Annotated in this window: 52 protein-coding genes, 2 tRNA genes and 1 pseudogene (2 of these 55 cut by a window edge); 19 read left to right on the forward strand and 36 right to left on the reverse strand. The window is 61.0% G+C overall.

What is annotated here, in order from left to right; genetic code table 11:
* The 3 genes from hslO to ACMCNM_RS01545 form a co-directional block, all read left to right on the forward strand.
* Positions 1-134, forward strand: partial view of an Hsp33 family molecular chaperone HslO gene (gene hslO, locus ACMCNM_RS01535; protein ID WP_027595192.1) — the end only. Its footprint begins 766 nt before the window's first position; the window shows 134 of its 900 coding nt (coding positions 767-900); the start codon falls outside the window, past its left edge; it ends in the stop codon at positions 132-134.
* A 179-nt stretch (positions 135-313) separates the two neighbouring features.
* Positions 314-1,855 carry a phosphoenolpyruvate carboxykinase gene (locus ACMCNM_RS01540; protein WP_085273865.1) on the forward strand — a complete coding sequence of 514 codons (1,542 nt, stop codon included), beginning with the start codon at positions 314-316 and terminating at the stop codon, positions 1,853-1,855.
* Between the two features lie 462 nt (positions 1,856-2,317).
* Positions 2,318-2,758 (forward strand): acyl-CoA thioesterase, encoded by a 441-nt coding sequence (locus ACMCNM_RS01545; protein ID WP_412763831.1) that lies wholly within the window; start codon positions 2,318-2,320, stop codon positions 2,756-2,758.
* 55 nt (positions 2,759-2,813) lie between these two features.
* Here the strand turns inward: ACMCNM_RS01545 and ACMCNM_RS01550 are convergent, their stop codons facing one another.
* From ACMCNM_RS01550 to fdhD, 3 genes are all read right to left on the reverse strand, one after another.
* A complete protein-coding gene (locus ACMCNM_RS01550; RefSeq protein WP_099428074.1) occupies positions 2,814-3,293 on the reverse strand; it encodes a glycine zipper domain-containing protein in 480 nt (159 codons plus the stop codon).
* A 366-nt stretch (positions 3,294-3,659) separates the two neighbouring features.
* The gene (locus tag ACMCNM_RS01555; protein ID WP_412763832.1) at positions 3,660-6,005 is read right to left on the reverse strand and encodes an FdhF/YdeP family oxidoreductase; all 2,346 of its coding nucleotides are present in this window, start codon (positions 6,003-6,005) and stop codon (positions 3,660-3,662) included.
* A 5-nt stretch (positions 6,006-6,010) separates the two neighbouring features.
* On the reverse strand, positions 6,011-6,841 hold the full coding sequence (gene fdhD, locus ACMCNM_RS01560; RefSeq protein WP_099452628.1) for a formate dehydrogenase accessory sulfurtransferase FdhD: 831 nt from the start codon (positions 6,839-6,841) through the stop codon (positions 6,011-6,013).
* Positions 6,842-7,015: 174 nt separating this feature from the next.
* Here fdhD and lysM point away from each other — a divergent pair, with 174 nt between their 5' ends.
* Complete coding sequence (gene lysM, locus ACMCNM_RS01565) at positions 7,016-7,456, forward strand: peptidoglycan-binding protein LysM (RefSeq protein WP_186681870.1); 441 nt, start codon at positions 7,016-7,018, stop codon at positions 7,454-7,456.
* Positions 7,457-7,568: 112 nt separating this feature from the next.
* On the opposite strand, the gene yrfG is transcribed toward lysM, so the two are convergent.
* Entirely contained in the window at positions 7,569-8,231 is a 663-nt protein-coding gene (gene yrfG / locus ACMCNM_RS01570; RefSeq protein WP_027595199.1) for a GMP/IMP nucleotidase, read from the reverse strand.
* A 64-nt stretch (positions 8,232-8,295) separates the two neighbouring features.
* Here yrfG and nudE point away from each other — a divergent pair, with 64 nt between their 5' ends.
* Together nudE and cysQ are read left to right on the forward strand one after the other, a co-directional pair.
* Positions 8,296-8,862, forward strand: coding sequence for an ADP compounds hydrolase NudE (gene nudE, locus ACMCNM_RS01575; protein ID WP_186681872.1), 567 nt, complete (start codon positions 8,296-8,298; stop codon positions 8,860-8,862).
* Positions 8,859-9,695 (forward strand): 3'(2'),5'-bisphosphate nucleotidase CysQ, encoded by an 837-nt coding sequence (gene cysQ / locus ACMCNM_RS01580; protein ID WP_412763833.1) that lies wholly within the window; start codon positions 8,859-8,861, stop codon positions 9,693-9,695. Before nudE ends, cysQ begins: the two co-directional genes overlap by 4 nt.
* Before the next feature lie 150 nt (positions 9,696-9,845).
* On the opposite strand, the gene ACMCNM_RS01585 is transcribed toward cysQ, so the two are convergent.
* Genes ACMCNM_RS01585 through rfbB form a run of 7 tightly spaced genes read right to left on the reverse strand, consistent with a single transcriptional unit; the run spans position 9,846 to position 16,910 of the window.
* The gene (locus ACMCNM_RS01585) at positions 9,846-10,301 is read right to left on the reverse strand and encodes a YiiD C-terminal domain-containing protein (protein ID WP_027595202.1); all 456 of its coding nucleotides are present in this window, start codon (positions 10,299-10,301) and stop codon (positions 9,846-9,848) included.
* Entirely contained in the window at positions 10,298-11,707 is a 1,410-nt protein-coding gene (locus ACMCNM_RS01590; RefSeq protein ID WP_027595203.1) for a sigma-54-dependent transcriptional regulator, read from the reverse strand. Before ACMCNM_RS01590 ends, ACMCNM_RS01585 begins: the two co-directional genes overlap by 4 nt.
* Positions 11,704-13,518, reverse strand: coding sequence for a sensor histidine kinase (locus tag ACMCNM_RS01595; protein WP_027595204.1), 1,815 nt, complete (start codon positions 13,516-13,518; stop codon positions 11,704-11,706). The genes ACMCNM_RS01590 and ACMCNM_RS01595 overlap by 4 nt, the downstream gene beginning before the upstream one ends.
* A 38-nt stretch (positions 13,519-13,556) precedes the next feature.
* Positions 13,557-14,495 (reverse strand): dTDP-4-dehydrorhamnose reductase, encoded by a 939-nt coding sequence (gene rfbD / locus ACMCNM_RS01600; RefSeq protein WP_412765897.1) that lies wholly within the window; start codon positions 14,493-14,495, stop codon positions 13,557-13,559.
* Positions 14,414-14,959 (reverse strand): dTDP-4-dehydrorhamnose 3,5-epimerase, encoded by a 546-nt coding sequence (gene rfbC / locus ACMCNM_RS01605; RefSeq protein WP_412763834.1) that lies wholly within the window; start codon positions 14,957-14,959, stop codon positions 14,414-14,416. Before rfbC ends, rfbD begins: the two co-directional genes overlap by 82 nt.
* Entirely contained in the window at positions 14,956-15,831 is an 876-nt protein-coding gene (gene rfbA, locus ACMCNM_RS01610; RefSeq protein WP_186681880.1) for a glucose-1-phosphate thymidylyltransferase RfbA, read from the reverse strand. The genes rfbC and rfbA overlap by 4 nt, the downstream gene beginning before the upstream one ends.
* Entirely contained in the window at positions 15,828-16,910 is a 1,083-nt protein-coding gene (gene rfbB / locus ACMCNM_RS01615; protein WP_412763835.1) for a dTDP-glucose 4,6-dehydratase, read from the reverse strand. Before rfbB ends, rfbA begins: the two co-directional genes overlap by 4 nt.
* A 266-nt stretch (positions 16,911-17,176) precedes the next feature.
* On the opposite strand from rfbB, the gene aguA reads away from it, so the two are divergent.
* On the forward strand, positions 17,177-18,283 hold the full coding sequence (gene aguA / locus ACMCNM_RS01620) for an agmatine deiminase (protein WP_027595209.1): 1,107 nt from the start codon (positions 17,177-17,179) through the stop codon (positions 18,281-18,283).
* A gap of 195 nt (positions 18,284-18,478) precedes the next feature.
* Positions 18,479-18,676: a hypothetical protein gene (locus ACMCNM_RS01625; RefSeq protein ID WP_027595210.1), complete on the forward strand. Its 198-nt coding sequence runs from the start codon at positions 18,479-18,481 to the stop codon at positions 18,674-18,676.
* Between the two features lie 117 nt (positions 18,677-18,793).
* Here the strand turns inward: ACMCNM_RS01625 and ACMCNM_RS01630 are convergent, their stop codons facing one another.
* On the reverse strand, positions 18,794-20,878 hold the full coding sequence (locus ACMCNM_RS01630; RefSeq protein ID WP_186703132.1) for a TonB-dependent receptor: 2,085 nt from the start codon (positions 20,876-20,878) through the stop codon (positions 18,794-18,796).
* A gap of 469 nt (positions 20,879-21,347) precedes the next feature.
* Between ACMCNM_RS01630 and ACMCNM_RS01635 the strand changes: the two genes are divergently transcribed.
* Positions 21,348-22,667: an OprD family porin gene (locus tag ACMCNM_RS01635; RefSeq protein WP_027595212.1), complete on the forward strand. Its 1,320-nt coding sequence runs from the start codon at positions 21,348-21,350 to the stop codon at positions 22,665-22,667.
* A gap of 119 nt (positions 22,668-22,786) precedes the next feature.
* On the opposite strand, the gene ACMCNM_RS01640 is transcribed toward ACMCNM_RS01635, so the two are convergent.
* From ACMCNM_RS01640 to ACMCNM_RS01650, 3 genes are all read right to left on the reverse strand, one after another.
* A complete protein-coding gene (locus ACMCNM_RS01640) occupies positions 22,787-24,448 on the reverse strand; it encodes an FMN-binding glutamate synthase family protein (RefSeq protein ID WP_186681886.1) in 1,662 nt (553 codons plus the stop codon).
* A 238-nt stretch (positions 24,449-24,686) separates the two neighbouring features.
* Positions 24,687-26,054 carry an ATP-binding protein gene (locus tag ACMCNM_RS01645; protein WP_412763836.1) on the reverse strand — a complete coding sequence of 456 codons (1,368 nt, stop codon included), beginning with the start codon at positions 26,052-26,054 and terminating at the stop codon, positions 24,687-24,689.
* 1 nt (position 26,055) lies between these two features.
* Complete coding sequence (locus ACMCNM_RS01650) at positions 26,056-26,775, reverse strand: response regulator (protein ID WP_027595215.1); 720 nt, start codon at positions 26,773-26,775, stop codon at positions 26,056-26,058.
* Between the two features lie 140 nt (positions 26,776-26,915).
* On the opposite strand from ACMCNM_RS01650, the gene ACMCNM_RS01655 reads away from it, so the two are divergent.
* The gene (locus ACMCNM_RS01655; RefSeq protein ID WP_412763837.1) at positions 26,916-29,213 is read left to right on the forward strand and encodes a TonB-dependent siderophore receptor; all 2,298 of its coding nucleotides are present in this window, start codon (positions 26,916-26,918) and stop codon (positions 29,211-29,213) included.
* Between the two features lie 66 nt (positions 29,214-29,279).
* On the opposite strand, the gene ACMCNM_RS01660 is transcribed toward ACMCNM_RS01655, so the two are convergent.
* From ACMCNM_RS01660 to ACMCNM_RS01695, 8 genes and pseudogenes are all read right to left on the reverse strand, one after another.
* Positions 29,280-29,486, reverse strand: a complete 207-nt coding sequence (locus ACMCNM_RS01660) for a DUF3079 domain-containing protein (RefSeq protein ID WP_412763838.1) — start codon at positions 29,484-29,486, stop codon at positions 29,280-29,282.
* A 321-nt stretch (positions 29,487-29,807) separates the two neighbouring features.
* Positions 29,808-31,724 carry a hypothetical protein gene (locus ACMCNM_RS01665; RefSeq protein WP_412763839.1) on the reverse strand — a complete coding sequence of 639 codons (1,917 nt, stop codon included), beginning with the start codon at positions 31,722-31,724 and terminating at the stop codon, positions 29,808-29,810.
* Complete coding sequence (locus ACMCNM_RS01670) at positions 31,717-32,208, reverse strand: ABC-three component system middle component 5 (RefSeq protein WP_318011749.1); 492 nt, start codon at positions 32,206-32,208, stop codon at positions 31,717-31,719. The genes ACMCNM_RS01665 and ACMCNM_RS01670 overlap by 8 nt, the downstream gene beginning before the upstream one ends.
* Entirely contained in the window at positions 32,208-32,804 is a 597-nt protein-coding gene (locus ACMCNM_RS01675) for an ABC-three component system protein (RefSeq protein ID WP_412763840.1), read from the reverse strand. Before ACMCNM_RS01675 ends, ACMCNM_RS01670 begins: the two co-directional genes overlap by 1 nt.
* Before the next feature lie 7 nt (positions 32,805-32,811).
* Positions 32,812-33,159, reverse strand: a complete 348-nt coding sequence (locus tag ACMCNM_RS01680) for a hypothetical protein (RefSeq protein WP_412763841.1) — start codon at positions 33,157-33,159, stop codon at positions 32,812-32,814.
* 829 nt (positions 33,160-33,988) lie between these two features.
* Positions 33,989-34,408, reverse strand: a pseudogene (locus ACMCNM_RS01685) (tyrosine-type recombinase/integrase); the annotation flags it as partial.
* An 845-nt stretch (positions 34,409-35,253) separates the two neighbouring features.
* Positions 35,254-35,329, reverse strand: a tRNA-Thr gene (locus tag ACMCNM_RS01690).
* Positions 35,330-35,427: 98 nt separating this feature from the next.
* Positions 35,428-35,676 (reverse strand): hypothetical protein, encoded by a 249-nt coding sequence (locus tag ACMCNM_RS01695; protein ID WP_238212836.1) that lies wholly within the window; start codon positions 35,674-35,676, stop codon positions 35,428-35,430.
* A 449-nt stretch (positions 35,677-36,125) separates the two neighbouring features.
* On the opposite strand from ACMCNM_RS01695, the gene ACMCNM_RS01700 reads away from it, so the two are divergent.
* On the forward strand, positions 36,126-36,419 hold the full coding sequence (locus ACMCNM_RS01700) for a DUF3077 domain-containing protein (RefSeq protein WP_412763842.1): 294 nt from the start codon (positions 36,126-36,128) through the stop codon (positions 36,417-36,419).
* 236 nt (positions 36,420-36,655) lie between these two features.
* Here the strand turns inward: ACMCNM_RS01700 and ACMCNM_RS01705 are convergent, their stop codons facing one another.
* The 5 genes from ACMCNM_RS01705 to ACMCNM_RS01725 all read right to left on the reverse strand — a co-directional run bounded on the left by ACMCNM_RS01705 (position 36,656) and on the right by ACMCNM_RS01725 (position 40,983).
* A complete protein-coding gene (locus tag ACMCNM_RS01705) occupies positions 36,656-37,867 on the reverse strand; it encodes a methyltransferase (protein ID WP_412763843.1) in 1,212 nt (403 codons plus the stop codon).
* Positions 37,868-37,998: 131 nt separating this feature from the next.
* The gene (locus tag ACMCNM_RS01710; protein ID WP_186682939.1) at positions 37,999-38,688 is read right to left on the reverse strand and encodes an ABC transporter permease; all 690 of its coding nucleotides are present in this window, start codon (positions 38,686-38,688) and stop codon (positions 37,999-38,001) included.
* Entirely contained in the window at positions 38,685-39,380 is a 696-nt protein-coding gene (locus ACMCNM_RS01715) for an ABC transporter permease (protein ID WP_027594258.1), read from the reverse strand. Before ACMCNM_RS01715 ends, ACMCNM_RS01710 begins: the two co-directional genes overlap by 4 nt.
* Before the next feature lie 54 nt (positions 39,381-39,434).
* A complete protein-coding gene (locus ACMCNM_RS01720; RefSeq protein WP_099428098.1) occupies positions 39,435-40,196 on the reverse strand; it encodes an ABC transporter substrate-binding protein in 762 nt (253 codons plus the stop codon).
* Positions 40,197-40,209: 13 nt separating this feature from the next.
* Complete coding sequence (locus tag ACMCNM_RS01725; RefSeq protein WP_027594260.1) at positions 40,210-40,983, reverse strand: ABC transporter ATP-binding protein; 774 nt, start codon at positions 40,981-40,983, stop codon at positions 40,210-40,212.
* A gap of 617 nt (positions 40,984-41,600) precedes the next feature.
* Between ACMCNM_RS01725 and gabP the strand changes: the two genes are divergently transcribed.
* The gene (gene gabP / locus ACMCNM_RS01730; RefSeq protein ID WP_027594261.1) at positions 41,601-42,986 is read left to right on the forward strand and encodes a GABA permease; all 1,386 of its coding nucleotides are present in this window, start codon (positions 41,601-41,603) and stop codon (positions 42,984-42,986) included.
* Positions 42,987-43,192: 206 nt separating this feature from the next.
* Here gabP and ACMCNM_RS01735 read toward each other — a convergent pair whose 3' ends face one another.
* Both ACMCNM_RS01735 and ppk2 read right to left on the reverse strand, forming a co-directional pair.
* Positions 43,193-43,636: a hypothetical protein gene (locus tag ACMCNM_RS01735; protein ID WP_027594262.1), complete on the reverse strand. Its 444-nt coding sequence runs from the start codon at positions 43,634-43,636 to the stop codon at positions 43,193-43,195.
* Positions 43,637-43,753: 117 nt separating this feature from the next.
* The gene (gene ppk2 / locus ACMCNM_RS01740) at positions 43,754-44,605 is read right to left on the reverse strand and encodes a polyphosphate kinase 2 (protein WP_339549367.1); all 852 of its coding nucleotides are present in this window, start codon (positions 44,603-44,605) and stop codon (positions 43,754-43,756) included.
* A 351-nt stretch (positions 44,606-44,956) separates the two neighbouring features.
* Between ppk2 and ACMCNM_RS01745 the strand changes: the two genes are divergently transcribed.
* On the forward strand, positions 44,957-45,163 hold the full coding sequence (locus ACMCNM_RS01745) for a hypothetical protein (RefSeq protein ID WP_085273848.1): 207 nt from the start codon (positions 44,957-44,959) through the stop codon (positions 45,161-45,163).
* 162 nt (positions 45,164-45,325) lie between these two features.
* Here ACMCNM_RS01745 and ACMCNM_RS01750 read toward each other — a convergent pair.
* From ACMCNM_RS01750 to ACMCNM_RS01765, 4 genes are all read right to left on the reverse strand, one after another.
* A tRNA-Phe gene (locus ACMCNM_RS01750) sits at positions 45,326-45,401 on the reverse strand.
* Positions 45,402-45,491: 90 nt separating this feature from the next.
* The gene (locus ACMCNM_RS01755; RefSeq protein ID WP_027594266.1) at positions 45,492-45,764 is read right to left on the reverse strand and encodes an oxidative damage protection protein; all 273 of its coding nucleotides are present in this window, start codon (positions 45,762-45,764) and stop codon (positions 45,492-45,494) included.
* Positions 45,761-46,828: an A/G-specific adenine glycosylase gene (gene mutY, locus ACMCNM_RS01760; protein WP_027594267.1), complete on the reverse strand. Its 1,068-nt coding sequence runs from the start codon at positions 46,826-46,828 to the stop codon at positions 45,761-45,763. Before mutY ends, ACMCNM_RS01755 begins: the two co-directional genes overlap by 4 nt.
* Positions 46,825-49,074: an AsmA family protein gene (locus tag ACMCNM_RS01765; RefSeq protein WP_412763844.1), complete on the reverse strand. Its 2,250-nt coding sequence runs from the start codon at positions 49,072-49,074 to the stop codon at positions 46,825-46,827. The genes mutY and ACMCNM_RS01765 overlap by 4 nt, the downstream gene beginning before the upstream one ends.
* Before the next feature lie 407 nt (positions 49,075-49,481).
* Between ACMCNM_RS01765 and ACMCNM_RS01770 the strand changes: the two genes are divergently transcribed.
* From ACMCNM_RS01770 to hisF, 6 genes are all read left to right on the forward strand, one after another.
* The gene (locus ACMCNM_RS01770; RefSeq protein ID WP_027594269.1) at positions 49,482-51,143 is read left to right on the forward strand and encodes an OFA family MFS transporter; all 1,662 of its coding nucleotides are present in this window, start codon (positions 49,482-49,484) and stop codon (positions 51,141-51,143) included.
* Positions 51,144-51,384: 241 nt separating this feature from the next.
* Positions 51,385-51,978: an imidazoleglycerol-phosphate dehydratase HisB gene (gene hisB, locus ACMCNM_RS01775; RefSeq protein ID WP_027594270.1), complete on the forward strand. Its 594-nt coding sequence runs from the start codon at positions 51,385-51,387 to the stop codon at positions 51,976-51,978.
* The gene (gene hisH / locus ACMCNM_RS01780) at positions 51,979-52,617 is read left to right on the forward strand and encodes an imidazole glycerol phosphate synthase subunit HisH (protein ID WP_027594271.1); all 639 of its coding nucleotides are present in this window, start codon (positions 51,979-51,981) and stop codon (positions 52,615-52,617) included.
* Positions 52,618-52,878, forward strand: coding sequence for a DUF2164 domain-containing protein (locus ACMCNM_RS01785; protein WP_027594272.1), 261 nt, complete (start codon positions 52,618-52,620; stop codon positions 52,876-52,878).
* A 27-nt stretch (positions 52,879-52,905) separates the two neighbouring features.
* Positions 52,906-53,643 (forward strand): 1-(5-phosphoribosyl)-5-[(5-phosphoribosylamino)methylideneamino]imidazole-4-carboxamide isomerase, encoded by a 738-nt coding sequence (gene hisA, locus ACMCNM_RS01790; RefSeq protein WP_027594273.1) that lies wholly within the window; start codon positions 52,906-52,908, stop codon positions 53,641-53,643.
* A 10-nt stretch (positions 53,644-53,653) separates the two neighbouring features.
* On the forward strand, positions 53,654-54,424 hold the full coding sequence (hisF, locus tag ACMCNM_RS01795; protein WP_027594274.1) for an imidazole glycerol phosphate synthase subunit HisF: 771 nt from the start codon (positions 53,654-53,656) through the stop codon (positions 54,422-54,424).
* Positions 54,425-54,544: 120 nt separating this feature from the next.
* On the opposite strand, the gene choV is transcribed toward hisF, so the two are convergent.
* Together choV and choW are read right to left on the reverse strand one after the other, a co-directional pair.
* Positions 54,545-55,723: a choline ABC transporter ATP-binding protein gene (choV, locus tag ACMCNM_RS01800; RefSeq protein ID WP_027594275.1), complete on the reverse strand. Its 1,179-nt coding sequence runs from the start codon at positions 55,721-55,723 to the stop codon at positions 54,545-54,547.
* Positions 55,720-56,145, reverse strand: the 3' portion of a protein-coding gene (choW, locus tag ACMCNM_RS01805; RefSeq protein ID WP_172960399.1) for a choline ABC transporter permease subunit. Its footprint extends 423 nt past the window's final position; the window shows 426 of its 849 coding nt (coding positions 424-849); the start codon falls outside the window, past its right edge; the stop codon is at positions 55,720-55,722. The genes choV and choW overlap by 4 nt, the downstream gene beginning before the upstream one ends.

Genomic DNA, 56,145 nt, shown 5'->3' on the forward strand with positions numbered 1-56,145 from the left:
TGGTCGAGGAGTGTGGTGGCAAGGTGGAGATCGATTGCCAGTTCTGCAACGAGCGCTATTTCTTCGATGCAAGCGATGTGGCGCAACTGTTTGCGGGTGGCGGCACGGACACGGCCTCAGAAACTCGCCACTGAAACGATTAACTGCAGGGAAATCTCCTGTCTAATTGCGCAAAAGCGCGGTTACGACAGGAGGGGCCTACTTTTTTTGGGCTTTTCTGGCATAATCCGGCCACTTTTTTCGCTGTAGTAGTTTTTTACAGACAACTACAAAACGTTTGGAGCACTCGGCCTCGGGCCGGATGGGGTATCTCATGACGCAAGCCAACAACACCGTGTACACCGACCTGAGCGTCGATGAGCTGGTAAAAGAAGCGCTGCAACGCGGTGAAGGCGTACTAGCCGATACCGGCGCACTGGTCGTTGAGACTGGGCACCGTACTGGCCGTTCGCCGGCTGACCGTTTCATCGTCGAAGAACCTTCCACCCAGGATGCCATTTCCTGGGGCCCGATCAACCGCAAGTTCCCGGCCGACAAGTTCGATGCCCTGTGGGACCGCGTCGAGGCGTTCAACAACGCCCAGGATCACTTCGTTTCCTACGTTCACGTAGGCGCCGCTGCCGAGCACTACCTGCCGGTGAAGATGACCACCCAGACTGCCTGGCAGAACCTGTTCGGCCGTTGCCTGTTCATCAACCCTGAACAGTACAACCCGGCTGGCCGTGACCAGTGGCAAGTGCTCAACGTTGCCAACTTCGTGTGCGAGCCTGAGCGTGACGGCACCAACTCCGACGGCTGCGTCATCATCAACTTCGCCGCGAAGAAGGTGCTGATCGCTGGCATGCGTTACGCCGGTGAAATGAAGAAAGCCATGTTCTCGGTGCAGAACTTCCTGCTGCCGGCCGCTGACGTGCTGCCAATGCACTGCGCTGCCAACATCGGCGAAGAAGGCGATGTGACCCTGTTCTTCGGCCTCTCCGGCACCGGCAAGACCACCCTGTCGGCCGACGAAAGCCGTTACCTGATCGGTGACGACGAGCACGGTTGGGGCGAAGGCGTTGTCTTCAACATGGAAGGCGGCTGCTACGCCAAGTGCATCGACCTGTCCGAGAAGAACGAGCCGGTCATCTGGAAAGCCATCAAGCATGGCGCAGTGCTGGAAAACGTCGTACTCGACGCCAACAAGCACGCCGACTACACCGATGTCAGCCTGACCCAGAACAGCCGTGCGGCCTACCCGCTGGAGCACGTTGCCAAGCGTTCCGAAGCGAACCTGGGTGGCGAGCCTAACGCGGTCATCTTCCTGACCTGCGACCTGACTGGTGTTCTGCCTCCGGTTTCGATCCTGAACAACGAACAGGCTGCTTACCACTTCCTGTCCGGTTACACCGCGCTGGTCGGTTCCACCGAAATGGGTTCGGGCGGCGGCATCAAGTCGACCTTCTCCACCTGCTTCGGCGCGCCGTTCTTCCCGCGCCCGGCTGGCGAGTACGCTGAGCTGCTGATCAAGCGCATCAACGGCTTCAACTCCAAGGTCTACCTGGTCAACACCGGCTGGACCGGCGGTGGCTACGGCGTTGGCAAGCGTTTCAGCATTCCGACCACCCGTGCTGTGATCGCTGCGATCCAGAGCGGTGCACTGGTAGGCGCCGAAACCGAGCACTTGGACATCATCAACCTGGACGTGCCAAAGGCCGTTCCGGGCGTCGACACCGAGCTGCTCAACCCGCGCACCAACTGGGCTGACAAAGCCGCTTACGACGAAGCGGCCAAAGGCCTGGCCAAGCTGTTCATCGAAAACTTCAAGAAATTCGAAGTTTCCGACGCGATCAAGGCTGCTGGTCCACAGCTGTAAGCTGTCGCCAGTTGCAACGAGGAAGCCGCCCTTAGGGGCGGTTTTTTTTTGAGTTTGTTTTGATCATGCGTCTTGGCTCGGAGGTGCTCGCCACAGCATATTCAGCGCCCGTGAGATCGAGCGCCGCCCGCGCGGCGCTTCGCAGCACAAGGCTGCTCCTACATCTGTTTCGGGCCAGTAACGCCTGTACCAACGCGCGCGACCGCCTTGTTTGTTCCTCACGATATCGAGGTGGACGCCAAAAGGGCCGCGCGCCTCTGCCTCAGGATGCATTGGCCCGAAACAAATGAGCAGCCTTGTGCTGCGAAGCGCCACGCGGGCGGCGCTCAATTTGCGCACCACCTCAGAACCCAAGGCAAGCACCTGGCAGCCTTCACCCCATCTCTCGGCCAGCAAATGCACATCACGTCCATAATTTCTGTTTCACTGATAGCATTCATTGCGACCTCGCGAGACAGACAAATGACTGAAGCCCCACAGCGCAGCGCATTCACCCACTTCCACCCCATCCTCACCCGCCCGCAAGACAACGATCACAACGGCCATATCGCCGGTGCCACCGTGCATGGCTTCTTCGAAACCGCCATCCAGGCGTTTCTGGTGGAGCAGGCCGAATTCGACCTGCGCGAAGGTGCGCTGGCGGCGTTCGTGGTCAGTTCGGCGGCAGACTTCTTCGCCCTGCCGGGCTTTCCGGATGTGCTTGAGGTGGGGCTGGGCGTGACGCGCCTGGCTGGCAGTACCGTGGAGTACCGGTTGGCCCTGTATCGCCCGGGTGAAGAAGACGCCTGTGCGGCGGGGACGGTGGTGCAGGTGTTCATCGAGCGGGCAAGCGGCCGGCCTGTGCCGTTGCCAGAGGCGCTGCAGGCAGTGCTCGTTGGCCTTCAGCTCGGGCAACAGGCATAAAAAAGCCCCGCCGGTGCGGGCGGGGCTTTTGTTGCCAGGGCTGGGCCCTCAGGCATTAGTCGCGCCAGTGGCGCTTGTGCTTGCGGTGGCCGTAATGGTGGCCACGGTCGTAGTGACGGCGGTCGTCATAGCTGCGACGGTAGCGACGATCGTCATGGCGCTCGTCGTCGTCGGCCTTGTTACCCATGTAGTTACCCAGCGCGCCACCGGCACCACCGCCGGCTGCTGCACCAATGTAGCTACCGGTGGTGCCGCCCACGGAGCGACCGACCACGTTACCGCCTGCAGCGCCCAGTGCGCCACCGATGGCGGCTTCGCCACGCTGACGTTTGTCGGCACCCAGTGCGCCGCCGGCGGCGCCGCCCAGGCCGGCACCAATCGCGCCGCCTGTGCTACCACCGATGGAGTTGCCCACGACGGAGCCGAGTACCCCACCCAATGCGCCGCCAATGCCGGCCTCGGTATTGCCACCGGCCATGGCAACGCCGCTGAGCAAGCTGAAAGACAACAACAGAATCGAGGAGTACTTCTTCATCAAGAGAGCCTCATAAGGATGACGAGGCGAATTTGAGGCTCTGGAGGGCGGCTTGCAATTGAAATCCGACGAGTAGCACGAGTTGTACACAATTCTCTAAGTTACTGTATTTGCTGTGAAACTTTATCGTTTTTTGGCTGTCAGAGGTATTTATGACAAAGCCCTGAACCGTTGCGGAACAGGGCTTTTTTCGTTTTTGCCGGTTACGTTCCGCGCAGTCATACACTGGCTTTGTAGGAGCGGCCTTGCGTCGCGAAAGGGCCGCAAAGCGGCCCCAGCAATATTTGCGGCGACGCCGAAATTGGGGGCTGCTGCGCAGCCCTTTCGCGACGCAAGGCCGCTCCTACAAAGATTGTGCAGCGAATGTCAGATAATCCGATTGTTATCCCGCGCCCGCTCCAGCTTGATGGCAATGAACTTCGACGTCGGCGTATGGCTGCCATCGCCAATGCTCTCAAGCGGCACCAGCGGGTTCACTTCGGGATAGTAAGCCGCCGCTTGCCCCGCCGGGATATCGAAGGCCAGCAATGTGAAACCGTGCACTCGGCGCACATGCTCATCCCCCCACAACGAAACAATGTCGACCTTCTGCCCCGGCTGGAACCCCAGGCGGACGATGTCGGCCTCGTTGGCGAACAGCACTTCACGCTGGCCACGCACGCCGCGGTAGCGGTCATCCAGGCCATAGATGGTGGTGTTGTACTGATCGTGCGAGCGCATCGACTGCATGATCAGGTCGGGCAACTGGCCGCTGGCCCGCACCCTTTCATCAAGCAAGGTATCCGGCAACAGGTTGGCCTTGAAGTTGGCGCGGCCGGTAGCGGTCTTCCATTCGCGGCTGGCGGCGCTGTTGCCCAAGTAAAAGCCACCCGGTTCACGCAGGCGTTCGTTGAAGCCGCTGAAGCCGGGGATGGTGTCGCCGATCAGGTCGCGGATGCGGTCGTAATCGGCCACCAGCCAGTGCCAATCCACCGGCTGCTTGCCCAGGGTGGCGGCGGCGATACCGGCAACCACCGCAGGCTCCGAGCGCATCTGCGTCGACAGCGGTTTCAACTGGCCGTTGGAGGCGTGGACCATGCTGAACGAGTCTTCCACAGTCACCGCTTGTGGGCCATCGGCCTGCAGGTCGATGTCGGTACGGCCCAGGCACGGCAGGATCAGCGCCTGCTTGCCGTGGACCAGGTGGCTGCGGTTGAGTTTGGTGCTGATGTGCACGGTCAGTTCGCAGTTGCGCAGCGCCTGCGCGGTGCGCTCGGTGTCTGGCGTGGCTTGGGCAAAGTTGCCGCCCAGCCCGATGAACACCTTGGCGCGGCCGTCGAGCATGGCGTGGATGGCTTCGACGGTGTTGTGGCCGTTGTGCCGCGGCACGGGGAAGTTGAAGCGCTTTTCGATGGCGTCGAGCAAGGCCACCGGCGGCCGCTCGTTGATGCCCATGGTGCGGTCGCCCTGGACGTTGCTGTGGCCACGCACCGGGCACAGGCCGGCGCCTGGCGCACCGATGTTGCCGCGCAGCATCTGCAGGTTGACGATTTCCTGGATGGTCGGCACCGAATGGCGGTGCTGGGTGATGCCCATCGCCCAGCACATGATCACCCGCTTGCCACGGCAGTACATGCGCGCGGCCAGCTCGATGTCGGCCAGGGTCAGGCCGGATTGCGCCTGAATGTGTTCCCACGAAGTGGCGTCGACCACGGCCAGGTAGTCATCGACGCCGTGGCCATGCTCGGCAATGAAGGCTTGGTCGAAGACCGCAGGCTCGCCCTTGGCCTGGGCTTCACGTTCCCACTGCAGGACGAACTTGGCCATGCCACGCAGCAGCGCCATGTCGCCCCCCAGGGCCGGGCGGAAGAACGCGGTGTTGGTCGGCCGGTCACTGTTGGTCAACATCTCCAGCGGGTTCTGCGGGTGCTGGAAGCGCTCCAGGCCGCGCTCTTTCAGCGGGTTGACGCACACCACTTGGGCACCGCGTTTAACCGCATCGCGCAGCGGGTCGAGCATGCGTGGGTGGTTGGTGCCCGGGTTCTGGCCCCAGACGAAGATCGCATCGGCATGCTCGAAATCGTCGTAGGTGACCGTGCCCTTGCCGACGCCGACGCTCTGCCCCAGGGCCACGCCGCTGGCTTCGTGGCACATGTTCGAGCAATCCGGGAAGTTGTTGGTGCCGTAGGCGCGCACGAACAATTGGTAGAGGTACGCGGCTTCGTTGCTGGCACGGCCCGAGGTGTAGAACTCGGCCTGGTCAGGGGTTGCCAGGTTGTTCAGTTCGCGGGCGATCAGGGCGAAGGCCGCCTCCCAGCTGATGGGCTGGTAATGGTCGCGTTGAGCGTCGTAGACCATTGGTTCGGTCAGGCGGCCCTGGTACTCCAGCCAGTAATCGCTTTGCTCGCGCAGCGCGCTGACGCTGTAGCGGGCGAAGAAGGCGGCATCGACGCGGCGCTTGGTGGCTTCCCAGTTGACTGCCTTGGCGCCGTTCTCGCAGAACTTGACCATGCCGCTTTCCGGCGAATCGCCCCAGGCGCAGCCAGGGCAGTCAAAGCCGCCATTCTGGTTGGTCTTGAGCAGGGCTCGAATGTTCTTCAGCGCATTGTCGCTGCCGACCCAGGCCTTGGCCACGCTGCGCAACGCCCCCCAGCCGCCGGCGGGGCCGTGGTAGGGCTTGTAGCGAGGGAAGGAGGCTGGGGCGTTGTCCGGGAGGTGCTGGTACGAGGTCACGGCTGTTACGACTCCGCCGCTGGGCTGTAGACCCGCGGTGCGCTGTGCTTGGGCAAGTGGATGAGGTTGAGGTTGTGCTTGCGTGCCCATTGCAGGGCAAGGCCGGTGGGCGCCGACAGGCTGACCAGGGTCTGGATGCCGGCACGCAGGACCTTCTGGATCAGCTCCAGGCTGCAGCGGCTGGTGACGATGGCCAGGCCGCCTTCACTGTCGATGCCTTGGCGCAGCAGGGCGCCGATCAGTTTGTCGAGGGCGTTGTGCCGGCCAATGTCCTCGCGGCCGAGCAACAGCTCGCCGTTACGGTCCATGAACAGTGCCGCATGCACCGCGCCGCAATGCTGGCCTAGCGGCTGGAAGGCGTCGATGCGCTGGCGCAGGCCAGCCAGCCAGTGCGCGGGCGGCAGTGGCGCGCCGGGCAGTTCGGCAAGCTCTGGCAGTGCCTGCTCCAGGGCTTCGACCCCACACAGGCCGCAGCCGCTGGTGCCGGCCAGTTGGCGGCGCTGGTTTTTCAGGTTCCAGAAGGCGCGGCTGGAGATTTCCAGGTCGGCGTACATCGCCGAACCGCTGCCAGAAAGCTTGAGGTCATAGATTTCCTGGGTGCCTTCGACAATCCCGCTGCCGACGCTGAAACCGACTGCAAAGTCTTCCAGGTCGGTCGGGCTCACCAGCATCACGGCTTGATTGAGGCCGTTGAAGGCGATGGCCAGGGCCACTTCTTCGGCCAATGGCGTGCTGGCGCGCTCGGCGTCGCTGAGCTGGACGTATTCGTAGGTGTTGCTGGCGGCGGGCAAGGCCAAAGGCGATGAGGCCGCGCAGACCGGAGGTTTGCTGTTCATCGGGGCTGACTACCGGCGGCTTTTTGATAGCACAAGCCTAGGCCTGTGGGCCGGTCACGTCTAATCGCTAGGGTCTATGCCGTGATAGACCGCGTCGATTGGTCGCAGTGGGGCAGGCCGAGCAATCCTGGCCTAGACTCCTGGCTCCGAGGTTTTATCAACAAGGAGAACGCAATGAGCCTGTTCAGTTTTGTGAAGGAAGCCGGCGAGAAGTTGATCGACCTGCTGACTCCCGGCAATGCCAATGCCGAGGAGCAGCTCAAGGAGCATGTGCAAAAGGTTGGCCTGGGTAATCCGAACATCACCGCCACTGTAGAAGGCGACAAGATCATCCTCAAGGGTGAGGTGGCCAGCCAGGAGGAGAAGGAGAAGATCATTCTGGCGGCGGGCAACATCAGTGGTGTGGCCAGCGTTGACGATCAGATCAAGGTAACAGGGCCAGTCGTTCAGGCTGCGCGGTTCGTTACCGTTAAAAAGGGTGACACCCTTTCAGCCATTGCCCTAGTCGTGTATGGCAATGGCAACCAGTACAACAAGATCTTCGAGGCGAACAAGCCGATGCTCACGCACCCGGACAAGATCTACCCGGGGCAGGTGTTGCGTATTCCGGACTGATAGATCTCTGTAGGCTGTGCCGGCCCTTTCGCGGGGCAAGCCCGCTCCCACAGGTATCCCGCAACACTGCAGTTTTGCGGGATACCTGTGGGCTTGCCCCGCGAAAGGGCCCTCACAGGCCTGCCAGCAAATCCCGGTAATCCTCGACCGCTGCAAACTCCTGGGTGTCGCGAGGTGCCGCCTGGCTATCGGGCTGGCGCACTGCCAGCAAATGCCCCACGCCAAACCGCTGGGCACTGCGCAAAATCGCCAGGGTGTCATCGATGAACAGGCTGCGCGCAGGCTCAAAGCCGATATCCGCCTGCAAGGCATCCCAAAACTGTGGGCTCTCTTTCGGGTAGCCATAATCATGCGAACTGATCAGCCGCTCGAAATACGGCGCCAGTTCCACCCGCTCCAGCTTCAGTGACAGCGAGTCACGGTGGGCATTGGTGATCATCACCACGCGTTTGCCTGCCTGACGGATGGCGGCCAGGAAGGTGTCGGCGTCGGGGCGCAGGGCGATCAGGTCGGCGATCTCGCGTTTCAGTTCGCGGATCGGCAGCTTCAGTTCACGGCTCCAGAAGTCCAGGCAATACCAGTTGAGCGTGCCAGCATTGCGCTCGAACAAAGGCTGCAGCTCCATTTCCGCCATGGCTCGGCTCACGCCATGCAGCTCGGCATAGCGCTGGGGCAGGTGCTCCAGCCAGAAGCGGTTGTCGTAGTGCAGGTCGAGCAGCGTGCCGTCCATGTCCAGCAGGACAGTATCGATGGCAGACCAGGGAAGAACAGGCATGGGAAACTCTCGTTCAGTCGGCTAGCCACGGTATAGTAACCCGTTCACGCCAAGGAGCTGCCCCATGCGCCAGAAACCCACCGTCCTTAACCGCGAAATCGTCGCCAGCAGCCGCCTGTTCCGCGTCGAGGCCGTGCAATTGCGCTTCAGTAACGGTGCCGAGCGCACGTATGAACGCTTGGTCGGCCGGGGCAATGGTTACGGGGCGGTGATGATCGTGGCCATGCTCGATGCCGAGCATGCCGTGCTGGTCGAGGAGTACTGCGGCGGCACGGACGAATACGAGCTGTCGCTGCCCAAGGGCTTGATCGAGCCAGGCGAAGACGTGCTGGCAGCGGCGGACCGCGAACTCAAGGAAGAAGCCGGCTTTGGTGCGCGGCAGCTGGAACACCTAACCGAGTTGTCGCTGTCGCCGGGCTACATGAGCCAGAAGATTCAGGTGGTGCTGGCCACCGACCTGTATGAAGAACGCCTTGAGGGCGACGAACCAGAGCCCATGGGCGTCGACAAGGTCAACCTGCGCGAGCTGTCGGCGCTGGCCATGCACCCGCAATTTACCGAGGGCCGTGCCTTGGCGGCGCTGTACCTGGCGCGCGATCTGCTGATGCAGCGGGGGCTGCTGGAGCTATGAACGACCTGCAACTGATGCACGAAGTGGTCAAGCTGGCCCATCTGGCGGGCGAGGCGATTCTGCCGTTCTGGCGGGCCGACGTGGCGGTGACCAACAAGGCTGATGATTCCCCGGTGACCGCCGCCGACCTGGCCGCCCACCGCATCATCGCTGATGGCCTGCTGGCGCTGGCGCCACAGATCCCGGTGCTGTCCGAGGAGGACTGCAACATTTCGCTGGTCGAGCGCCAGGGCTGGAGCCGCTGGTGGCTGGTCGACCCGCTGGACGGCACCAAGGAATTCATTGCGGGCAGTGAAGAGTTCACGGTCAACATCGCCCTGATCGAAAACGGCGTGGTGGTGTTTGGCGTGGTCTCGATGCCGACCAACGGGCGCTGCTACTTGGGTGGGCGCCAGTTGGGTGCGTGGCGTGCCGAGGCGGGGGAAGCTGCCCAGCCAATCCAGGTGCGTAACGCACCGCCTGCCGAAGGCCGTTTCACGGTGGTGGCCAGCCGTCGCCATTCCAGCCCCGAGCAAGAGGCGCTGTTGGCAGGGTTAGGGGCGGCGCTGGGTGAGCTGGACCTGGCCAATATCGGCAGCTCGCTGAAGTTCTGCCTGCTGGCCGAAGGCAGCGCCGATTGCTACCCGCGCCTGGCGCCGACGTCGCAGTGGGATACCGCCGCTGCACAGGGCGTATTGGAGGGGGCCGGTGGCGAGGTGATTGGGCTGGATGGCCAGCCGTTCACCTACCCGGCGCGTGAATCCCTGCTCAATCCATTCTTCCTGGCCTTGCCCCGCACAGCCGCCTGGCGCCAAGCCTTGATCGATCTGGCGTGTAAAGAACAAAACGCTTAACCCCGCGCCTCATGATCCTGTGGGAGCGGGTTTACCCGCGAAGAAGCCAAACCGGTTTCTGGCACCGGCTTCGCCGGTGTTCGCGGGTAAACCCGCTCCCACAGAGCCCCTGCTAGGTCAGCAGGCGTTGTTTCGGTCCATGCGTGTGCGTCAGCGGTGCAGCACGTACTGGCCGCTGAATTTCACGGCAGGCTCGTCACTGCCGGCATTGCTGACGGTGGTTTCCAGCGTCAAACGCGCCCGGCCGCGGCGCTGGTACATCGCCACGAAGCGTTCCCAAGCCTTCTCGTCCGGCGCCGCACAACGGGCCACCGCCGCGCCGGTGACCGGCAGCGGATAGCTGATCTGCCCTTCCTGAATGACGATATGCCCGTCATCAATGCCCAGCTCGCGCAAGCGCAGGTGCAGCCACCCCCAACCCACCAGCACCGCGGCGCAGTACAGGCTGCCGCCGAACATGGTGCTCTTGTGGTTGACGTTGGCTGCCAGCGGCAGTTGCAGGCGCAGGGTGTGCTGTTGCCAATCGATGACCTCCAGGCCCATTTCGCGGGTCAGAGGGATGTCGCTGTGCAGTACGGATTGCAGGTACTGGCTGTCGCTGCTCATGGACGGTTGTCCTCCTGGTCGTCGTGCCCGCCACTGCCACCGTCAAAATTGAGGCTGTGTTTGCGTAATTTGTCATGCAGGGTCTTGCGGGGGATGCCCAGCGCTTCGGCCAGGCTGCGCATCGAGCTGTGCGGCTGGGCAAGCTCGGCGGCGATCAGCGAGCGCTCGAACTGTTCGACCTGTTCGCTGAGGTTGCCGGTCAATACCGCCGCCGTGGGCGTTGCCGCAGCGGGCGCCTGGCCGTCGAGGGCAAGCTCCAGGCCAAGGGCGAAGCGCTCGGCGACGTTCTGTAGCTCACGCACGTTGCCCGGCCAGTCGTGGCGCAGCAATAAGGCGCGCTGGGCCGGCTGCAGGGTGTGCGGCGGCAAGCCGTGGCGCTGGCTGGCGGCGTCGGCAAAGTGCTGGAACAACACCAAAATGTCATCGCCGCGCTCGCGCAGCGGGGGGATGCGCAGCGGCGCCACGTTCAGGCGGTAATACAGGTCGGCCCGGAAGCGCCCTTGGTCAGCGGACTGACGCAGGTCTTCCTTGGTGGCGGCGATGATGCGGATATCCAACGGGATCAACTGGTTGCCGCCCAGGCGTTCGACCACCCGCTCCTGCAGCATGCGCAGCAGCTTCACCTGAACATCCAGGCTCATGCTCTCGATTTCATCGAGGAACAGCGTGCCGCCATTGGCGAATTCGAACTTGCCGATACGCCGCTTCTGCGCGCCGGTGAAGGCGCCGGGTTCGTGGCCAAACAGCTCGCTCTCGACCACCGATTCGGCCAATGCCCCGGCGTTGATGGCCACGAAGGGCCCGTCGCGGCGGCTAGAAAGGTCGTGCAGGGCGCGGGCCACCACCTCTTTGCCGGCGCCAGTCTCACCCAGAATCAGCACATCGGCACGGGTGCCGGCCAAAGCGCCGATCTGCTCACGCAGGCGTAGCATCGTCGGCGACTGGCCCACCAGGCGGGTGGCCAGTTGCTGGCGGTCGCTCAAGGCCAGGCGCAGGCTGCGGTTGTCCAGCACCAGGCGGCGCAGGGCCAGGGCGCGGCGCACGCTGTCGAGCAGGGCGTCGCTGGCGAACGGCTTTTCGAGGAAGTCATAGGCGCCGGCACGCATGGCCTGTACCGCCAGCGGCACATCGCCGTGGCCGGTAATCAGCAGCACGGGCAGTTCGCTGTCGCGGCCGTGCAGTTGCTCCAGCAGTTGCAGGCCATCGATGCCCGGCATGCGGATGTCGCTGACCACCACACCGGGCCAGTCGGCTTCGATGCGCTCGGCCAGGCCTTGGGCATCGGCCAGCGCCACCACCTTGAGCCCGGCAAGGTCCAGGGTCTGGCTCAGGGCTTGGCGCAGGTGCGGGTCGTCGTCGACCAGAATGACCTGGGCTTGGCTGTCGATCAGTGTCTCGGGGCTCATGCCGAGGGGTCCTCCGAATTGGGCAGGGTAGCGCCGGGTGCCGCCACGCGCAGTTGCAGGGTAAGCAGGGCACCGCCTTCTGGGTGGTTGGCCAGCAGCAGTTCGCCGCCCAGGGCGCGCATCAGGCTTTCGCAGATGGCCAGCCCCAGGCCAAGGCCCTGGGTGCGGGTCTTGGTGGTGAAGAACGGCTCTTTGGCATGCTCCAGTGCCTGGCGGCTGAAGCCCGGGCCGTTGTCGCGGATGTACAGGTAGACGTAGCCATCGCGCTGTTCGGCACTCAGCCAGAGGCGGCGCGGGTTGGCCTTTTCGGTCAGGGCATCGAGGGCGTTGGCCAGCAGGTTGCCCAGCACTTGGCGCAGGCGGGTTTCGCCGGCTTGCACCCACAACGTGGCCTCTGGCAGGTCGCGGATCAGCTCGACGGCCATCGCCCGGCGGCGCTTGGCCAGCAGCGCCAGGGCGTCGTCCAGTGCCGGCTGCAGGGCCACGCTTTCCGGGGCGTGGCGGTCGCGGCGGGCGAAGGCGCGCAGGTGGGCGATGATCGAGGCCATGCGCCCGGTCAGCTCACCGATCAGCTTGAGGTTGCCGCGGGCGTCTTCGGTGCGCTGGTGGTCGAGCAGGATCTCGGCATTTTCGGCGTAGCTGCGGATGGCCGCCAGCGGCTGGTTGAGCTCGTGGCTGATGCTCGCCGACATGGTGCCCAGCACCGACAGCTTGCCGGCCTGGACCAATTCGTCCTGGGCCCGCACGGCCTCCTGCTGGGCGTTTTCACGTTCGAGCACGGCGCTCTTGAGGCGGGTGTTGAGGCCTTCAAGGTCGGCGGTACGTTCGGCGACGCGCTTTTCCAGCTCTTGACGGCCACGGGCCTCGAAGTCGATGCGGTCGATGTAATGCCGGCGCCGCTGCATCACCAGGCCGGCCAGCAGCACCAGCACCAGCAACGTGCCGGCGCCGATGGCCATCACCGTCTGCACCGAGCGGTCGACCAGGATGCGCGGGGCGAGGATGCTGACCTGCCAGCCGGTTTCCTTGATGTCGCGGGTCTGGGTGATCCACGCGTCCTGGTTCAGCACCAAGGGTTGCGGGGCCTGGGTCGGGTACGGCTGGATGGCGATGATCGCCTGGCGCTCGGCCTCGGTCAGCGCGCGGGTGGCGCGGAAACGCCAGTCCGGCCGAGAGGTGAGGATGACCACGCCGTTATGGTCGGTCAGCAACAGTTGCTCGGGGGTACGGCCCCAGAGGGTTTCGGTGTGGTCGAGGTCGACCTTGACCACTAGCACGCCCACGATCCGCTCGCGGTCGCGCACGGCGGCGGCGAAGAAGTAGCCACGCTTGGCCGAGGTGGTGCCCTGGCCAAAGAAGCGCCCCAGGTGGCCGGCCATGGCTTCGTTGAAGTAGGGGCGGAAGGCGAAGTTGCGACCGACGAAACTGTCGTGCTTGTCCCAATTGGAGGCGGCCAGGGTATTGCCGCTGACGTCCATCAGGTACATGACCTCGGCACCGGTCTGCTGGACGATGTCCTTGAGCAGGCGGTTGGCGTTGGTCACCGCTTCCAGGCGGAACGGGTCGGCCAGCACGCCGCGCAGCGCCGGTAGGTCGCCGAGGATTTGCGGCAGGGTTTCGTAGCGGTGCAGGGTGCCCAGCAGGTTGGCGACGTACAGGTCGAGGGTCTGGCGATTCTGCGAGGCCAGCTCTTCCTGGTAATAGCGCTCGGCCAGATGATGCAGCGGCCACAGCAGTGGGATCAGGCACACGGCCAGCAGGGCCAGGCTGCGCCAGCGGGGACGGCGTGGGGGCGTGGGTTTCGCGATCATCAGGTCAATGCGCCAGAAAAGTCTGACGCAATTATGCGCTACTTGAGGCAGTCGATCAGCGCCTGCTGCCAGTGCGGCAGGCTGATGTGCCATTGCTGGGCCAAGCGTGAGCAGTCCAAGCGTGAATTGAGTGGCCTGCGGGCGGGTGTGGGGTATTCGCTGGACGGGATCGGCTGCAGTTCGGCACAGGGTAACCCTTGCGCCCGCAACTGCTCGGCGATCGCCTGGGCGAAACCGAACCACGAGGTCTCACCTTGCGCAGTGAGGTGGTAGGTGCCCCAGTCGCCAGCCTGCCCAGCGTGCCAGCGCTCGATCAGCGTGCGGGTGCTGGCGGCAAGGGTAACGGCAGATGTCGGCGCGCCAATCTGGTCGTTTACCACGCGCAGTTGGGGTTTTTCCTGCAGCAGGCGCTGCATTGTCAGCAGGAAGTTGCGCCCATACAACGAATAGACCCAGCTGGTGCGCAGGATCAGGTGCTGGCCGGCCACCGCAGTAATCGCCTGCTCGCCGGCCAGTTTGCTGTGGCCATAAACCCCCAGGGGGTTGGGCGTGTCTTGTTCGGTATAGGGCGTGGCCTTGCTGCCGTCGAAGACGTAGTCGGTGGAGTAGTGGATGAGCGGCGCACCCAGCTGTGCTGCTTCTTCGGCGAGCACGCGGGGGCCATGGGCATTGATTGCAAAGGCCAGCTCGGGCTCTTGTTCGGCCTGGTCCACCGCCGTGTAGGCAGCAGCGTTTATGATCAGGTCGGGGGCGAGCCGGCGCAGCGGCTCGCGCAGGGCCTCGGGCTGTGCAAGGTCGAGGTGCTCGCGGCCAAGCACGTGTAGCTCGCCAAGCCCGGCCAACTGCGCCTGCAGCGCTTGGGCAACCTGGCCATTACGGCCGCAGACGACGATTTTCATGGCAGCAGTTGCGCCTCGCTCAGCGGTACGCCGACCTTGTCTTTGTCCGACAGCACCGGCGGCCCCGCGAGTTGCCAGTCGATGGCCAGCTCAGTGTCGTCCCAGCGGATGCAACGGTCTGCGCCAGGGTTGTAGTAGTCCGTGGTCTTGTAGAGAAATTCGGCCGATTCGCTGACCACCGAGAAGCCGTGGGCGAACCCCGGTGGAATCCACAATTGCCGATGATTATCGGCCGACAGGTGCACCGCGACCCATTTGCCGAACGTGGGCGAGCTCTTGCGCACGTCCACGGCAATGTCGCGTATCTCGCCCTGTACCACCCGCACCAGTTTGCCCTGGGTGTTTTCCACCTGATAGTGCAGGCCGCGCAACACGCCTTTGACGGAGCGCGAGTGGTTGTCCTGGACAAAGCTCACGGTGACGCCGGTGTGCTTCGCGAATTCGCGGGCATTGAAGGCTTCGAAGAAGAAGCCACGGCTGTCACCGTATACCGTTGGCTCGATGATCAGTACGTCAGGGATCTCGGTGGGGATGATGTTCATGCAGACTCGTTTGCCAGTTTGCCCAGGTACTGACCGTAACCGGTCTTCTTGAGTTTTTCAGCCTTTGCCAGCAGCTGGTCACGGGTGATCCAGCCCTTGTTGAAGGCGATTTCTTCCAGGCAGGCCACTTTCAGCCCCTGGCGGTTCTCGATGGTTTGCACATATTGCGAGGCATCCAGCAGGCTCTCGTGGGTGCCGGTGTCGAGCCAGGCGAAGCCACGGCCAAAGCGCTCCACGCGCAAGTCGCCGCGCTTGAGGTAGGCATTGGTGACATCGGTGATCTCAAGCTCGCCGCGCTCCGAGGGGCGAATGCCTTTGGCGATTTCGACCACGTCGTTGTCGTAGAAGTACAGGCCCGTCACGGCATAGCTGGACTTGGGCTTGAGTGGCTTCTCTTCGATGGACAGCGCGTTGCCCTGCTCGTCGAACTCGACCACACCGAAGCGCTCCGGGTCCTTGACCCAATAGCCGAACACGGTGGCGCCGCTGGGGTGGCTGACCGCGCGCTGCAACTGTTCGGTGAAGCTCTGGCCATGGAAGATGTTGTCACCGAGGATGAGGCAGACCGAGTCGTCACCGATAAACTCCTCACCGATCAGGAATGCCTGGGCCAGGCCGTCGGGTGATGGCTGCTCGGCATAGCTGATGCGAATGCCGAACTGGCTGCCATCGCCGAACAGCTGGCGATACTGAGGCAGGTCCTGGGGCGTGGAGATCAGCAGGATGTCGCGGATATCGGCGAGCATCAGCACCGAGATCGGGTAGTAGATCATCGGCTTGTCATAAATCGGCAGCAGTTGCTTGGATACCCCGAGGGTGATGGGGTGCAGGCGGGTGCCGGATCCTCCGGCCAGGACGATGCCCTTGGTCATGCAATGAGCTCCTTGATGTCGGTATTGCCCAGGCGTTCCCCCTGGTAGCTGCCATCCTGGACATGGCGGCACCACTGCAGGTTATCCAGGTACCACTGCACGGTCTTGCGCAGCCCGGTGGCGAAGGTTTCCTGCGGTACCCAGCCCAGCTCCCGTTCGATCTTGCTGGCATCGATGGCATAGCGCAGGTCATGGCCGGGGCGGTCCTGAACGTAGGTGATCAGGTCTGCATAACGGGCCACGCCTTCAGGGTGCTGTGGCGCCAGCTCGTCGAGCAGGGCACAGATGGCGTGGACCACGTCGAGGTTCTTCTGCTCGTTGTGGCCGCCGATATTGTACGTTTCGCCGACCTCGCCGCGGCTCACCACCTCGAGCAACGCCCGGGCGTGGTCTTCGACGAACAGCCAGTCGCGAACCTGCTGGCCATTGCCGTACACCGGCAGTGGCTTGCCGGCCAGGGCATTGAGGATCATCAGCGGGATCAGCTTTTCAGGGAAATGGTACGGGCCGTAGTTGTTCGAGCAGTTGGTGATCAGTACCGGCAGGCCATACGTGCGGTGCCAGGCGCGTACCAGGTGGTCCGAGGCGGCCTTGCTCGCCGAATAGGGGGAGCTGGGCGCATACGGCGTGGTCTCGTGGAACAGGTCGTTGGCGCCATGCAGGTCGCCATACACTTCGTCGGTGGAGATATGGTGAAAGCGGAACGCACGGCGCTGCTCGGCAGGCAGGCGGCTCCACCAGGCACGGGTAGCTTCGAGCAGGGCATAGGTGCCGACGATATTGGTCTGGATGAACGCCGCCGGGCCGTCGATCGAACGGTCCACATGGGACTCGGCAGCCAGGTGCATGATTGCGTCGGGCTGGAAGCGCTCGAGTACGGCACTGACTGTCGCCGCATCAGCGATATCGGCCTGGACGAATTCGTAACGGGTATTGTTGGCGATGCTTTGCAGCGACTCGAGGTTGCCGGCGTAGGTCAGCTTGTCGAGGTTCAGCACTTCGTGTTCGGTGTTGTCGATCAGGTGACGGACCAGCGCCGAGCCAATGAAGCCGGCGCCGCCTGTGACGAGTATGCGCATCTCAAGTCGCCTCTGGTAAACCAAGTTCTATGGCATGCAGCCTAGCTGGTCGGCTAGGGTGGTGGCAGACAAATATCATGGCTTTGAGCGTGATTATGATGGATATGCCGATTGATATCGATCTAATAAGGGGTAAGGCTTTGCAGATCGGCTATTTTTGCTTTTAAAGCCGATATATATCGGTTATAAATTTGCCATCGCTGCTCCTACCCCCATCGACCAACGCCCCAGCGCACATCGGCTCAGGGCCTACGCAGAGGTTAACCATGAAAACCCTCAATTCTACCCCCCGTGCCGACGGCTTCCACATGCCCGCTGAATGGGCGCCGCAGACCCAGGTCTGGATGGTCTGGCCGGAGCGTTCGGACAACTGGCGCCTGGGTGGCAAACCGGCACAGGCCGCTCATGTGACATTGGCCAAGGCGATCGCCCGCTTCGAGCCAGTGACCGTGGGTGTTTCTGCTGGCCAGTACGAAAACGCACGCCGTCAGCTCGACCTGCCGAACATCCGCGTCGTGGAAATCAGCAATGACGACGCCTGGGTGCGCGACACCGGCCCGACCTTCGTCATCAACGACCAAGGCGAAGTGCGCGGCGTGGACTGGGGCTTCAATGCCTGGGGCGGCTTCGATGGCGGGCTCTACGCACCCTGGAACCGTGATGAGGAACTGGCCGCCAAGGTCTTGGAAATGGAGCGCTGCCAGCGCTACCAAACCGAGGGCTTCGTGCTGGAGGGTGGCTCGATCCACGTGGACGGCGAGGGCACGGTGATCACCACCGAAGAATGCCTGCTCAACCGTAACCGCAACCCGCACCTGGGCCGTGAGGAAATCGAAGCGGTCCTGCGTGAGCAGTTGGCCGTCGATACCGTGGTCTGGCTGCCGGACGGCCTGTACAACGACGAGACCGACGGCCACGTCGACAACTTCTGCTGTTACGTGCGCCCGGGCGAAGTGTTACTGGCTTGGACCGATGATTCCAACGACCCCAACTACGCCCGCTGCCACGCGGCAATGGACGTGTTGAAGAACACCCGCGACGCCAAAGGCCGTGAGTTCGTGGTGCACAAGATGCCGATCCCGGGCCCGCTGTACGCCACGGCTGAAGAGTGTGCTGGCGTCGACCAAGTGGCCGGTAGCCAGGAGCGCGACCCGTCGGTGCGCCTGGCCGGCTCGTATGTGAACTTCCTGATCGTCAATGGCGGCATCATCGCGCCGAGCTTCGATGACCCTGCCGATGCCCAGGCCAGAGCCATCCTGGCCGAGCTCTTCCCGGATCATGAAGTGGTCATGATCCCAGGCCGTGAATTGTTGTTGGGGGGCGGCAATATCCACTGCCTGACCCAGCAGCAGCCGGCGCCAGTCAAGCGCTGAGACCACCCTGAATAAAAAGGCCCGTCATACGACGGGCCTTTTTTTCGGGTGACCTTTCCAAGCGACGTCCGGCCGCCTGAGTGGCATACGTTTTGTATTGTTTTTCAATTAGATAGCTCGAATGGGTCGGGCTCTCTGATCTGTAACAATGCCTACGTAAATTAGCCGCTCACGGGCAAAGGAGTACGTGTGGAAATGAACGCAGCAAGTGAGTCGGCTTTGTGCCCATCGGCAGTTAACCACCCATCGCTCAAGCTGTTGGCGCAGTGGTTGAAGCACCATGGAAACATCCAGGTCAGGACGACCGACCCACGACGTTTGCTTGCCGGGCGATACCCGCAAGGGCTGATCAGTGAAGCAGAGATGCAGGCGCTGATGGCGGTGTGGCACTGATCTCATCGGTTTTACCGGTGCTGGCCCCTTCGCAGCACAAGGCTGCTCCTACAGGTGGCGCGCGATCCCTGTAGGCGCAGCCTTGTGCTGCGAAGAGGCCGGTACAGGCAACAAAGATCAGAAGCGGTAAGTGCTCGTCACCACAAGGCTCCGCGGGTCGCCCACCTGGATCTGCGCCGCACTGGTCGCCGAGCTGTAGTAGGTCTTGTCGGCAATGTTGTTCAACGCCGCCCGCACATCCCAGTCGTGGGTGCGGTAGCCAGCCAGCGCATCCCAGCGGCCGTAGCCTGGCAACACCGTGGTGTTCTGGTTATCGGCATAACGCTCACCCACCAACGTCAAGCCGGTCTCGGCGTACCAGCCCAATTCCGGTTTCCAGGTCACGAACAGGCTGGCATTACGCTTGGCCACGTCGTTGATGCGGTTGCCTTCCTGGTTATTGTTGTCTTTGACGATGGTCGCATCCTGCAGGCCGATGCCCCCGCGCACGTACCAGTTGCCGACGATATTGCCGGTGGCGGTCAGCTCGATGCCTCGGGAACGTTGCAAGCCGCTGAGCAGGGTGATTTCCGGGTTTTCCGGGTCACGCGTGCGGCGGTTGTACAGCTCCAGTTCATACACGGCGAGGGTGGTGGTGAGGCGCTGGTCGAACCAGTCGCTCTTGACCCCGATCTCCTTCTGGCGGGTCAGCTCTGGCCCGGTGTCGTTGGTGTTGCCCGGCGCGCCGGGGGTGATGCCGATCAGGCCACCGCCCACTGGCGAGAAGGTCTTGCTCCACGATGCATAGAAGGAGTGGTCTCGCCACGGCGTGTAGACCACACCCAGGCGCGGGCTGGTGGTGTTGCTGTCCTGCGGCTCGGTCAGGCCATCCTTGTTGGTGGTCTCTACCTCGAACTGGTCGAAACGCACGCCGGCGAGCACCTGCCATTGATCGTTCAGGCGGACCTGGTCTTGCAGGTAGAGGCCACGGCTTTGGACCACGGTGTGGTTGTCGCTCGACAGCAACATTGGGCCCGTGTGCTGCCGGCTGCGGTCGGGGTTGCCAACGTCCAGGCTGGGCACACTATTAGGCGCAGCGGTGTACAGGGTCGGGTCACGCCGTTGGCTGCCGAACTCCAAGCCCACCAACAGCTTGTGCTCCAGCCCCACGGTAGTGAAGTCGCCCTCGGCTTCGAGGTTGTTGAACAGGTTGCGGGTGTTCAGGTCCTGTTGCCAGCGCTGGCGGGTGACAGTGTTGGTGCTGGCGTTGTAGCCCGTCGCATAGGTGTTGTCGAACTCGCTGTCGAGCTTGAACAGGCCGAGGGTGTGGCGCAGTTGCCAGGTTTCGTTCAGCTGGTAGTTGAGCCGCGAGCGCAGCGACTGGGCGCGGTCATCGATGTAGTCGCGCTGGGTATCGCTGTAGGTGGTGCTGCGGCTGACGTCGGCGGGGCGGCCATTGACCCCGGGGATACCGCGGTCTGGTGTGCGGTTGTAGCGGCTGTATTCGTACTGCACCAGCCAGTTCAGGTCGGGCGAGAGCTGCCAGCTCATCGACGGGGCGAACAGCTGGCGGCTGCCATCGATGCCGTCGCGGAAGCTGTTGTTGTCCTGGTTGCCCAGGTTCAGGCGCAGGCTGATGGTATCGCTGGGGTCGGCGCTGAGGTCGGCGTACAGGCTGCGCAAATCTTCGCTGCCGCCTTGCGCCTCGATGCTCGAACGGCGGCCGTGCTCCGGCGCCTTGCTGACGCGGTTGACGATGCCACCCTGGCTGCCGCGGCCATACAACACCGCAGCGGGCCCTTTGAGCACCTCGACCCGCTCGATGTTGTTGAGGTCGCGGATGTACTGGCTGTCGTCGCGAATGCCGTCCAGGTAGAAGTCGTTGCTGGCCTCGAAGCCGCGGATGCGCACGCTGTCGAAGCGCGTGTCGGCGCCGCTGCTGACGTTGGGGATGCCCTCAAGTGCCTTGCCCAGGGTGTTGTTGCCGTAGTCCAGCACGTTGGCGGTCTTGACCGTGTCGATGGCCTGGGGCACGTAGCGCACGGGGGTCGAGGTGCGCGTCGCGGTACTGACTTCCTTGACCCGCGGGTTGTCCTCCTCGCGCTCGCCTTCGGCAGTCACTGACATTTCCGGCAGGGTGGTGGTGGCGGCGGTGGCAAGGCTGGCGCTGAACAGCAGCGACAGGCCAAGCGTCAGCGGAGAGAGGCGGCAGGGTACAAGCATGGAGGCATCCGGACCGTGGCAGGTGAGAAAGGGTGCGAATGGTAATGCTTGCTATTTACTGTTGCTTGGGTATTTGTAAAGGGTTGTCTTTACATATGTATCACTTTGTAACTGCCGCTGTTGTATGCTCCGCGCCCATGAAAGCTGCCGGGTTGGTCAAAGCGACATTTCTGACAGAAGAAAAAATGCCCTCTGATAGGGCCAACAGGCATGGAAATGCACCAGCGGCCTGGGGAATTTTGGTTATATCAACCTGCATTTCACGATTTTTTGACATTTGTAATCGCACACCGCTAGGATTCGGCCAACGCCTGCTGGCCATGACATGGCCATGCTGCTGTAAAAGGCCACCGTGCGATTGCCGGCAAGCCTTTCAGTCTGGATCCGCATAGCGTCGAACCTACGAAGGGGCGTTGGTTCCTGGCGTCATATTGCGAAGCGTTTTTGATTAAGAAATAAGGAAAACAACATGTTGAAAACCAGGATCAGCCTGGTCGCACTGGCAATGATCGCCGCGACCCAGGCCCAGGCCAATGAGCAGGCCGACAGCAAGGGCTTCATCGAAGACAGCCACGCCAACGTTCTGCTGCGCAACGCCTACATCAACCGTGACAAGAAGCACGGTACCGATGACCAGATCGAATGGGGCCAAGGCGTCATCGCCAACTTCTCCTCCGGTTTCACCCAGGGCACCGTCGGTGTCGGCGTCGACGCATTCGGCCTGTACGCCTTGCGTCTGGACGGCGGCAAAGGCCACAACGGTGGCGGCGGCGTCGACTTCTTCAAACCGCACGACACCAAGAACGCCGACGGCAACGCCAGCTCGCCACATAACCTGGCCCGTGGCGGCGCAGCCGTGAAATTCCGCATCTCCAACACCGTGCTCAAGTACGGTGACCAGATGCCAGCACTGCCTGTGCTGCAGTACGACGATGCACGTCTGCTGCCAGAAAGCTTCACCGGTACCCTGATCACTTCCAAAGAAATCCAGGGCCTGGAACTGAACGCCGGCCGCTTCACCCAAGAAGCGCGCAAAAGTGCCGAGCGTCGTGACGGTGGTGGCCTGAAGTCGATCAACGTCTTCGGTGGTAGCTACAAGTTCACCGACAACTTCACCGCTTCGCTGTACACCGCAGACAACGAAGACGTGATGCAGAAGCACTACCTGGGCATGAACTATGTCTTCCCGATCGCCAGCGACCAGTCCCTGACCCTGGACTTCAACGGCTACAAGTCGGACATCAACAACAAGTTCGTCAAAGCGGCCGAGCTCAATGGTGACTCCAACACCATCTGGAGCCTGGCGGCGACCTACGCCTACGGTGCGCACTCGTTCACCATCGCTCACCAGCGCAGCACTGGCAGCACCGGTTACAACTACGGCTTCTACCAGAACGCCGGTGGCGTGGGTGACGGTGGTTCGACCATCTACCTGGCCAACTCGTACTGGTCTGACTTCAACGCCGAAGACGAGCGCTCCTGGCAGCTGGGCTACGGCCTGGACTTCGGCGCCTACGGCGTACCGGGCCTGACCTACAAGCTGGCCTACGTAGTGGGTGACAACATCAACACCCGCAACGTCGCCAACCCGCAAGGTTTCGGTGAAGGTAAAGAGCGCGAAATCTTCAACCAGATCCGTTACGTGGTTCAAGACGGCCCGGCCAAAGACCTGTCGGTCAAGCTGCGCAGCTCGTTCGTACGCACCAACAATGCCGTACAGCAGAACGGCTACAACGACGACGGTAACGAAGTCCGCGTATTCGTCGAGTACCCGATCAGCATCTTCTGATCGCATGGCCTCGGGGCTGCTTTGCAGCCCATCGCGGGCAAGCCCGCTCCTACAGAGATTTGCGTTGTACGTGTGGGAGCGGCCTTGCGCCGCGAAAGGGGTGCGAAGCACCCCAGCTTTCAGGCCGGCTCGGCCTGTCTGTGGCGCACTACTTCTTTTTCTACAACCTCCCCTGTCTCCGGCGCAAAACTGTCGCTGCGAGCCATCCGCCACATCCGCGCATAAAACTCGCTTTCAATCGAGCCACTGAGCAATTCGCCAGGCTTGAGGAACGTATGCAGGTCTGAAAACAAGCCAATCTCGCTGGCGCTGACACGCCGTGCCAAATGTTTGGGCTTGAGCTCCGACGGGTGCTCCAGGCCCGCCGCCGCAAGCATCTCAGCCAATGTATGCAGGGTATTGCGGTGGAAGCTCGCCACCCGCTGAGCCTTGTCCGGCACCACCAACGCACGCTGGCGGAGCGGGTCCTGGGTGGCGACCCCGGTCGGGCATTTGTTGGTGTGGCAGCTCTGCGACTGAATGCAGCCAATGGCGAACATGAAGCCGCGCGCCGAATTCACCCAGTCGGCACCAATGGCTAGCACACTGGCGATGTCGAAGGCGCTGACGATCTTGCCCGCCGCGCCAATGCGGATGCTCGAGCGCAAATTCAGGCCGACCAAGGTGTTGTGCACGAACATCAAGCCTTCGCGCATGGGCACGCCCATGTTGTCACTGAACTCGCGTGGCGCCGCACCGGTGCCGCCTTCCTTGCCGTCGACGACGATAAAGTCGGGGGTGATTCCCGTCGCCAGCATGGCTTTGGCAATGCCCATGAATTCCCACGGGTGGCCCAGGCAGAACTTGAAACCCACCGGCTTGCCGCCCGACAGTTCGCGCAGGCTGGCAACGAACCGCAGCAGTTCGACCGGCGTGCGGAACGCGCTATGGGCGGCCGGCGAAATACAGTCCTCGCCCTCACGCACGCCACGGGTGGCGGCGATTTCCGGGCTGACTTTGTGCCCCGGGAGGATGCCGCCGTGGCCGGGTTTGGCGCCTTGGCTGAGCTTGATCTCGATCATCTTCACTTGCGGCGAGCGGGCTTGCTCGGCGAAGCGTTGCGGGTCGAAACGGCCTTCTTCGGTGCGGCAGCCAAAGTAACCGCTGCCGATCTCCCAGATCAGGTCGCCGCCATGTTCGCGGTGGTACGGGCTGATGCTGCCCTCACCGGTGTCATGGGCAAAGCGCCCCAGCCGTGCACCCTGGTTGAGCGCCGCGATGGCGTTGGCGCTGAGGGCGCCGAAACTCATGGCCGAGATGTTGAAGATCGATGCCGAGTAAGGTTGCCGGCACTGCGGCCCGCCAATGGCGATGCGGAACGAGGCGGGGTCGGGCGTGGCCACCGGCAGCATCGAATGGCTGATGAATTCGAAGCCGGGTTTGTAGGCATCGTTGAGCGTGCCGAAGGCTTTTTCGGCGCTCTCGTTCTTCGCCCGTGCATACACCAGGGAACGCTGGGACCGTGAAAACGGCAGCTTGTCGTCGTCACCTTCGATCAGGTATTGGCGGATTTCCGGGCGGATGGTTTCGATCAAGTAGCGGATGTTGCCCAGGATCGGGTAGTTGCGCCGCACCGCGTGGTGGCTCTGGCGCAGGTCATTGAGGCCGACCAGGCTGAGCAGGGCGGTGATCAGTGTGAATGGCCAGAGCCAGGCATGTTGGGGCAGTAATGGGAGGCTGGCACAGGTGAACGACAGGCAGATGAAAAGGCAGGCGTAGCGGCTGGGCAGTGAGTGTTTCATGGGTCCATCGCAGGCAGGATGACCCGCGTAGGATAGGCAATGGCGGGCTGCGGAAAACCTGGGCAATCGGTAAAACACTGTTACCTGATCCCGTGCGCTCAGCTCTTTGTAGGAGCGGCCTTGCGTCGCGAAAGGGCTGCGTAGCGGCCCCAGGTTTTGTGTTACTAGCAAAATTGCCGGGGCCGCTACGCAGCCCTTTCGCGACGCAAGGCCGCTCCTACAAAGGCGCGGTGACAGGTTATCGAGGTAACAGCACGCTGGCCCGCAGCCCACCGCCGTCGCGGTTGCACAACAGCAACTCGCCGCCATGGCTGGCCGCGATCCGCTGGGCAATACTCAACCCCAAGCCATACCCGCCAGACGCCTGGTTACGCGACCCTTCACCCCGCACAAACGGGTCGGTAACCGTCGCCAGCAAGCCTGGCGCGATCCCCGGCCCTCGGTCATCGACATGGATATAAACCCCCGTGGTCGCGCGCTCCAGCGTGACCGAAACCTCCTTGCCATAACGCAAGGCATTGACCAGCAGGTTCTGTAGGCAGCGCTGCAGCAGCAGCGCATCGACCCGCAAACTGCCGCCCTGGCCATGAACCGGCAGTGGCTCGCGGGCTGTGGACAAGTCGGCACACTGCCGCGTCACCAGCCGGTCCAGGTCCACCTGTTGCAGGTTTTGCTGCTCCCCGGCCCGCAGGTAATCGAGCACTTGGCCAATCATGTCGTCCATCTGCGTGATGTTCTGCCGCAGGCGCTGGCGATCCTCGTCGTCCGGCAAGCGCTCCAGGCGCAGGCGCATGCGGGTCAGTGGGGTGCGCAAGTCGTGGGACACGGCAGCCAGGAAATAGGCCTTGTCGTTGACCATCGCAATCAACCGCTGCTGCATCGCGTTGAAGGCCTGGGCGGCCTGGCGCACTTCTTCCGGCCCGTCCAGCGCCAAGGGCGGCTGCTCCAGGTTGCTGCCCAGGCCGCGCGCGGCATCCGCCAGGCGCCGCAACGGGCGCAGGCACAAGCGCACCGCCACCAGGCACACCAACAGCACGGCGACGATGCGCAGGGCATACACCCGCAGCAGGTAATCGCTGATCAGCACCCAGGCGGACTCGCCGCTCCAGCCCTGCAGCTCCTGGCCATCGATGGTCAACCAATGCCCATCGGCCAGCGGCACGGCAAACGCGATATGTGCCTGCGCCGTGCGCAAACCGAACAGGCTGCGCCAGACAATCGGCTGGCCCAGTTCATCGGTCAGGTGCACCTTCAGCAGGCGCACCTCCTGGGCGTGGCCCAGTTCGTAGTTGAGGGCCTGTTGCAGCAGCAGCTCGATACGCTTGCGCCCTCTGCGTTCGTCGTGTTCCGCCGCGGGCAGGTTTTCGGCACAGCGCAACTGATAGTGGGCAGGTGCCTGCAACGGGCTGCCATGGCAATTGGCACTGGCGATCAACGGCGCGCTGCGGGCGGCGATCAGCCGAACAGGGGCCTCAAGCACCTGGGCGAAACGCACATCGAACCAGATGCTGCTCGACATCAACTGGATCACCACGGTGCCGCTGACCATGATCAACAGCAGTTGGCCAAACAGCGTGCGCGGCCACAGCCGGCGAAGCCAGCGCATGTCAGGCATCAGCCTCGCTGCGCGCAAGGCTCAGCAAGTAGCCTTCGTTGCGGATGGTAAGGATCTGCGCTGCGCCGCCCGGTGCGCGCCGCAGTTGTTGGCGCAGGCGGCTGACGCACATGTCCACCGAGCGGTCGTCAGGCAGGTGGTCGCGGCCGAACGCACTGCGGGTCAGCTGATCGCGGGACACCACGCGGTTGTTGGCCTCCAGCAGCTCGCGCAATACGCGGTGGTCGGAGCGGGGCAGGGTCAGCGTTTCGCCGTCAGGGCGGGTGAGCAGGCGTTTGACGTGGTCGAGGCGAAACCCGGCGAACTGCTGCGCTTCCACCGCGGGTTTTGCAACCGGCGTATCGAGGCGCTGCGGGCGCCGCAACACCGCTTTTATCCGGGCAATCAGCTCCCGCGGCTCGAAGGGTTTGGCCAGGTAATCGTCCGCGCCCACTTCCAGGCCAATGATGCGGTCCAGCGTGCTGCCTTTGGCCGACAACATGATCACCGCCAACCCGGGCGTTGATTGCAACTGGCGGCACAGGCTCAAGCCATCCTCGCCGGGCAGCATCAAGTCCAGCACCACCAGCTCGACTTTATGCAGCGCCAGTTGCTGGCGCATCCCGTCGCCGTCAGCGGCCGCCAGCACGGTATAGCCGGCATCGGTCAGGTAATCGCAGAGAAGTTCGCGGATCTCGTCGTCATCGTCGACAACCAGCAGGGTCGTGCTCATTTCAAAAAACACCTGTTCGATGAGGGCCGGTGGCGCTCGTTACGTTCGATTACAAGCCCGTACAAGCCGGGCCTGGAGCCCCAAGGGCGGATCCCTAGAATCGTAACAAAAAATCATCTGCGAATACGAAACCTTCCCAAATGAAACCTCGGAGCATCATGAACGACTTCTCTCCCATCAGCCGAGGCGGAAGTCGCCTCAACCCGCTGGCCTTCTTCATTGCCGTGGCCATCAGCGGCGCAGCGATGGCGGCTGACAGCCAGCCCCTGGAGCTGGATGCCACGCAGATCGAAGACAGCGCGCTGGTGCCTGCCGATGAAACGGGCCAGCTAGGGTACACGGTCGAGAGCAGCCGCAGTTCAACCGGCCTCAAGCTGACGCCGCGTCAAACACCGCAGTCGGTGACCACCATCACCCGCCAGCAGATGGACGACCGCGCCATCCACACCATCGAGCAGGCGCTGGAAACCACGCCAGGCGTGACCGCAAGCAAGGCCGAGGTAGGCGGCCGCACCGACTACCGCGCCCGCGGTTATTCCATCACCAACTGGAAGGTCGATGGCCTGCAGTTCCAGGGCGGTTCCGATTTCAGCGGCGGGGGTAATGCGCTGAACATGGACCTGTACGAGCGCATCGATATCGTCCGTGGCGCCAACGGCCTGCTCGGCGGCACCGGCGACCCGTCGGCCACCGTCAACCTGATCCGCAAGGCCCCGACCAAAACCTTTGGCGGCAGCGCCTACGCCACCTATGGCAGCTGGGACAAACGCCGCCTGGGCGCCGACCTTAACCTGCCGCTGTCCGAAGACGGCCGCCTGCGTTCGCGCTTCGTGATGACCCAGCAGGACGCCAACTCGTTCCGCGACAACCAGTCCGAACGCTCCCGCGCCGCGCTGGCCAACTTCGAATTCGACCTCGACGACGCCACCACCCTGGGCGCTGGCTACCAGTACGAATACAACAAAGTCGTCGGCGGCGGCTGGGGCGCGAACATCCCGATCTGGTACGGCGACGGCAGCAAGACCGACCTGCCGCGCAGCACCAACGTAGTGCCGAGCTGGAGCTTTGGCGAGTACACCACCCGCACCGCCTTCGGCTCCCTCGAACACCGCTTCGACAACGACTGGTCGCTGAACCTCAAAGCCGCGCAAAGCACCGCCGAGGCCCTCAACCACCGCGGCTTGGCCAAGGTCAACTCGGCCGGGCGCGGCAGCTTTGGCGGCTACTGGGACCAGGACGGCAGCGGCGCCGTGCTCAACGGCCTGCACAGCTCCAGCGACACCACCCAGCAATCTGCGCAAATCGACTTGTCCGGCCCGTTCCAGCTGTTTGGCCGCACCCACCAAGCGATGGTCGGCTACAACGACAGCCGCACTGTCGCCTGGTCGCCGGAATACACCTGCAACATGGTCAGCGACAGCCAAGTCAGCGCCGCAGCGCTGGGTTGCCAGTTCCGCGCCAACAACGGCTTCCCGCTGACCGACTGGCGCAATGGCGTGGATGACGATTACGACATGCTCGCCTCGCGCACCGGCCGCCACAGCAAAACCACCACCCGCCTGCAAGGCATGTACGCAGCGACCCGCCTGAGCATCACCGACCCACTGTCGGCAATCGTCGGCGTGCGTACCAGCAACTACTCGGCCATTACCCGCAGCAACGCCGGCGTGCGCACCAGCCAGGAAGAAAACGGCATCGTCACCCCCTACCTGGGGGCTATTTACGACCTCAACGACACCTACTCGCTGTACGCCAGCTACACAGACATCTTCACCCCACAAACCGCCGAGACCAGCAGCGGCAGCAAAGTCGAACCCATTCGCGGGCAAAGCTACGAAACCGGCATCAAAGGCGAGTGGTTCGATGGCCGCCTGAATGCCTCGGCCGCGTACTTCCGCACCAAGCAGGAAAACAAAGCCGTGCTGGACGGCGACCTGACCACCCCCACCGGCAACGACGCCTACAAGGCCGGTTCCGGCCAGGAAACCGACGGCATCGACCTGGAAATCGCCGGCGCACTGACCCCCAGCTGGAACGTGTACGCCGGCTACACCTACCTGCACTTCCGCCGCATCGACAGCGACGGCCGCAGCGACCCGTCACACCTGTTTAAGGCCTCCACCACCTACCGCCTCTCCGGCCCACTGGACCGCCTGACGCTTGGCGCAGGGGTTACCGCGCAGAGCAACATCCGTGCGGTGTCCAGCCCCGCTGGCCAGCCCACTAATGGCGTAAGCGCAGGCTCGACCGACGTCAACTGGTCGGGGTATGCGATTTGGAATGCCATGGCCAAGTACCAGCTGACGGACGAGACCAGCGTCAGCCTCAATGCCAATAACCTGTTCGACAAGCATTACTACACCCGCTACGGCTTCTATGCCGGGGCAATCTATGGCGACCCCCGCAATCTGTCGCTGACGCTCAGCACGTCATTCTGACGCCCCCCTGTAGGAGCAGCCTTGTGCTGCGAATGGGCCGCAAAGCGGCCCCTTTCCCACCCACAATCAACTGCACTGCACCCCCGAAACCTCATCAATCGGCTTATCCAACCGGTCCTCAAACCTGTCCCAGTCCTCGCCGAACAACTCCACTGGGTGCATGGTCCGATCTGACCCATTGCCACAGGCTAGTGACTTGGCTGGGCAATAGAGGTCGCAGCCCCAGCAGATGCGCTCGGGGTGGCTGGGGTGGGTGGGGAATTTTTTGGGCATGGTGGTCAGTCCTCGTAGGTGGGGGCTGATTTCACGCTATGCGGTTTGGTGGTTTGGGTTTTGATTGAGATCAAGGTGGGGTTGGGTCTTGCGGGGGGGCTTTCAAATTACCGTTTCAATGATGGCACAAACAAAAAAGGCCCACCTTTCGGTGAGCCTTTTTTGATACTGCGTATGGTGCGGCACCAGGAGTCGAAATCACAGCTAACTTCTTGGCGGCAATGAAGAATTGATAGAGATATTTTTCGGATATCCCTAAAATTATCCTTTTAGGGATGTTTCACTAACGTCGACCAGACAGCTCTCAGGGCTTTAGTTTTATTAAATATTAAGGACGTTTCCGGAATAGAATGGCCCAACCCCAAACTTTTCATTGTTAAGCTCATCTAGAACCATAGAAGTACAAAAAATAAGCTGGAAATCAGAACGATCTTTGAAACAGTTTATTAGGGCTCGCTGAAAGTTGTGGCTGCGATATTCTTTCATGCCTCCGTTTTCAATTGCATCAACTAGTAAAAAGCGCGGGAGTCGATAGTTTGGATCGTCCAGTGATTCTAATAACGCTGAAATGTGAAGCGAGTTTTTTTTGATGTAATTGGAGCTGCCAGAAAACTTCACCCTTCCATTTATGAGCATTCGGTCCTTTGCAAAGTCGATCTCAACCTCTTCAATGTTGGACTCAGCGAATTCCTCTTCATAAGGTTCACCATTGACCCTGCGCTCAGGCTGTAGAATGCTTACGACGTTTTCTGCAATTCCATGGTATACGGTTTCGCGTCTCTTTTTATTTGCAGCAGATGCGCTTTGAATAAGCTCTTTAATTTTTGATATGTCGGCAATCAAATCGAGCTTTTTTAGTTTGTGCGCATCCAAGTCAGTGATGATTCTGACTTTTTTCTCATGGTTTATATTTTCTGATTCTAGGAATCCAATTTTTTGTGCGCGCTCTAGCGCGGCATGAGACGCAGGGTCGAACAATCCAGTGAACTCAGAAATTTTGCTCTGCGCATTTGCCAAGTTTAATTTGCAAATTTCAATGGAGGACTCCAAGCCAATTTTATGTTCGATATGGTCTTGTAGTACTTTCTTGTTACTGAGTAGTTGGAAGTCTAGCTCATTAAGAAGTTCCATATAGTTGGAGTTATGCTTGTCTCCCTCAATCGGGGATTTGCAAAGATGGCAATTTTCAGAGGTTTCGGGCATGTCGGAAGCCACGATCTCGTTGAGGCAGCATGGGCATTGTGAATATTTAAGGAGCCCAACTGTTTCATATGCTGCTTTGGACTCTAGCAAGGATTTTTTTCTAAATTGGAGCGATTTCTCGAATAGCTGGCAGTCTACAATCTCGCCATTTGCCAGAAATAGATCTGATTGAAAGCTCTGCAATTGTCTGTTATAGGTGTCTATATGAGATTTTATACGTTGAAATTCTGAAATTCTGGCTTGATCAGCATTTGAGCTGACAGTCGCTTCTGGTGGGGTGCTTCTTAATTTTATTATTTCAGCAATATTGGATGCGATATTGAGTTGCAGTGTCTGCAGCGTAACAGCTGAGTCTTCCCCCAATATTTTATACATTGCGGCGAGATCTGAAGCGACGCGTTCGTACTCTCTTTCAGCTATCAAAAGCTCTTGGCGCAGTTGATGTGTGTCTAAGTTATCGAGCCCTAAGAGGAACTCTGCAATTGCCAAGCGAGTACCTTCGCTGTCTGCACGAGGGTTGTCCTCCGCTCTAAAAATTTTTGTAGAGGCAGTTTCTTGGTCAACATACAAAAATCTTAGGACCTGGTGCATTGTAAGATTAGCGTAATCTTCTGTCTTGTGACCTTCCCATCCAAGAAGCTCAAAAAACTTCTGAGAGAAAGACATTTTCTCGTCACTTCGACGTGGGCCATAATTGCCCCATGCTTCTACATCGCTGGTTTCTTCGTCATAACTGCCAGAGCGTATTGAGATGGGAGGTATTTTTCCTTTCTCAATGTTTCTTTTTATAGTAAAAATATTTCCATTTATATTGATTTGGCAGCACACATAGTCACACTTGTCTGCTGGGTACAGCCATTGGTTGTCCTTGATTTCTCCGCCTAAGATATAAAAAATCAACTCAAGAATAGTGGTTTTTCCGACGGAGTGATCGCCGCGAATAACATTTATTCCTCTGTGGAATTTTTCATCATAAACGCTAAATCCGGACTTCTTTACAATGAAGCGCTCAATAGAAAGTGTCGATTTAATCATAGCGATATTCCATTAACCCGCTTTTGAATTTAAAGCCTGTTTTTCCTTCGAGCTTGACCTTTGGTAATGCGGAAATCAGACCTTTAAATAATTCGCTTTTTGAGAATGAATCGTTGTTGAAGGTTCTGATTAAGTCGGTTGGTAGAGAATCAGAAAGTAATGTAATGGTGCTCGCAGTTAACCTTATTATTGATTTTTGTTGTAGGGCGAGCATCGCTGAATCTTGAATGCGAGAAAGCTCATAGAATAAACTTCTAGGGTTTGGTGTTACTTCAAATGGCTCGGGCGTGCTAAAAATGATATCTTTGTATCGATTGAGCGGTCGAGGAAGATTGACTGACTTTAAAAGATGAGGATACAGATAATAAAAATCTATAAGGCGTAATGCGTCTTTCTGAATTTCATGATTATCTACAGAGTTTAAGATATTCAATATTCGATAAACGCAGTGATTTACATCATAACCTGGGTGATAAATTACCATCACGTCCACTCCACGTGACATTTTTCGGTTAAGAAATATAGCATTCCTTCGACAAGATCGCTGGTTACAAAACCGCCAGCCAACGTGACTTCCTGATAAAGTGGTTCTATGATGGTGGCGTTAATTGCAGAGCGAATCGTGATGTCGCCTTGGCCGCTTTTAAGCATTGGTAAAATGTGGGCGTTAAACCTTGTTAGTATCAGTCCCAGAAGATGGTTGAATATGATCTGGTAAGACTTTACATGTTGAAGCTTAGAAATCATCTTCGCAGCTTTTTGACTAGAGATGAGCGCTTGGTTGAGATAGACTTCTCGCCCTGCAATCTCTAATTTAGCTTCTAATCCAATGACAGTCCTCGAAGGAGAGCTTTTGATTTTGCTCTCCAGTTCCTCTAATACCATCTGGTAGATAGGGTCGCTTTCTTTAAGTAGTTCGTGTTGAGTTATAAGCTTTTTTAAGGCCTCTGCACCTACCGTAACGTCAAAAGAAGGAAATTTTATTACGGTTGACCCTATATTAAGATCGCCGTGAATTTCATTATTATTGATCTCGTTACCAGAAATTGACACCATTTCACGACTCCCTTGCTCGCGCACGGCGTTGTTAATCTTTGCCGCCGATGCTGAAGTCGCCTTTAACTTTGTTTTTATTGATTTTGTTATCTGTGATGTCCGAGGAACTTCCGATCTTGAAGTTACCATCTACTTCGTTTTCTTCTATCGTGTTTTTGGCAATTGACTTGCTGTTGGCGTTTTTTTTCTGGTCGGATTTTACCCAAATCCAGCCCATTGCTATGCAGAATAAAAAAATTGCCGCAATTAGAGTTAAGTTTAATGTCAAGCTTTTTTTGAATATTTCTGACTTATCTAAGTAGGTGGTAATTAGGTGCTGGAAAACAAACGTCGCTATAACTGATGGCCCACCTACTTTAATTGCATTTTCCCAGTTCAAAGTGATCGCTCTCTTTTATAAAGTCGTACTGTTAAGCTTTTTGTTTTTTCATGCCTATAACAGTGTTTTCAATGGTTGGCTGCATCCGTTTGGATGGCTAAACAGCTGGCTTGGCATATTGCCACTATGACAATTTAGCGGTTGCCATGGTTTTAGTAAATAGAGGTCTTTCACCTCAGGTTGCAATGTGTAGGGCTATTTCCATCTTTCAAGCTTTCAGAATGCATCCTGTCTGGTAGCCGACATATCCTTGCACAAACTCCTGATCAAGCTCTCCCCACGTCATCCCGCCAAGAATGCTGAGTGTTATCAGGGATCAAGGTCCCTGCGACCTGCGGGGATGTCCACTAACGCGGGACTGGCGGCTCCTTACATCCGGGAGCAAGGGCATCTCATGATCTGGCCTCCTGAGCACCGTTACCGGTGGGCGGGTGGAGGCAGCACTGGCTGACGAGATCAGCGCCTGAAGATCCTGAGCCATGTGCAAGCAGCAATGCGATGACCGGGGCATGCCTGACTGTCAGTCAGGTGCAGTCCATTCCTTGGTCTGCGGCACCATCATCTACAGCGCTGTTGCTAGTGACATCGGCGTTTGTCACGCCGATTGTCACGAGGGGGAATGCCGCAAAGCCATGTGCGATCAGGGCTGCAGCAGTGGTAGAAGTGCCCGTCTCTTTCCAGAAGAAAGAGACGGGCACAGGTTGGCGCAATATTCGGCCAAGCGGATAGGTTGCTGCATGGCAGCGAGGTACGGTGTGTCTGGCGCACGAGCGCTATATGTGTAAAGAGCATCCATCACATGGGTAGTGACCGGGCGAGCTGCCGGATGCGAATCGCCCTTGGGGAACCACTGATGTCCACCGGGGGCATCCCCCGCGAACACCAGCTCGAACTTGCCGGTGATCGCGTGGATCTGCTCAAGCAAGGCCACAGCCTGTGGCGATAAGGGTACAACGTGGATGTCTCCGGCCATCTTCGTACCTCTTATGGAAAACGGCACGCCGTCCAGCGGCGTGCGGGTGTCGGGGATTTCCCAGATTCCGCGCTTGAGGTCGAACTCGTTCCAACGGGCGAAGTGCAGCTCCCTGGAGCGTACGAACACGTGCAGCGATAGCATCATGGTAAGGCGTGAGAGTGGACGACCTTTGTAGTTGTCGATGCGTGCCTGTAGCTCTGGCAGCCGTGATAAAGGTATTGCGGGTCGATGTCTAACCCGTGCTGCTTTGATCGAGCCATCGAGATCGTGAGCCAGGAGCAGCAGCAAAGCGATGAGCGGGGCATGTCTGACTGTCAGTCAGGTGCAGTCCATTCCCTGGTCTGCGGCACCATCATCTACATGGCTGTTGCTTGTGACCTCGGCGGTTGTCACGCCGGTTGTCACGCCGGTAGTCACGGGGGGGGATTGCAGCAAAACGTTGTGCGATCAGGGTTACAGCATTGGTAGGAGTGCCCGTTTCTATTCAGGAGAAAGAGCTGGAACAGTTGGCACAGTTTTCGGTAAAGCGGATAGGTTACTGGAGGACAGCGCGTTTGGTGATGACCGCGATTATGCGCAGAGTAGCAATGTCAGCCATTGCATTCGGCGGGATGTTGGGAGCCTCTGGATATCAGTCATAGAGGGTTATCGCGCAGAGCATATCTCGCCGGTAGCGAGTCCCGTTGGCGAGACCTCTAATGGCGTGGGCGAGGGGTTACCGACGTCAGCTGGCCTGGGTAGCTGTTCTGGAATGCCAGCAATCTGTTTGATAGACATTATTTCGCTGGGTACGGGTTCTATGCGGGGGCGACCTTTGGGGCTCTGGGGAAATCTCTGGTTGGCGGTGAGCACGGTGTTTTGGCGGAGGCATTTGGGGCTGCTGTGCAGCCCATCGCAGGCAAGCCAGCTCCTACACGGGGCGTGCAGTTTTCAAGAGTATGGGTGGCCTTTGGATAGGGGGGAGCTCAGCTTACTGAAGCTGATGCGTATCCAGTGCGCTGCAAGGTGGCAATCCCGTGACGGGCCAATTGGGCTGCCCTGAGGGGCTATGGGGCGTCGCAGCGGACACACAAACAAAAAAGGCCCACCTTTCGGGGAGCCTTTTTTGATACTGCGTATGGTGCCGGCACCAGGAATCGAACCCGGGACCTACTGATTACAAGTCAGTTGCTCTACCATCTGAGCTATACCGGCAATGGGGCGTCATTATAACGATCGTTTGGCGCCTGTAAACCACTTCCTTGCGATTGTTTGCAAATGAGCTAAGTCACCGGCTTAAAAGGAGATTTTTCCTACCAGCCGCGGTGGATCGTGTTGACGTTTGGCTCGGTTTTGCCGGGGTTGAAAAACAGCTTGTCGTTGTCGCAGCCGCGCTTGCGGCAAGGGGTCTCGGCGCGCAAGGGGAGGCCTCGGTCGCCGCCCAGCTGCATGGCGGGGGTGTCCCAGCCCAGGTTGCTGGAAGGCTGGCTTGGGGTGCCGCCGGCACACGCGGTCAGGGCCATGGCGAGGGTCAACAGGGCAAGGGGCTTGGCTTGGGTCACGATGAGGGTCCGTTGTTCCATTGTCGGCTCTGGCGCAACGCCAGAAGGTCGCAGGGCTGGCGGTCAGCGTGCGACGTGTCTTTTTAATGATTTGGGGGGCGGATGATACACCCTGGAAGGGGAGGCGGTGCGTGACCTGTAAGGCATTTCTGAAGCTGAAACCAAATGCTTCGGGGTTGGGCTGCTTCGGACCTATCCTACGCGCGCTGCCGAAGTATCGCTGTTGTCGGGGAAGTGCCTCACGGATACCGTTTTCGGGTCGTTTCGGCGACCGGGTGTGAGAACCCGATTATGAATGAGTGCTACCTCGTAATGGTGGCTGTACGCGGGCAGGCTTCGGTCTGGCCGAGCTTCCTTATTCACTCGGTTTCTCACCCCGCGTACGGCTGCCACCTAAATCCGTGAGAAAGATTCAGTGGCAGTACCTTAATTGAATAAGGACTTACGCCATGATCAACATCGTCCCCGATCCACCCCAGCCCCACATTGAGATCACCACCGCAGGCCTGGAAACCTTCCTCGAAGTCGGCAACCCACCGGTTAACCTGCTGCGCGTACAACCCGGCATCCCCATCGACGACGCCTACGAGCAGGTGTCGATCCTGCTCGGCTATATCAAGCACCTGCTCAGGGAGGGCGATATGGAAGACGACCACAAGCTGTTGGGCGCAGCCGATTACCTGGCGGCGCTGGCCAAGGCTTTGATGAACGATATCGAGCTGGCCAAGAACAAAAACCGTTGACGCATCGGGCCGCTTTGTGGCCCCTGCAGAAAGCACAACAAAAGTTTATGCACAAGTAGCATTGCCAACTTGCGCGAAAGGCATGCCGAACCCATACGCCGCTGGTCTTTGCGCAAATGCCTGTTTTTGCGGGCCTTGAACTGCCTGCAGGAATAAGCCAAACGCTTGAAATAGCGCTTGGATCCAACCATTCATCAAAAGCTTGTGCACAGACTTATCCACAGGTTGTGCTGCGGCTAACGGTCGCGTTCCGCGAGGATGAGCAGGTTGCGCGGCGTGAGTGGGTAGTCGCAGAACAAGCCAAGGCGCACGGCATAGCCTTGTTCTTCCATGAACAGGGCGCGGTCGAGTACCAGCCACAGTTCCAGGGGGCGGCGGAACAGGTTGCGCACCCGTTCGAGGTTGCGCACTTCGGCCAGGCGCTGCCAGCCGGCGACCTCAAGGGCAGACCAGTCTGGCGTGCCGCTCAGCGGGAGTTGCTTGAGTGCGGCCAGGTCGCGGCAATACGCCTCGAAGGGCTTGTCCAGCCAGGCCACCGGCAGCGAGGGGGTGGGCAGGTAATCATCACACTGGCGCTGTTGGCGTTGCAGCAGGTCGAAGCCCAGGCGACGGGCCATCGAGGTGTCGCGCTGGCGGCGCACGCGGGCGCCGGCGGTGACGGTTTCACTCAATGGCAGGCCGAGGTCGTCCAGCGAAAGCTGTAGGCTGGAGGCTTGGGCGGCTGTGGATAACGGCTGGTAGTGCTGCGCTTCGATGCGGTTGTAGCAGCAAGGGGCCACCGCGACTTGGCGGCAGCCTTGCTGGCTGGCAAGGCGCAGCAGGCGTACGTGCAGGTCGCCGCAAGCGTGCAGGGCGACCACGGTTTTGTCGCTGTCGAGGTGGCGGGCGCTGTCGGCGGCCATTACGTCTTGATGCACATGGCGCGCGGGCAGGTGGTGGTGGTCACTCAGGGCTTGGCCGGCGGCGACGAGCTCGGCGTCGTATTCCAGGCAGGTCAGTTGCTGGCCGGGCTGCAGCAGGCGGCGGCCAAGGTGGCCTTTACCGGAGCACCAGTCCAGCCAGTGCTGGGGGTGCTCGTTGAAGGCCAGGCGGCGGGTGAAGGCTTCGATCTGCTGCCACTTGCGGCCGGGTACGCCGACGTCGAGGCGGTGGGCGGCGGGCGGCAGGCCGGCGTCGGGGAGTGTATCCAGGGCGCTGAGGTGGTGGGCTTGCCGGGCCAGTTGTGGGAAGGGCGCGGGCAGGGTGGTTGGGTCGGGCTCGGCGTCGGCATCGGCCAGGGGGGATTGGCGCAGGTGGGCGGCGAGCGCTGGGTGTTGGGCTTCCCATTCCAGGCGCAGGGCGGTGAATGGCCTGGGTTTCCACAGGTGCTGGTGCTCGGTCAGGAACTGATCGAGGGCCTGGAAGCGGTCGCTTAGCGGGTGGCTGTGGAGGATGGGGGGTGGGGTCATGGTTGTGGTCGGCAGGGTTGGGGCTGCTTTGCAGCCCTTCGCGGGCAAGCCCGCTCCTACAGGGGGCGCAAGGTTTGCGCCCGGTGGCATTCCTGTGGGAGCGGGCTTGCCCGCGAAGAGGCCAGTAAGGTTTAGCGCCCTTGGCAGGCGTCTACCCGCAACCAGCGCTCCAGCAGTTTGAAGCCTTGCACCAGCACAAACGAGATCAACAGGTAGAACAACCCGGCGGCAAAGAAGATCTCCACCGGCAGGTAGGTGCGGGCGATGATGGTCCGCGCCATGCCGGTCAGTTCCAGCAGGGTGACGGTACTGGCCAGGGCGCTGGCCTTGAGCATCAGGATCACTTCGTTGCTGTAGGCCGGCAGGCCGATCCGGGCGGCGCGCGGCAGCATGATGTAGAACAGGGTCTTGCCCCGCGACATGCCCAACGCCCGTGCTGCCTCGACCTCACCTTTGGGGATCGACTGCAACGCGCCGCGCAGGATCTCGGCGATGTAGGCGGCGGTGTGGAGGGTCATGGTCAGCACAGTGCACCAGAACGGATCGCGCAGGTAAGGCCACAACGAACTGTTGCGCACGGCGTCGAACTGGGCCAGGCCGTAATAGACCAGGAACAGCTGCACCAGCAGCGGGGTACCGCGGAAGAAGAAGATGTAGCTGAACGGCAGGGCGCGCACGTACCAGTGGCGGGACGAGCGGGCGATGCCCAGCGGGATGGCCAGGATCAGCCCGGCAACCACCGCGATGGCCACCAGCTCCAGGGTCAGGGTCGCGCCCTGCGCCAGGCGTGGCAGCCATTTGATGATGACTTCCCAATTCATGATTCAGCCCTCGCAAAGCCGCGAGCGGCGCGTTTTTCCATGAAGTGCATGCCGGTCATGGCGATGACGGTCAAGCCCAGGTAGATGCAGGCCGCGACCATGTAGAAGGTGAACGGCTCTTTGGTCATGGTCACGCCGATCTGCGCGTGGCGCATGATTTCTTCCAGGCCGATGACCGACACCAGCGCGGTGTCTTTCATCAGGATCATGAACAGGTTGCCCAGGCCAGGCAGGGCGATGCGCCACATCTGCGGCAGGATGATCCGCGACAGAATGCGCGCCTTGGACAGGCCCAGTGCCAGGCCGGCTTCGCGGTGGCCCTTGGGGATTGCCAGGATGGCGCCACGGAACACTTCGGTGGCGTAGGCGCCGAAGCACAGGCCGAGGGCGATGACGCCGGCGGCGAAGGCACTGAGCTCAAGGCCGGGCATATTGAGCGCCTCGCCGAGGCTGTTCATCATGCCGACGGTGCCGAAATAAATAAGCAGGACCCAAAGCAGTTCGGGCACGCCGCGAACCAAGGTCGAGTAGAAGCCGCCAAGCCATTGCAGTGGCTTGACCGGGGACGTTTTGGCGAGGGCACCGAGCAGGCCCAGGATCAGCCCCAGCAGCAAGGCGCAGAGCGCCAGTTTTACGGTCATCAAGGTGCCAGCCGCAAGGGCCGGACCGAATCCGTGCAGGTCGATAGTCATGGGTAGGGTCGTTCTAGGGACCAGCACGCCCAAGGGCGTGCCGGTCGGGGCGAATCAATAGATGCTGAACGGGAAGTACTTGTCGTTGATCTTTTTGTAGGTGCCGTCGGCGACAATTTCCTTGAGTGCGGCATTGAGCTTGTTGCGCAGCTCATTGTCGCCTTTGCGTACGGCAATGCCGACCTTGTCGCTGTCGTTTACCGGTTCGCCTTTGAACTCGAAGTTTTTGCCGGCAGCGGACTTCAGCCAGTCGTAGTTGGCGTACTTGTCAGCGAGGATGGCGTCGAGGCGGCCGGAGGTCAGGTCCAGGTAGGCGTTTTCCTGGCCATCGTACAGGTTGACCTTGAACTCGCCGTCCATGCCGCCGTTGTCATCCAGCCAGGTCGCTGCCTGGGTGGCGCGCTGGGTACCGATGGTCTTGCCTTTGAGCGAGGCGCGGTCGGTTTTGAAGTCGACGTTTTTCGGGGCGATGAACTGCTGCTTGTTCGAGTAGTACGGGTCGGTGAAGTCGACGGCCTGCTTGCGCTCATCGGTGATCGACAGCGACGAGATCAGGAAGTCGAACTTCTTGGCGTTCAACGCCGGGATGATGCCGTCCCAGTCAGAGGTGACCACTTCGCATTCGACTTTCATCTTGGCGCACAGGGCGTCGCCGATGTCTTTGTCAAAGCCGACCACCTGGCCGCTGGCATCCTTGTTGTTGAACGGCGGGTAGGCCGCCTCGATGCCCATTTTGAGTTTTTCGGCTGCCATGGCATTTGCCGAGAACACCAGGGTGGCGGCAGCGGCCAGGAGGAATTTCTTATAGGTCTGCATTCGTGTTGCTCCGTTAGCGGTGGCTGGACATGAATTGCTTGCAACGCGCCGAGGTCGGGTTCTCGAAGACCTGCTGCGGCGATCCTTGCTCTTCAACCAGGCCCTGGTGCAGGAAGACGACTTCACTGGACACATGGCGGGCAAAGTTCATCTCGTGCGTGACCAGCAGCATGGTACGGCCTTCTTCGGCCAATGCGCGGATAACGTTTAGCACTTCCTGGACCATTTCCGGATCGAGCGCCGAAGTTGGCTCGTCGAACAGGATGACCTTGGGCTTCATGGCCAGGGTACGGGCAATGGCGGCACGTTGTTGCTGGCCACCGGAAAGTTGCGCGGGGTAGCTGTGGCGCTTGTCGAAAATGCCGACCTTGTTCAGCAAGGCTTCTGCGGCTTCGATGGCTTCGGCCTTGCTTTGGCCGAGCACGCGGCGCGGTGCCTCGATGATGTTGTCGAGGATCGACATGTGCGGCCACAGGTTGAAGTTCTGGAAGACAAAGCCGATCTCGCTGCGCAGGCGGTTGATCTGGCGGTTGTCGGCAGCGATCAGGTCGCCGTTTTTGGCGGCCTTGAGCTTGAGTGATTCACCGGCCACCAGGATTTCGCCCTGGTGCGGGTTTTCGAGCAGGTTGATGCAGCGCAGCAAGGTGGACTTGCCGGAACCGGACGACCCCAGGATGGAGATCACGTCACCATCGCGTGCGGTCAGCGAAATGCCCTTGAGAATTTCCTGCTCGCCGTAGCGTTTGTGCAGATTGCGGATTTCCAGCGCGGGCGTGGCCTGAGCCATGTGCGGTCCTCATGTGTTCGGGTGCGTTCCCAGCTGTTGGCGGCCTTCCTGGCGTGCGCCAAGCTAGCATAGCGGCATTATGGCGGCCAACAGGGTCGCTAGGGGCTCGGGTCGCTGTCGGGGCAGATTGTCGCATCGCTGCAGTGCAACGTCGCGAGGATGACCGCGAAGGTCTAGCCCAACACCAGAGCCTTGATGAAAAAAGGCGCGATGGTGCCAGCTTTGGCCCGCGCTTGGAAGCGGTTTTGGACCATTCGCGGGTAATCCCCCTCTAGGCCATTGCTGACGCTTGCCAGGCAGGGTTGTACCTGTCGGTTGTACTTTTCTGCATTGCAGCGGTGCATAGGTGTTACCTGGGAGCACCTTTGGTGCATTTGTAAGTGGGTATTTCAGTAATCCGGACCTTACACGGCGATTTGGCGGCCTTTCGGTCAAGGCATGGCCGAAAGCCCTGCAAGCCGCGTCCTTTACGGTTGCCAGATTTTTCTGACGAATGCATTCAGCCGATGGCTCACTTATTGCCAGTAGGAAACCGCCGATTGCAGCGACGCCTAACTAACCCCAGGCGCGCTTCGTTCCCGTAGTCGGAGTGGTCCACTCCTTACAAAGGTAGTTTTATGAGCGGTAACAATTCCAATGACCTCGCTCAGGGGCTCAAATCGCGGCATGTCACCATGCTGTCCATCGCTGGCGTAATTGGCGCCGGTCTGTTCGTTGGCTCCGGCCACGCCATCGCCGCCGCTGGCCCGGCCGTACTGCTGGCCTACGCCGCCGCCGGTACCTTGGTCGTACTGGTCATGCGCATGCTTGGCGAGATGGCCATTGCTTCACCTGACACCGGTTCCTTCTCTACCTATGCCGACCGCGCCATTGGGCGCTGGGCCGGCTTCACCATTGGCTGGCTGTACTGGTGGTTCTGGGTGCTGGTGATTCCGCTGGAGGCCAACGCGGCTGCGGCCATTTTGCATGCCTGGTTCCCTGCTGTTGATCTGTGGGCCTTCTCCTTGATCATCACGCTGGTGCTGACCCTGACCAACCTGTGCAGTGTGAAGAACTACGGCGAATTCGAGTTCTGGTTCGCCTTGCTCAAGGTCCTGGCGATCATTGGCTTCATCGTCGTGGGTTGCGTGGCCATGTTCGGCTTGGCGCCTGGCAGCCAAGTAAGCGGTGTCAGCCACCTGTTCGACACCCAAGGCTTCATGCCCAATGGCCTGGGCGCGGTGCTGGCAGCCATGCTGACCACCATGTTCTCGTTCATGGGTACCGAAATCGTCACCATCGCCGCTGCCGAGTCCAAAGACCCGGGCAAGCAGATCAGCCGCGCGACCAATTCGGTGATCTGGCGTATCTGCCTGTTCTACCTGGTGTCGATCTTCCTGGTCGTGGCGCTGGTGCCGTGGAACGATCCGGCCCTGGCTGAATTGGGCTCTTACCAGACGGTGCTGAGCCGCATCGGTGTGCCGAATGCCAAACTGATCGTCGACATCGTCGTGCTGGTCGCCGTCACCAGCTGCCTGAACTCGGCGCTGTACACCTCCTCGCGCATGCTGTTCTCCCTGGGCAAGCGTGGCGATGCCCCGGCCATGTCGCAACGCACCACCAAGGCAGGTACGCCGCATGTGGCGGTGTTGATGTCGACTGCGGCAGCGTTTCTGTGCGTGTTCGCCAACTATGTGGCGCCGGCCCAGGTGTTCGAGTTCTTGCTGGCCAGCTCCGGCGCCATTGCGCTGCTGGTGTACCTGGTGATCGCGGTGTCGCAACTGCGCATGCGCAGCCAGCGTGAAGCGCGTGGCGAGAAGATCGACTTCAAGATGTGGCTGTTCCCGGGCCTGACCTGGGCGACCATCGCCTTCATCGTTGCTGTGCTGGTGGTGATGGGGCTGCGTGAAGATCACCGCGCCGAGATCATCGCCACTGCCTTGCTGAGCATTGGTGTGGTGGCGGCCGGGCTGCTGGTGCATCGCAAGCGCGAAGCGGCTGGGCGGGTGGCGCTGGATAACTGATCTGCGCTGCTTTGAATGAAAAGGCCGCGCCCTGTGAAGGGCGCGGCCTTTTTGCATGTTACGGCCTGCTAGCGAATTCTGCGTCCCGCTGTAGGAGCAGCCTTGTGCTGCGAAGAGGCCGGTGAAAGCAGCCAATAGTTGCGGTGCATTCACCGGCCTCTTCGCAGCACAAGGCTGCTCCTACCCTAGGGCCGGTGATGGCTTATTTAGCCGAACTGCTTCTGCTGCTGTTGTTGCTTGGCCACAACTTCCGAGGCGGCGATATACGCCTCCTGGAACTCGTCGCTTTCCAGCCAGGCCATGGTGGTGTCTTCGTCGGCGCCATCCAGCCAGGTGCGGTAGGCATTGAACACCAGCACGATGTAGTCGGTGGCGTGCTCTTCCTTGTGCCCCTTGAGCACCAGGGCCAGCAGCGGGTCGACCAGGAACACCGAGATCATCGCGACCAGGCTGGTTTCCTGTGCGGCCTTCATCTTGTCGAACAGCTCCTTGTAGCTGTCCGACTCCATGGCCTTGTTGAACACTTGCTCGATGCTGGCGCTGTCGCCGGCGCTGGCCTTGACCGCCTGGCCACTGCGCACCATGCGGTTTTGCTTGGCCTTGCTGGCGGCGCGCTTGGCGCGTTTCTGTTGCTTGGTCGTGGTGGCCATGGGTGAATCCTTGGGTGTGCCTGAAAAAGTGCGCGTATTGAAGCGCAGTTAAAGACGAAACCCAAGCATTGTAGGTGTGCACACACCTGCTAGGCGCTGGCTGGCAGTCTCGGCGGTTCAGTGGCTTGACGCTGGCGCTTCATCCTCTTCGAAGTCGCGTGATGCGCGCCCCACCAGCAGCGGGTCTGGGGCGTGCGCTACGGCCAGGTCCTTGCCTGGGTAATCCAGCGAGTGCAGGAAGTGCCGGATGCAGTTGATGCGCGCGCGCTTCTTGTCATCGGACTTGATCACCGTCCAGGGTGCATCGGCGGTGTCGGTATGGAAGAACATCGCTTCTTTGGCGGCGGTGTAGTCGTCCCATTTGTCCAGCGACTTGATGTCGATGGGCGACAGCTTCCAGTGCTTGAGCGGGTCGTCGCGGCGTGAGATGAAGCGCCGTAGCTGCTCTTCGCGGTTCACCGAGAACCAGTACTTGAACAGCAGGATGCCGCTGTTGCACAGCATACGTTCAAGGTCGGGTGCCTGGCGCATGAACTCCAGGTACTGCAGCGGGCTGCAGAAATCCATCACCTTCTCGACCCCGGCGCGGTTGTACCAGGAGCGGTCGAAGAAGACCATTTCGCCCGCCGTGGGCAGGTGCTGGATATAACGCTGGAAGTACCACTGGCCCTTCTCCTGCTCGGAAGGCTTTTCCAGCGCCACAATCCGCGCGCCACGTGGGTTCAAGTGCTCCATGAAGCGCTTGATGGTGCCCCCTTTGCCCGCCGCGTCGCGCCCTTCGAACAGGATCACCACGCGCTGGCCGGTTTCCTTCGCCCAGCTCTGCACTTTAAGCAGTTCGATCTGCAGCGCGTGCTTGGCCTTTTCGTATTCCTGGCGGTGCATGCGGGTGCGGTACGGGTAGCTGGCCGGTAGGCGTGCGCGCGTGCTGTCTTCGTTACTGCCCTTGGGCGCCCTGGCCACTTCCATGGCTGCCGGTTGCTGGCTGACCTGGGTGATGACGGGGTCGGCGACGGCTTTGATGGCGGGCTTGCGGGGGCGTGCGCGGCGGTTGGGGCTGGTTGACGTGGCGTTCGGCGTGGCGTTCGAGGTGGATGTGAGTAGCAGGGTGGCGTCGTCGCTCATGGAGGTCCTGTCGGTTCTGATGTGCTTTTCCCATGCTAGGGGCGACAGGCCTGGCGCTTATTGATGCGGGTCAATTTACCCGGATAGGTGGGCTCGGCCCCAGCCTCAGGTGGGTGGTTTCCACCTGATACTCAAAGGGCGGGCGCAATAGCCTGATCTGCCCACGCTTAGGTGGGGCTAACAGGAGACGTTCCCATGAAGCATTACTTTCACCTGGTGTTGAGCTGTGTCAGCAACGACGGCACCGGTTACAACGATTGGCTTACCCTGGCCCTGGACGAGTACAAGATCACCGAGGCGGAGTTGGCCAAGGCGGTCGCATCCGTTGATGACGCCAGGGCGCTGCTGAGCATTTCCTATCGGGGGCAGATGACCCCCGAGGAATTCGATAGCCAGGCGTAATGGCTGATTTGTGACGAGGCCCTCTGTGCATTGCTCAGGGGGCCTTTTTATTGGGCGGGGTTGCAGGTGGCTGCTGCAAAAATCGCAGACAACAAAAAACCCGCACTAGGCGGGTTTCTTGTTGTCGCTTCGGGTAACTTTGCAACCACCAGAAGCTGAAGGTGGTGCCCAGAGACGGAGTCGAACCGCCGACACGAGGATTTTCAATCCTCTGCTCTACCGACTGAGCTATCTGGGCGACGAGGTGAATTAAATAGATTTCCAGACCGTCCGTCAACGACTTTTTGAAAAAATTTTAAATTAATTCCGTCGCTTACGTTTTTTGGGGTCATTCAGCAGGCGGAACGTAGCCTTCGGCCTGGGCGTATTCTTCGCCGGCGAAAAACTTGTCCATCTCGGCCTGGAGGAATTTGCGGTCCTCGGCATTCATCATGTTCAGGCGCTTTTCGTTGATCAGCATGGTCTGGTGCTTCTGCCAGTCGGCCCAGGCCTTCTGCGAGATGTGATCGAAGATGTCCTGGCCCTTGGCACCTGGGTAGGGCGGGCGCTCCAGGCCTGGGAGTTCTTCTTTGTACTTGCGGCACATCACGGTGCGGGTCATCGGGCATCTCCTGCAATCAGTTCGTCGGCCGCGCGTTTGAGCAACTTCTTGACCGGGGCAGCGAGGCCCAGGCGCGGCGGGGTGGCGAGGTTATACCAGAGCCAGTCGGGCTCGGCCACGTGCTGGCCGACCGGGTCGACCTTCACCAGCCAGGGCTCGATCGCCAGCTGGAAGTGGCTGAAGGTGTGGGTCAGGCCGTCTAGTGCGCGGCTCTCTGCCAGGCGCAGGCCATGCTGGTAGGCGAGGTCGTCGAGCTGCTCGATGTTCTCAAGCTCCGGCAGGCTCCACAAACCACCCCACAGGCCGCTGGACGGTCGGCGGTACAGCAGGATCGCGCCTTCGTGGTTGGCCAGCAGTGGCATCAGCGTCCGGCGTTGCGGCAGCGCCTTGCGTGGCTTGGGCTCGGGGTAGCGGGTTTCTTCGCCGTGCAGGTGCGCTTCGCAGCCGCGTTGCAGCGGGCAGATCAGGCAGCTGGGCTTGCTGCGGGTACACAGCGTGGCGCCCATGTCCATCATTGCCTGGGTGTAGTGGTTGGCGCGGGTTTGCGGGGTGTAGCGCTCTGCGCTGGCCCACAGCTGGTTAGCCACCTTGGGCTCGCCGGGGTAGCCGGCCTGGGCGGTAAAGCGGGCCAGCACGCGCTTGACGTTGCCGTCCAGGATGGGCGCGCGGATGCCCATGCTGATGCTGGCGATGGCACCGGCGGTGGAGCGGCCGATGCCAGGCAGTTCGGTCAGTTGCTCGACACTTCGCGGGAACTCGCCGCCATGCTGCTCGACGACGATTTTCGCCGCCTTCTGCAGGTTGCGCGCGCGGGTGTAATAGCCCAGGCCCGTCCACAGGTGCAGCACTTCGTCCTCCGGCGCTTCGGCCAGGGCCTGCACGGTGGGCAGGGCCTGCATGAAGCGGTCGAAGTAATTGAGCACGGTGCTGACCTGGGTCTGCTGCAACATGATTTCCGACACCCATACCCGGTACGGGTTGATGCCCTGCTGCCAGGGCAGGTCGTGTCGGCCGTGCGCGTCATACCAGTCCAGCACGGCGCTGGAGAACTGCTCGGGGCTCATCGTTTGAACAGCCCCTTGAGCGCGTCTTTAAGTTCAGGGCTCACTTTGTCTCCGAGTTTTTCGTCGAGTTTTTCATCAATCTTGTCTTTCAGGCGGTTGCCGGCCAGTTTCGCGGCGACCTTGCCCAGGCCGTCCTGGTCCAGGCGGCAGGCCTTGGCGCCAAGCTCCAGCGGGCCGCGGCAGCGCAGCGGCACTTCAACGCCGACATAGCGCTCGTTGACCTGGCAGGCCGGGTCCGGCATGGCGCGTTGGTCGCCTTCGACGACCACGCCGACGTTGTAGTCCATGCCCAGCACGCGCAGGTCGAGGTCGCCGTGGCCGTTGACGGTCAGGCCTGGGATGCGGGCCTTGAGGTCTGGGTTGCTGGCCACGCCATTGCGCACCACCAGGCTGCCACGCAGTTCCTCGAAGGGCGTGTCCTTGCCGCGCGGTTCGCCGCTGAGCGTTTTACGGTTCAGGGTGGCGATGGCCTGGCACAGTTGCTGTTCAAGGTTGGCATTGACCAGCACGCCATCGTTGATGGTGAAGTTGGCGCTGCCATTGAGGGTGTCGACCAATGCCTTCTGGCTGTTGCCGGTTGCGGTCAGGTCGCTGGTCAGGGTCAACAGGCCCTTGACCGGTGGCGTCTGCTCTTTGCCCTCGGCCTTGATGAAGTGTTCCACCGGTACGCGGTTGATCTTGGTATTGACGCCAAGCTGCGGCACGGCAGGGCGCACATCGACGGTGCCCTTGGCCTCGAAGCTGCCATTGTAGAGGCCGCCGCGCAGGGTCTGCAGGGTCACCAGGCCGCCTTGGCCAGTGGCCTTGAGCTGGGCATCCTGAATGGGCAGTTTGTCCAGGGTCAGTGCGCCGAACGTCAGGTCGGCCTGCAGGTCGAGGGCGCGCAGGCGGTCCACCGGCAGCAGCTTGTCGTCGCTCCAGGCGACCTGGGTCGGGGCGTTGGGCAGCGGGGAGCTGCTGGCACCGGCCACGGCGCTGGCCTCCTGTTGCTTGACCTCGGCTTGGCGGGCGGCCGTCGCGCCTTTGGCTTGTTCGCTCTTGGCGGGCAGGTAGCGGTCGGCGTCGAAGGTGTCGGCCTTAAGTTGCAGGCGCAGGGCCTGTTTGGCGAAGTCTTCGACGGCCACGCGGCCGGTGAAGGTGCTGTCGTCCAGCTTCACTGCCAGGTCTGCCAGGGCCAGGCTGTTCGACGTGCCTTGCAGGCGGGTGACCAGTTCCAGCTTGGTGAACGCGGCCGGGTCGTTCGTGGCGGGCAGCGGGCGGCCGATGCCGTCGAGGAAGGTGCGCAGGTCGAACTGGGCGATCGACAGGCCGCCGCTGAGTTGCGGTGCCTTGTCCAGGTCGCGCAGGTTGAGTTCACCCAGTGCACGCAGCTGGTTGGCCGAAATTTTCAGGCCGTTCCACGAGGCGACATTGGCTGCCAGGTCGACCAGCAGTTGGCCTTGTGCGGCGAAGGTCACGGTCTTGCCGGCAAACGGCTCGCCCGAGGTTTCGCCCGAGAGGCGCATGTCTTCGAAGTTGTAACGCTTGAGCTTGCGGTCAAAGCGCAGTTCGCCGGCAAGCTCGGTGCGGGCCTTGATGCTCGGTTGGGTGGCACTGAGGAAGGCACTCGCCTTAAGCGCAATGTTCGCGCCTTCGTGGACCGGGCCGGTGCTCAGCTGGATGCTTTCGGCGCTGTAGCTTTGGCCGTTTTTGGCATCGGTGTACTGCACGCGGGCGTTGTTCACGGTCAGGCTGTCGATGTCGAGTTTGACCGCACGCTCGCTGCCGCTGTCGGCTTGCGCTGGGGCCTGTTCGGCAGGTGCCTGGGCCGGTGTATCGGTTGGGGCGCCGTTAGGGGCGGGCAATGGCTTGCCGATGTCTTCCCAGTTGCCATGGCCATTTTCGTCGCGGGCCAGGGTCAGGTTCAGGCCTTCGACGCGCACATCGCTCATCTGCACTTCGCGGCGCAGCAGCGGCAGCACGCGTACCGACAGGCCGAGCATCTTCAGGTCGGCGAATGGCTCGCTGGGTTTACTCAAGGTCGCGATGCTCGCGTCATGCAGCTCCAGGCCTAACCACGGGAACAGGCTCCAGCCGATGTCACCGTTGAGGGTCAGCTCGACATGAGCCTTGTCGCGTGCCAGCTGGCGAATCTCGTCTTTGTAGTCGTTGGGATCAAAGAGGTGGGTCAGGGCGAAGCCCAGCGCCACGATGATCAGCAGCAACCCGAGAAGCCCCAGTCCCAGGATTTTGCCGAACGCTTTCATGGGCGAGTCCTTGTAGTCCGATTTGAATTTCAGCGGCAGAGTATAGCGCCGCAGTGCTTATCCCTGCGTATCCGGCAAGAGATACAGGGCATTTCCCTACGAATGGATCAGATGTTGCGGCTTTCGACAGCCGCAGTTCTCGCAGTTCCTTTTGTGTTGCCTGTACCGGCCTCTTCGCGGGGCAAGCCCGCTCCCCCAGGGTTCATCCGATCATGTGGGAGCGGGCTTGCCCCGCGAAGAGGCCGGTACAGGCGAACCGAAATACCGTTTCAGCTACAGAAAAAACCACGATATCAGATTGCTTTCATCCCACCGGGTGCTGGTAACCTTGCGCCGCTTTCGGTGTGCCCGCGACCCATTGTCGCGGTGTGTCGCCCAGTAAAGGCCATACAAAAAGGATCAAACCCATGAGCAGTAACGTCACGGCGGGCACCTTGGCCGGTGCGCCGAGCTTCCTGTCGAAGGAGCGCATCATCGCCCGTCCGGGCTTCAACCGTTGGCTGGTGCCACCGGCCGCCTTGGCTATCCACCTGTGTATCGGCATGGCCTACGGCTTCTCGGTGTTCTGGCTGCCCTTGTCGCAAGCCATCGGCATCACCGCGCCGGTGGCCTGCTCGGCGGACATGGGGTTCATCGCCCGCCTGTTCAGCGCCGAGTGCGACTGGCCGATTTCGATGCTGAGCTGGATCTACACCTTGTTCTTCGTGTTCCTCGGCTGCTCGGCCGCGGTGCTTGGCGGCTGGCTGGAACACGCTGGGCCGCGCAAGGCCGGGCTGGTGTCGGCGCTGTGCTGGTGCGGCGGCATGCTGATCTCGGCGATTGGGGTAAAGACCCATCAGCTGTGGCTGATGTGGCTGGGCTCTGGTGTGATCGGGGGCATTGGCCTGGGCCTGGGCTACATTTCGCCGGTCTCGACGCTGATCAAGTGGTTCCCGGACAAACGCGGCATGGCTACCGGCATGGCGATCATGGGTTTTGGCGGTGGCGCGATGGTCGGCGCCCCCCTGGCGACCGCGCTGATGGGCCACTTTGGCAGCGCAGAAGACGTCGGGGTATGGCAGAGCTTCGTGGTGATGGCGGCGATCTACTTCGTGTTCATGACGGCTGGCGCCCTGGGTTACCGCGTGCCACCGACCGGCTGGAAGCCTGAGGGCTGGACCGCCCCGGCGAAAAAGGCCGGCAATGGCATGGTCACCGACCGCCATGTGCACGTCAGCGTGGCCTGGAAAACCCCACAGTTCGCCCTGGTGTGGCTGGTGCTGTGCCTGAACGTCTCTGCCGGCATCGGTATTCTGGGCATGGCGTCCCCGCTGTTGCAGGAAGTGTTTGCCGGCAAGTTGCTGGGCAACGAGCTGAGCTTCAGCGAACTGAACGCCACCCAGCTGGCGCAAATTGCCGCCATCGCAGCGGGCTTCACCGGCTTGCTGAGCCTGTTCAACATTGGCGGGCGCTTCTTCTGGGCGTCGTTCTCTGACTACATTGGCCGCAAGAACACCTACTTTGCCTTCTTCGCCTTGGGCGTGGGCCTCTACAGCCTGGTGCCGAACATGGGTCACCTGGGCAACGTGGCGCTGTTCGTGGCGGCGTTTTGCATCATCCTGTCGATGTACGGTGGCGGCTTTGCCACAGTGCCGGCGTACCTGGCCGACCTGTTCGGCACGCAGATGGTCGGTGCGATTCATGGGCGCCTACTGACGGCCTGGGCGGCGGCGGGCGTGCTGGGGCCGGTGCTGATCACCTACCTGCGCGAGTCTCAGCTGGCGGCGGGCGTTGAGCGCGCGGCGGCGTATGACATGACCCTGTATATCCTCGCGGGCCTGCTGGTGCTGGGCTTTATCTGCAACATGCTGATTCGCCCGGTGGCCGACAAGCACTTCATGAGCGACCAGCAACTGGCCGCCGAGCGTGCGCTGAGCCATGACAAGGGTGCCGATGGCGCGCGTTCGCTGGAGTGGCATGCCGCGCCGGGCAGCTTGCCGTTAGTGCTGATCGCCTGGGCTGCGGTGGTTGTGCCGCTGGCTTGGGGGGTGTGGATTACGTTGCAGAAGACGGCTGTACTGTTCCATTGAAGGTAAGGGGGGCGCTGTGCGCCCCTTTCGCGGCGCAAGGCCGCTCCTACAAGGGCGTGGTTGGGTGCAAGAGCCGGCGAAAGGGCTGCAAAGCAGCCCCAGATTCACAGCTTGTATAGACCTGTAACGGCATCCACCCCCCGTCATTGCTTGCTTTGCCATATGTCATCCGCGTTTCAAGCTGGCGCGATCTGGGCCTATAATGGAGCCCTTTTCGCCCAATGATTTTGCGGAGCTGGTGATGGTCGAACGTAAGGCTTCCGTCGAGCGCAATACCCTGGAAACCCAGGTCAAGTGCTCGATCAACCTAGATGGCAGCGGCAAGGCCCGATTTGATATCGGTGTGCCTTTCCTTGAACACATGCTCGACCAGATCGCCCGACATGGGCTGATCGATCTGGACATCGAGTGCAAGGGTGACCTGCACATCGACGATCACCATACCGTCGAAGACGTCGGTATCACCCTGGGCCAGGCATTCGCCCAGGCGATCGGCGATAAAAAAGGCATCTTCCGCTACGGCCATGCCTATGTGCCGCTGGACGAAGCGCTGTCGCGCGTGGTCATCGACTTCTCTGGCCGCCCAGGCCTGCAGATGCACGTGCCGTACACCCGCGCCACGGTCGGTGGCTTCGATGTCGACCTGTTCCAGGAGTTCTTCCAGGGCTTCGTCAACCACGCCCTGGTGAGCCTGCACATCGACAACCTGCGTGGCCACAACACCCACCACCAGATCGAAACCGTGTTCAAGGCGTTCGGCCGCGCGCTGCGCATGGCCATTACCTTGGACGAGCGCATGGCTGGGCAGATGCCTTCCACCAAGGGATGCCTGTAAATGCAGACGGTAGCCGTAATCGACTATGGCATGGGCAACCTGCACTCGGTGGCCAAGGCGCTCGAGCATGTCGGCGCCGGCAAGGTACTGGTCACCAGCGACGCCGCGGTGATCCGCGAGGCTGACCGCGTGGTGTTCCCAGGCGTGGGCGCGATTCGCGACTGCATGGCCGAAATCCGTCGCCTGGGCTTCGACAGCCTGGTGCGTGAAGTCAGCCAGGACCGCCCGTTCCTCGGCATCTGTGTCGGCATGCAAGCGCTGCTCGAACACAGTGAAGAGAACAACGGCGTCGACTGCATCGGCCTGTTCCCAGGCCAGGTGAAGTTTTTCGGCAAGGGCCTGCAAGAGGATGGTGAGCACCTGAAGGTGCCGCACATGGGCTGGAACGAAGTCAGCCAGGCCAACCACCATCCGCTGTGGCACGACATCCCTGACCGCGCACGTTTCTATTTCGTGCACAGCTACTACATCAATGCCGGCAAGCCGAGCCAAGTGGTCGGTCGCGGCCACTATGGCGTCGACTTCGCCGCCGCGCTGGCCGACGGCTCGCGCTTTGCCGTGCAGTTCCACCCAGAGAAGAGCCACACCCATGGCCTGCAGTTGCTGCAGAACTTCGTCGCCTGGGACGGGCGCTGGTAAATGAGCCGATCGAAGACCAAGGCCCCGATCATCACCCTGGCCCCCGAGCAGGAGCGCGAGGCGCTCGATACGCTCAAGCGTTTTCTCGAAGACCGTTTCGAGCTGCAGTTGGGGTCGTTTGAAGTGGCCGAGGTCCTCGACCTGTTCAGCAAAGAGATTGCACCCCATTACTACAACAGGGCGATTGCCGATGTTCAGCTGCACCTCAAGGAGCGGTTCGAGAGCATCGAGAGCGACCTGTGGGCACTCGAGAAGCCCTGAAACCCAACAAATAGACAGGTTCCCAAGATGCTGATTATCCCCGCTATCGATCTGAAGGACGGTGCCTGCGTGCGCCTGCGCCAAGGCCGCATGGAAGACTCCACGGTATTTTCCGATGACCCGGTGAGCATGGCCGCCAAATGGGTCGAGGGTGGCTGCCGCCGCCTGCACCTGGTCGACCTCAACGGCGCCTTCGAAGGCCAGCCGGTCAACGGCGAAGTGGTCACCGCCATCGCCAAGCGTTACCCGACCCTGCCGATCCAGATCGGCGGCGGCATTCGCTCGCTGGAAACCATCGAGCACTACGTCAAGGCGGGCGTCAGCTACGTCATCATCGGCACCAAGGCGGTCAAGCAGCCAGCGTTCGTCGCCGAGGCCTGCAAGGCCTTCCCGGGCAAGGTCATCGTTGGCCTGGACGCCAAGGACGGCTTCGTCGCCACCGACGGCTGGGCTGAAGTCAGCACTGTTCAGGTCATCGACCTGGCCAAGCGTTTCGAGGCCGATGGCGTCTCGGCGATCGTCTACACCGACATCGCCAAGGACGGCATGATGCAGGGCTGCAACGTGCCCTTCACCAAAGCCCTGGCCGAAGCCACGCGCATTCCGGTGATCGCATCGGGTGGCATTCACAACCTGGGCGACATCAAGGCCCTGCTGGACGCCAAGGCCCCTGGCATCATCGGCGCCATCACTGGCCGTGCCATCTACGAAGGCACCCTCGATGTCGCCGAGGCCCAGGCCTTCTGCGACAACTACCAAGGCTGAGGACTGAACCATGGCACTGGCCAAGCGCATCATCCCTTGCCTGGACGTGGACAACGGCCGGGTGGTCAAGGGCGTCAAGTTCGAGAACATCCGTGATGCCGGCGACCCGGTAGAAATTGCCCGTCGCTACAACGAGCAGGGTGCCGACGAAATCACCTTCCTCGACATCACCGCCAGCGTCGATGGCCGCGACACCACGCTGCATACCGTCGAGCGCATGGCCAGCCAAGTGTTCATCCCGCTGACTGTGGGCGGTGGCGTGCGCACCGTGCAGGACATCCGCAACCTGCTCAATGCCGGTGCCGACAAGGTCTCGATCAACACGGCTGCGGTGTTCAACCCGGAGTTCGTGGGCGAGGCGGCGGACCGTTTCGGTTCGCAGTGCATCGTCGTTGCCATCGATGCCAAGAAGGTCTCCGCGCCGGGTGAAACGCCGCGCTGGGAGATTTTCACCCATGGCGGGCGCAAGCCGACCGGGTTGGATGCGGTGGAGTGGGCGAAGAAGATGGAAGGCCTGGGTGCCGGTGAGATCCTGCTGACCAGCATGGACCAGGACGGCATGAAGAACGGTTTTGACCTGGGCGTTACCCGGGCCATCAGCGATGCGCTGGGGATTCCGGTGATTGCGTCGGGTGGGGTGGGTAACCTGCAGCACCTGGCGGACGGGATTCTGGAAGGGCATGCCAGCGCGGTGTTGGCGGCCAGTATCTTCCACTTTGGCGAGTACACCGTTCCGGAAGCCAAGGCCTACATGGCTTCGCGCGGGATTGTCGTTCGCTGAGCCATTGCTGGGAGGGCGTTGCCCTCCATTCGCAGCACAAGGCTGCTCCTACAAGAATACGCGCCCCCCTGTAGGAGCAGCCTTGTGCTGCGAATGGGCCGCAACGCGGCCCCAATGACATCACCCGTGGTTCTTGCCCAGCAACGCGTGGTAAAGCTCGGTATCCCCAAGAATCCCTACCACCTTGTCGTTATCCTGCAGCACCAGCTTGTTGCCCGTCTGATAACGAATCTGCAGCGCCTCACGCATACCGATATCGGCGTGCACCACCGTCGGCCTGCGCTCCAGCAACTCCACATTCTGCCCTGGCGCCCAATTCTGCATATCCAGGCCGTTCTGGCCTTGGCGTGCGCGCTTGAGCGAGCCGCCTTCGCCAATGTCCAGCCATGAGTCGATACCCGGGTCCAGGCACACCGACCCATTGACCCGTTTGCAGTTGTCCAGGCTGCGCATCAGGCTGCGACCGCACAACACGTTCAGCGGGTTGGTGTGGGCAACGAAGGTGCGCACATAGTCGTCCGCCGGGTTCAGTACGATCTCTTCGGGCTTGCTGTACTGGATGATCCGGCCGTCCTTCATGATTGCAATGCGGCTGCCCAGCTTCAACGCTTCGTCCAGGTCGTGGCTGACGAACACGATGGTCTTGCTCAGCTTGCGCTGCAGCTCCAGCAGTTCGTCCTGCAGGCCCTGGCGGATCAGCGGGTCGAGTGCCGAGAACGGTTCGTCCATCAGCAGAATGTCGGCATCCATCGCCAGCGCCCGGGCCAGGCCCACCCGCTGCTGCATACCCCCGGACAGCTCGTCGGGCTTCTTGTTGCGCCACTGAGTCAGGCCAACCAGTTCAAGCTTCTCGTCCACCAGCTTGCGCCGCTCTTTCTCTGGGCGGCCCTGCATTTCCAGGCCAAAGCTGATGTTCTCGCGCACCGTCAGCCAGGGCATCAGGGCGAACTTCTGGAACACCATGGCGATGCGCTTGGTACGCATCATCTTCAGCTCGGCCGGGGTGCAGTGGGCGATGTCGATGTGCTTGCCTTCATGCTCGACGAACAGCTTGCCGCGGCTGACCGTGTTCAGGCCGTTGATGCAGCGCAGCAGGCTCGACTTGCCCGAGCCGGACAGGCCCATGAGCACGCAGATTTCGCCTTTCTCGATATCCAGGTTGGCTTTTTCGACACCCACCACCAGGCCGGTCTGCTTGAGGATCTGCTCGCGGGTTTTGCCCTGGTCGAGCAGCGACAGCGCCTCGCGCGGTTTGTTGGAGAAGATGACGTCGACGTCTTCGAACCGAATGATGCTCATGCTTCACCCCTTACCGTGACTTCCGGTTGCTTGCAGATACGGTCGAGCATGATCGCCAGCAGCACGATCGCCAGGCCCGCTTCGAAGCCCAGGGAGATATCGGCGGTGTTCAGTGCGTTGACCACAGGTTTGCCAAGGCCGTCGGCGCCCACCAGGGCCGCGATAACTACCATCGACAGCGACAGCATGATGCATTGGGTGACACCGGCCGCGATGCTCGGCATCGCGTGGGGCAGTTCGATGCGGGTCAGCAGCTGACGGCGCGAGCAGCCAAAGGCCTTGCCGGCGTCGAGCAGCTCTTGTGGCACATCGCAAATGCCCAGGTAGGTCAGGCGGATCGGCGCGGCGATGGCGAACACCACCGTCGAGATCAGCCCCGGGACCACGCCCAGGCCGAACAGGGTCAGAGTCGGGATCAGGTA

Source organism: Pseudomonas sp. NGC7, from assembly GCF_047159675.1.
Lineage (GTDB): Bacteria > Pseudomonadota > Gammaproteobacteria > Pseudomonadales > Pseudomonadaceae > Aquipseudomonas > Aquipseudomonas kermanshahensis.

Coding starts and splice junctions, on each gene's coding strand:
- ACMCNM_RS01540 (WP_085273865.1), top strand. CDS start 314: ATGACGCAAGCCAACAACACCGTGTACACCGACCTGAGCGTCGATGAG.
- ACMCNM_RS01545 (WP_412763831.1), top strand. CDS start 2,318: ATGACTGAAGCCCCACAGCGCAGCGCATTCACCCACTTCCACCCCATC.
- ACMCNM_RS01550 (WP_099428074.1), bottom strand. CDS start 3,293: ATGAAGAAGTACTCCTCGATTCTGTTGTTGTCTTTCAGCTTGCTCAGC.
- fdhD (WP_099452628.1), bottom strand. CDS start 6,841: ATGAACAGCAAACCTCCGGTCTGCGCGGCCTCATCGCCTTTGGCCTTG.
- lysM (WP_186681870.1), top strand. CDS start 7,016: ATGAGCCTGTTCAGTTTTGTGAAGGAAGCCGGCGAGAAGTTGATCGAC.
- yrfG (WP_027595199.1), bottom strand. CDS start 8,231: ATGCCTGTTCTTCCCTGGTCTGCCATCGATACTGTCCTGCTGGACATG.
- nudE (WP_186681872.1), top strand. CDS start 8,296: ATGCGCCAGAAACCCACCGTCCTTAACCGCGAAATCGTCGCCAGCAGC.
- cysQ (WP_412763833.1), top strand. CDS start 8,859: ATGAACGACCTGCAACTGATGCACGAAGTGGTCAAGCTGGCCCATCTG.
- ACMCNM_RS01585 (WP_027595202.1), bottom strand. CDS start 10,301: ATGAGCAGCGACAGCCAGTACCTGCAATCCGTACTGCACAGCGACATC.
- ACMCNM_RS01590 (WP_027595203.1), bottom strand. CDS start 11,707: ATGAGCCCCGAGACACTGATCGACAGCCAAGCCCAGGTCATTCTGGTC.
- ACMCNM_RS01595 (WP_027595204.1), bottom strand. CDS start 13,518: ATGATCGCGAAACCCACGCCCCCACGCCGTCCCCGCTGGCGCAGCCTG.
- rfbC (WP_412763834.1), bottom strand. CDS start 14,959: ATGAACATCATCCCCACCGAGATCCCTGACGTACTGATCATCGAGCCA.
- rfbA (WP_186681880.1), bottom strand. CDS start 15,831: ATGACCAAGGGCATCGTCCTGGCCGGAGGATCCGGCACCCGCCTGCAC.
- rfbB (WP_412763835.1), bottom strand. CDS start 16,910: ATGCGCATACTCGTCACAGGCGGCGCCGGCTTCATTGGCTCGGCGCTG.
- aguA (WP_027595209.1), top strand. CDS start 17,177: ATGAAAACCCTCAATTCTACCCCCCGTGCCGACGGCTTCCACATGCCC.
- ACMCNM_RS01625 (WP_027595210.1), top strand. CDS start 18,479: ATGAACGCAGCAAGTGAGTCGGCTTTGTGCCCATCGGCAGTTAACCAC.
- ACMCNM_RS01630 (WP_186703132.1), bottom strand. CDS start 20,878: ATGCTTGTACCCTGCCGCCTCTCTCCGCTGACGCTTGGCCTGTCGCTG.
- ACMCNM_RS01635 (WP_027595212.1), top strand. CDS start 21,348: ATGTTGAAAACCAGGATCAGCCTGGTCGCACTGGCAATGATCGCCGCG.
- ACMCNM_RS01640 (WP_186681886.1), bottom strand. CDS start 24,448: ATGAAACACTCACTGCCCAGCCGCTACGCCTGCCTTTTCATCTGCCTG.
- ACMCNM_RS01645 (WP_412763836.1), bottom strand. CDS start 26,054: ATGCGCTGGCTTCGCCGGCTGTGGCCGCGCACGCTGTTTGGCCAACTG.
- ACMCNM_RS01650 (WP_027595215.1), bottom strand. CDS start 26,775: ATGAGCACGACCCTGCTGGTTGTCGACGATGACGACGAGATCCGCGAA.
- ACMCNM_RS01655 (WP_412763837.1), top strand. CDS start 26,916: ATGAAACCTCGGAGCATCATGAACGACTTCTCTCCCATCAGCCGAGGC.
- ACMCNM_RS01660 (WP_412763838.1), bottom strand. CDS start 29,486: ATGCCCAAAAAATTCCCCACCCACCCCAGCCACCCCGAGCGCATCTGC.
- ACMCNM_RS01665 (WP_412763839.1), bottom strand. CDS start 31,724: ATGATTAAATCGACACTTTCTATTGAGCGCTTCATTGTAAAGAAGTCC.
- ACMCNM_RS01670 (WP_318011749.1), bottom strand. CDS start 32,208: ATGGTAATTTATCACCCAGGTTATGATGTAAATCACTGCGTTTATCGA.
- ACMCNM_RS01700 (WP_412763842.1), top strand. CDS start 36,126: ATGATCAACATCGTCCCCGATCCACCCCAGCCCCACATTGAGATCACC.
- ACMCNM_RS01705 (WP_412763843.1), bottom strand. CDS start 37,867: ATGACCCCACCCCCCATCCTCCACAGCCACCCGCTAAGCGACCGCTTC.
- ACMCNM_RS01710 (WP_186682939.1), bottom strand. CDS start 38,688: ATGAATTGGGAAGTCATCATCAAATGGCTGCCACGCCTGGCGCAGGGC.
- ACMCNM_RS01715 (WP_027594258.1), bottom strand. CDS start 39,380: ATGACTATCGACCTGCACGGATTCGGTCCGGCCCTTGCGGCTGGCACC.
- ACMCNM_RS01720 (WP_099428098.1), bottom strand. CDS start 40,196: ATGCAGACCTATAAGAAATTCCTCCTGGCCGCTGCCGCCACCCTGGTG.
- ACMCNM_RS01725 (WP_027594260.1), bottom strand. CDS start 40,983: ATGGCTCAGGCCACGCCCGCGCTGGAAATCCGCAATCTGCACAAACGC.
- gabP (WP_027594261.1), top strand. CDS start 41,601: ATGAGCGGTAACAATTCCAATGACCTCGCTCAGGGGCTCAAATCGCGG.
- ACMCNM_RS01735 (WP_027594262.1), bottom strand. CDS start 43,636: ATGGCCACCACGACCAAGCAACAGAAACGCGCCAAGCGCGCCGCCAGC.
- ppk2 (WP_339549367.1), bottom strand. CDS start 44,605: ATGGAAGTGGCCAGGGCGCCCAAGGGCAGTAACGAAGACAGCACGCGC.
- ACMCNM_RS01745 (WP_085273848.1), top strand. CDS start 44,957: ATGAAGCATTACTTTCACCTGGTGTTGAGCTGTGTCAGCAACGACGGC.
- ACMCNM_RS01755 (WP_027594266.1), bottom strand. CDS start 45,764: ATGACCCGCACCGTGATGTGCCGCAAGTACAAAGAAGAACTCCCAGGC.
- mutY (WP_027594267.1), bottom strand. CDS start 46,828: ATGAGCCCCGAGCAGTTCTCCAGCGCCGTGCTGGACTGGTATGACGCG.
- ACMCNM_RS01765 (WP_412763844.1), bottom strand. CDS start 49,074: ATGAAAGCGTTCGGCAAAATCCTGGGACTGGGGCTTCTCGGGTTGCTG.
- ACMCNM_RS01770 (WP_027594269.1), top strand. CDS start 49,482: ATGAGCAGTAACGTCACGGCGGGCACCTTGGCCGGTGCGCCGAGCTTC.
- hisB (WP_027594270.1), top strand. CDS start 51,385: ATGGTCGAACGTAAGGCTTCCGTCGAGCGCAATACCCTGGAAACCCAG.
- hisH (WP_027594271.1), top strand. CDS start 51,979: ATGCAGACGGTAGCCGTAATCGACTATGGCATGGGCAACCTGCACTCG.
- ACMCNM_RS01785 (WP_027594272.1), top strand. CDS start 52,618: ATGAGCCGATCGAAGACCAAGGCCCCGATCATCACCCTGGCCCCCGAG.
- hisA (WP_027594273.1), top strand. CDS start 52,906: ATGCTGATTATCCCCGCTATCGATCTGAAGGACGGTGCCTGCGTGCGC.
- hisF (WP_027594274.1), top strand. CDS start 53,654: ATGGCACTGGCCAAGCGCATCATCCCTTGCCTGGACGTGGACAACGGC.
- choV (WP_027594275.1), bottom strand. CDS start 55,723: ATGAGCATCATTCGGTTCGAAGACGTCGACGTCATCTTCTCCAACAAA.